This window comes from Thalassovita litoralis (assembly GCF_900182725.1).
In the GTDB taxonomy this organism is placed as follows: domain Bacteria; phylum Pseudomonadota; class Alphaproteobacteria; order Rhodobacterales; family Rhodobacteraceae; genus Thalassobius; species Thalassobius litoralis.
Genome location: NZ_FXTO01000020.1, coordinates 1 through 56,478 on the forward strand (window position 1 = coordinate 1; position 56,478 = coordinate 56,478).

Annotated in this window: 57 protein-coding genes and 1 pseudogene (1 of these 58 only partly in view); 28 read left to right on the forward strand and 30 right to left on the reverse strand. The window is 59.5% G+C overall.

The window, feature by feature from the left end:
* From FN828_RS13770 to FN828_RS13785, 4 genes and pseudogenes are all read left to right on the forward strand, one after another.
* Window positions 1-89 (forward strand): annotated as a pseudogene (locus FN828_RS13770) (IS5/IS1182 family transposase); the annotation flags it as partial.
* 171 nt (window positions 90-260) lie between these two features.
* A complete protein-coding gene (locus tag FN828_RS13775) occupies window positions 261-974 on the forward strand; it encodes a hypothetical protein (RefSeq protein WP_142494055.1) in 714 nt (237 codons plus the stop codon).
* A gap of 77 nt (window positions 975-1,051) precedes the next feature.
* Window positions 1,052-1,870, forward strand: coding sequence for a hypothetical protein (locus FN828_RS13780; protein WP_142494056.1), 819 nt, complete (start codon window positions 1,052-1,054; stop codon window positions 1,868-1,870).
* A gap of 174 nt (window positions 1,871-2,044) precedes the next feature.
* A complete protein-coding gene (locus tag FN828_RS13785; protein WP_185959022.1) occupies window positions 2,045-3,805 on the forward strand; it encodes a VWA domain-containing protein in 1,761 nt (586 codons plus the stop codon).
* Window positions 3,806-3,903: 98 nt separating this feature from the next.
* Here the strand turns inward: FN828_RS13785 and FN828_RS13790 are convergent, their stop codons facing one another.
* Window positions 3,904-4,566, reverse strand: coding sequence for a DUF2161 domain-containing phosphodiesterase (locus FN828_RS13790; protein WP_142494108.1), 663 nt, complete (start codon window positions 4,564-4,566; stop codon window positions 3,904-3,906).
* 136 nt (window positions 4,567-4,702) lie between these two features.
* Here FN828_RS13790 and FN828_RS13795 point away from each other — a divergent pair, with 136 nt between their 5' ends.
* From FN828_RS13795 to FN828_RS13825, 7 genes are all read left to right on the forward strand, one after another.
* Entirely contained in the window at window positions 4,703-5,623 is a 921-nt protein-coding gene (locus tag FN828_RS13795; protein ID WP_142494058.1) for a manganese-dependent inorganic pyrophosphatase, read from the forward strand.
* A 136-nt stretch (window positions 5,624-5,759) separates the two neighbouring features.
* Window positions 5,760-6,131, forward strand: a complete 372-nt coding sequence (locus FN828_RS13800) for a hypothetical protein (protein ID WP_142494059.1) — start codon at window positions 5,760-5,762, stop codon at window positions 6,129-6,131.
* Window positions 6,132-6,301: 170 nt separating this feature from the next.
* Window positions 6,302-7,177 (forward strand): TIGR01459 family HAD-type hydrolase, encoded by an 876-nt coding sequence (locus FN828_RS13805; protein WP_142494060.1) that lies wholly within the window; start codon window positions 6,302-6,304, stop codon window positions 7,175-7,177.
* 102 nt (window positions 7,178-7,279) lie between these two features.
* Window positions 7,280-7,723, forward strand: a complete 444-nt coding sequence (locus FN828_RS13810; RefSeq protein WP_142494061.1) for a MaoC family dehydratase — start codon at window positions 7,280-7,282, stop codon at window positions 7,721-7,723.
* 100 nt (window positions 7,724-7,823) lie between these two features.
* On the forward strand, window positions 7,824-8,762 hold the full coding sequence (locus FN828_RS13815; protein WP_142494062.1) for a bifunctional riboflavin kinase/FAD synthetase: 939 nt from the start codon (window positions 7,824-7,826) through the stop codon (window positions 8,760-8,762).
* Window positions 8,759-9,211 carry a YcgN family cysteine cluster protein gene (locus tag FN828_RS13820; protein ID WP_142494063.1) on the forward strand — a complete coding sequence of 151 codons (453 nt, stop codon included), beginning with the start codon at window positions 8,759-8,761 and terminating at the stop codon, window positions 9,209-9,211. Before FN828_RS13815 ends, FN828_RS13820 begins: the two co-directional genes overlap by 4 nt.
* Window positions 9,211-10,257, forward strand: a complete 1,047-nt coding sequence (locus FN828_RS13825) for a threonine aldolase family protein (protein ID WP_142494064.1) — start codon at window positions 9,211-9,213, stop codon at window positions 10,255-10,257. Before FN828_RS13820 ends, FN828_RS13825 begins: the two co-directional genes overlap by 1 nt.
* Here FN828_RS13825 and FN828_RS13830 read toward each other — a convergent pair.
* The gene (locus FN828_RS13830) at window positions 10,254-11,081 is read right to left on the reverse strand and encodes an alpha/beta fold hydrolase (RefSeq protein WP_142494065.1); all 828 of its coding nucleotides are present in this window, start codon (window positions 11,079-11,081) and stop codon (window positions 10,254-10,256) included. The two genes, FN828_RS13825 and FN828_RS13830, sit on opposite strands and share 4 nt — an antisense overlap.
* 3 nt (window positions 11,082-11,084) lie before the next feature.
* Window positions 11,085-11,684: a 2-hydroxychromene-2-carboxylate isomerase gene (locus FN828_RS13835; RefSeq protein ID WP_142494066.1), complete on the reverse strand. Its 600-nt coding sequence runs from the start codon at window positions 11,682-11,684 to the stop codon at window positions 11,085-11,087.
* Window positions 11,685-11,789: 105 nt separating this feature from the next.
* On the opposite strand from FN828_RS13835, the gene FN828_RS13840 reads away from it, so the two are divergent.
* Window positions 11,790-12,806, forward strand: coding sequence for a ribose-phosphate pyrophosphokinase (locus FN828_RS13840; RefSeq protein WP_142494067.1), 1,017 nt, complete (start codon window positions 11,790-11,792; stop codon window positions 12,804-12,806).
* A gap of 53 nt (window positions 12,807-12,859) precedes the next feature.
* Here FN828_RS13840 and FN828_RS13845 read toward each other — a convergent pair whose 3' ends face one another.
* The 7 genes from FN828_RS13845 to FN828_RS13875 form a co-directional block, all read right to left on the reverse strand.
* Window positions 12,860-13,207, reverse strand: coding sequence for an H-type lectin domain-containing protein (locus tag FN828_RS13845; RefSeq protein ID WP_142494068.1), 348 nt, complete (start codon window positions 13,205-13,207; stop codon window positions 12,860-12,862).
* Between the two features lie 123 nt (window positions 13,208-13,330).
* The gene (locus tag FN828_RS13850; RefSeq protein WP_142494069.1) at window positions 13,331-13,768 is read right to left on the reverse strand and encodes a F0F1 ATP synthase subunit epsilon; all 438 of its coding nucleotides are present in this window, start codon (window positions 13,766-13,768) and stop codon (window positions 13,331-13,333) included.
* 11 nt (window positions 13,769-13,779) lie between these two features.
* The gene (gene atpD, locus FN828_RS13855; RefSeq protein WP_142494070.1) at window positions 13,780-15,204 is read right to left on the reverse strand and encodes a F0F1 ATP synthase subunit beta; all 1,425 of its coding nucleotides are present in this window, start codon (window positions 15,202-15,204) and stop codon (window positions 13,780-13,782) included.
* Between the two features lie 18 nt (window positions 15,205-15,222).
* Window positions 15,223-16,098, reverse strand: a complete 876-nt coding sequence (locus tag FN828_RS13860; RefSeq protein WP_142494071.1) for a F0F1 ATP synthase subunit gamma — start codon at window positions 16,096-16,098, stop codon at window positions 15,223-15,225.
* A 14-nt stretch (window positions 16,099-16,112) separates the two neighbouring features.
* Window positions 16,113-17,651: a F0F1 ATP synthase subunit alpha gene (atpA, locus tag FN828_RS13865; protein ID WP_142494072.1), complete on the reverse strand. Its 1,539-nt coding sequence runs from the start codon at window positions 17,649-17,651 to the stop codon at window positions 16,113-16,115.
* Window positions 17,652-18,212, reverse strand: a complete 561-nt coding sequence (locus tag FN828_RS13870) for a F0F1 ATP synthase subunit delta (protein ID WP_142494073.1) — start codon at window positions 18,210-18,212, stop codon at window positions 17,652-17,654.
* A gap of 522 nt (window positions 18,213-18,734) precedes the next feature.
* Window positions 18,735-19,481 carry a class I SAM-dependent methyltransferase gene (locus FN828_RS13875; RefSeq protein WP_142494074.1) on the reverse strand — a complete coding sequence of 249 codons (747 nt, stop codon included), beginning with the start codon at window positions 19,479-19,481 and terminating at the stop codon, window positions 18,735-18,737.
* A gap of 61 nt (window positions 19,482-19,542) precedes the next feature.
* On the opposite strand from FN828_RS13875, the gene gloB reads away from it, so the two are divergent.
* From gloB to FN828_RS13890, 3 genes are all read left to right on the forward strand, one after another.
* The gene (gene gloB / locus FN828_RS13880) at window positions 19,543-20,310 is read left to right on the forward strand and encodes a hydroxyacylglutathione hydrolase (RefSeq protein ID WP_142494075.1); all 768 of its coding nucleotides are present in this window, start codon (window positions 19,543-19,545) and stop codon (window positions 20,308-20,310) included.
* A gap of 160 nt (window positions 20,311-20,470) precedes the next feature.
* Window positions 20,471-22,801, forward strand: a complete 2,331-nt coding sequence (gene clpA, locus FN828_RS13885; protein WP_142494076.1) for an ATP-dependent Clp protease ATP-binding subunit ClpA — start codon at window positions 20,471-20,473, stop codon at window positions 22,799-22,801.
* A 20-nt stretch (window positions 22,802-22,821) separates the two neighbouring features.
* On the forward strand, window positions 22,822-23,769 hold the full coding sequence (locus FN828_RS13890; RefSeq protein WP_235891491.1) for a M23 family metallopeptidase: 948 nt from the start codon (window positions 22,822-22,824) through the stop codon (window positions 23,767-23,769).
* Between the two features lie 3 nt (window positions 23,770-23,772).
* On the opposite strand, the gene FN828_RS13895 is transcribed toward FN828_RS13890, so the two are convergent.
* The 3 genes from FN828_RS13895 to FN828_RS13905 form a co-directional block, all read right to left on the reverse strand.
* Window positions 23,773-25,764: a peptidoglycan -binding protein gene (locus tag FN828_RS13895; protein WP_142494077.1), complete on the reverse strand. Its 1,992-nt coding sequence runs from the start codon at window positions 25,762-25,764 to the stop codon at window positions 23,773-23,775.
* A gap of 1 nt (window position 25,765) precedes the next feature.
* On the reverse strand, window positions 25,766-26,938 hold the full coding sequence (locus FN828_RS13900) for a biopolymer transporter ExbB (protein ID WP_142494078.1): 1,173 nt from the start codon (window positions 26,936-26,938) through the stop codon (window positions 25,766-25,768).
* A 68-nt stretch (window positions 26,939-27,006) separates the two neighbouring features.
* Window positions 27,007-27,537, reverse strand: coding sequence for a gamma-glutamylcyclotransferase (locus tag FN828_RS13905; protein WP_142494079.1), 531 nt, complete (start codon window positions 27,535-27,537; stop codon window positions 27,007-27,009).
* Between the two features lie 67 nt (window positions 27,538-27,604).
* Here FN828_RS13905 and FN828_RS13910 point away from each other — a divergent pair, with 67 nt between their 5' ends.
* On the forward strand, window positions 27,605-28,606 hold the full coding sequence (locus FN828_RS13910) for a DUF2125 domain-containing protein (protein WP_142494080.1): 1,002 nt from the start codon (window positions 27,605-27,607) through the stop codon (window positions 28,604-28,606).
* 11 nt (window positions 28,607-28,617) lie between these two features.
* Here FN828_RS13910 and FN828_RS13915 read toward each other — a convergent pair whose 3' ends face one another.
* From FN828_RS13915 to hpaR, 7 genes are all read right to left on the reverse strand, one after another.
* Window positions 28,618-29,409, reverse strand: coding sequence for an extensin-like domain-containing protein (locus FN828_RS13915; protein WP_142494081.1), 792 nt, complete (start codon window positions 29,407-29,409; stop codon window positions 28,618-28,620).
* Window positions 29,406-30,317: a prephenate/arogenate dehydrogenase family protein gene (locus FN828_RS13920; protein WP_142494110.1), complete on the reverse strand. Its 912-nt coding sequence runs from the start codon at window positions 30,315-30,317 to the stop codon at window positions 29,406-29,408. Before FN828_RS13920 ends, FN828_RS13915 begins: the two co-directional genes overlap by 4 nt.
* A gap of 2 nt (window positions 30,318-30,319) precedes the next feature.
* Window positions 30,320-31,405 (reverse strand): histidinol-phosphate transaminase, encoded by a 1,086-nt coding sequence (gene hisC, locus FN828_RS13925; RefSeq protein ID WP_142494082.1) that lies wholly within the window; start codon window positions 31,403-31,405, stop codon window positions 30,320-30,322.
* A 228-nt stretch (window positions 31,406-31,633) separates the two neighbouring features.
* Window positions 31,634-32,254: a 30S ribosomal protein S4 gene (gene rpsD / locus FN828_RS13930; protein WP_142494083.1), complete on the reverse strand. Its 621-nt coding sequence runs from the start codon at window positions 32,252-32,254 to the stop codon at window positions 31,634-31,636.
* A gap of 166 nt (window positions 32,255-32,420) precedes the next feature.
* Entirely contained in the window at window positions 32,421-33,482 is a 1,062-nt protein-coding gene (locus FN828_RS13935; RefSeq protein ID WP_142494111.1) for a Hint domain-containing protein, read from the reverse strand.
* A 107-nt stretch (window positions 33,483-33,589) separates the two neighbouring features.
* Window positions 33,590-34,840, reverse strand: coding sequence for a diaminopropionate ammonia-lyase (locus tag FN828_RS13940; protein WP_142494084.1), 1,251 nt, complete (start codon window positions 34,838-34,840; stop codon window positions 33,590-33,592).
* Between the two features lie 160 nt (window positions 34,841-35,000).
* A complete protein-coding gene (gene hpaR, locus FN828_RS13945) occupies window positions 35,001-35,456 on the reverse strand; it encodes a homoprotocatechuate degradation operon regulator HpaR (RefSeq protein WP_142494085.1) in 456 nt (151 codons plus the stop codon).
* A 111-nt stretch (window positions 35,457-35,567) separates the two neighbouring features.
* Between hpaR and FN828_RS13950 the strand changes: the two genes are divergently transcribed.
* From FN828_RS13950 to hpaH, 6 genes are all read left to right on the forward strand, one after another.
* Complete coding sequence (locus FN828_RS13950; protein ID WP_142494086.1) at window positions 35,568-35,951, forward strand: 5-carboxymethyl-2-hydroxymuconate Delta-isomerase; 384 nt, start codon at window positions 35,568-35,570, stop codon at window positions 35,949-35,951.
* A gap of 3 nt (window positions 35,952-35,954) precedes the next feature.
* Window positions 35,955-37,466, forward strand: coding sequence for a 5-carboxymethyl-2-hydroxymuconate semialdehyde dehydrogenase (gene hpaE, locus FN828_RS13955; RefSeq protein ID WP_142494087.1), 1,512 nt, complete (start codon window positions 35,955-35,957; stop codon window positions 37,464-37,466).
* Window positions 37,467-37,511: 45 nt separating this feature from the next.
* Window positions 37,512-38,366: a 3,4-dihydroxyphenylacetate 2,3-dioxygenase gene (gene hpaD / locus FN828_RS13960; RefSeq protein ID WP_142494088.1), complete on the forward strand. Its 855-nt coding sequence runs from the start codon at window positions 37,512-37,514 to the stop codon at window positions 38,364-38,366.
* A 29-nt stretch (window positions 38,367-38,395) separates the two neighbouring features.
* Window positions 38,396-39,376 (forward strand): 3,4-dihydroxyphenylacetate 2,3-dioxygenase, encoded by a 981-nt coding sequence (hpaD, locus tag FN828_RS13965; protein WP_142494089.1) that lies wholly within the window; start codon window positions 38,396-38,398, stop codon window positions 39,374-39,376.
* A 106-nt stretch (window positions 39,377-39,482) separates the two neighbouring features.
* Entirely contained in the window at window positions 39,483-40,340 is an 858-nt protein-coding gene (locus FN828_RS13970) for a fumarylacetoacetate hydrolase family protein (protein WP_142494112.1), read from the forward strand.
* On the forward strand, window positions 40,337-41,137 hold the full coding sequence (gene hpaH, locus FN828_RS13975) for a 2-oxo-hept-4-ene-1,7-dioate hydratase (protein ID WP_142494090.1): 801 nt from the start codon (window positions 40,337-40,339) through the stop codon (window positions 41,135-41,137). The genes FN828_RS13970 and hpaH overlap by 4 nt, the downstream gene beginning before the upstream one ends.
* Window positions 41,138-41,140: 3 nt before the next feature.
* Here the strand turns inward: hpaH and FN828_RS13980 are convergent, their stop codons facing one another.
* Both FN828_RS13980 and FN828_RS21015 read right to left on the reverse strand, forming a co-directional pair.
* On the reverse strand, window positions 41,141-41,830 hold the full coding sequence (locus FN828_RS13980; protein WP_185959023.1) for an acyltransferase family protein: 690 nt from the start codon (window positions 41,828-41,830) through the stop codon (window positions 41,141-41,143).
* A complete protein-coding gene (locus tag FN828_RS21015; RefSeq protein WP_142494092.1) occupies window positions 41,773-42,111 on the reverse strand; it encodes an acyltransferase family protein in 339 nt (112 codons plus the stop codon). Before FN828_RS21015 ends, FN828_RS13980 begins: the two co-directional genes overlap by 58 nt.
* Window positions 42,112-42,230: 119 nt before the next feature.
* Here FN828_RS21015 and FN828_RS13990 point away from each other — a divergent pair, with 119 nt between their 5' ends.
* Both FN828_RS13990 and FN828_RS13995 read left to right on the forward strand, forming a co-directional pair.
* The gene (locus FN828_RS13990) at window positions 42,231-43,631 is read left to right on the forward strand and encodes an FAD-binding oxidoreductase (RefSeq protein ID WP_142494093.1); all 1,401 of its coding nucleotides are present in this window, start codon (window positions 42,231-42,233) and stop codon (window positions 43,629-43,631) included.
* A 120-nt stretch (window positions 43,632-43,751) separates the two neighbouring features.
* Window positions 43,752-45,032: a flavin-dependent oxidoreductase gene (locus FN828_RS13995; RefSeq protein WP_142494094.1), complete on the forward strand. Its 1,281-nt coding sequence runs from the start codon at window positions 43,752-43,754 to the stop codon at window positions 45,030-45,032.
* Window positions 45,033-45,099: 67 nt separating this feature from the next.
* On the opposite strand, the gene hemC is transcribed toward FN828_RS13995, so the two are convergent.
* Window positions 45,100-46,056 carry a hydroxymethylbilane synthase gene (gene hemC, locus FN828_RS14000; protein ID WP_142494095.1) on the reverse strand — a complete coding sequence of 319 codons (957 nt, stop codon included), beginning with the start codon at window positions 46,054-46,056 and terminating at the stop codon, window positions 45,100-45,102.
* A gap of 100 nt (window positions 46,057-46,156) precedes the next feature.
* On the opposite strand from hemC, the gene hemE reads away from it, so the two are divergent.
* Window positions 46,157-47,194 carry a uroporphyrinogen decarboxylase gene (gene hemE, locus FN828_RS14005; RefSeq protein WP_142494096.1) on the forward strand — a complete coding sequence of 346 codons (1,038 nt, stop codon included), beginning with the start codon at window positions 46,157-46,159 and terminating at the stop codon, window positions 47,192-47,194.
* Between the two features lie 270 nt (window positions 47,195-47,464).
* On the opposite strand, the gene FN828_RS14010 is transcribed toward hemE, so the two are convergent.
* The 5 genes from FN828_RS14010 to clpS form a co-directional block, all read right to left on the reverse strand.
* The gene (locus FN828_RS14010; protein WP_142494097.1) at window positions 47,465-48,508 is read right to left on the reverse strand and encodes a cytochrome-c peroxidase; all 1,044 of its coding nucleotides are present in this window, start codon (window positions 48,506-48,508) and stop codon (window positions 47,465-47,467) included.
* 213 nt (window positions 48,509-48,721) lie between these two features.
* Entirely contained in the window at window positions 48,722-49,615 is an 894-nt protein-coding gene (gene hemF, locus FN828_RS14015; protein WP_142494098.1) for an oxygen-dependent coproporphyrinogen oxidase, read from the reverse strand.
* Window positions 49,616-49,690: 75 nt separating this feature from the next.
* The gene (locus FN828_RS14020; RefSeq protein WP_142494099.1) at window positions 49,691-50,491 is read right to left on the reverse strand and encodes an SDR family NAD(P)-dependent oxidoreductase; all 801 of its coding nucleotides are present in this window, start codon (window positions 50,489-50,491) and stop codon (window positions 49,691-49,693) included.
* A 39-nt stretch (window positions 50,492-50,530) separates the two neighbouring features.
* Window positions 50,531-51,505, reverse strand: coding sequence for a class I SAM-dependent methyltransferase (locus FN828_RS14025; RefSeq protein WP_142494100.1), 975 nt, complete (start codon window positions 51,503-51,505; stop codon window positions 50,531-50,533).
* Between the two features lie 30 nt (window positions 51,506-51,535).
* Window positions 51,536-51,853 carry an ATP-dependent Clp protease adapter ClpS gene (gene clpS, locus FN828_RS14030; RefSeq protein ID WP_408033808.1) on the reverse strand — a complete coding sequence of 106 codons (318 nt, stop codon included), beginning with the start codon at window positions 51,851-51,853 and terminating at the stop codon, window positions 51,536-51,538.
* A 131-nt stretch (window positions 51,854-51,984) separates the two neighbouring features.
* On the opposite strand from clpS, the gene FN828_RS14035 reads away from it, so the two are divergent.
* The 3 genes from FN828_RS14035 to FN828_RS14045 all read left to right on the forward strand — a co-directional run bounded on the left by FN828_RS14035 (window position 51,985) and on the right by FN828_RS14045 (window position 55,061).
* On the forward strand, window positions 51,985-52,695 hold the full coding sequence (locus tag FN828_RS14035; RefSeq protein ID WP_142494101.1) for an HAD family hydrolase: 711 nt from the start codon (window positions 51,985-51,987) through the stop codon (window positions 52,693-52,695).
* A gap of 78 nt (window positions 52,696-52,773) precedes the next feature.
* Entirely contained in the window at window positions 52,774-53,295 is a 522-nt protein-coding gene (locus FN828_RS14040) for a GNAT family N-acetyltransferase (RefSeq protein WP_142494102.1), read from the forward strand.
* A gap of 329 nt (window positions 53,296-53,624) precedes the next feature.
* Complete coding sequence (locus FN828_RS14045; protein WP_142494114.1) at window positions 53,625-55,061, forward strand: D-alanyl-D-alanine carboxypeptidase family protein; 1,437 nt, start codon at window positions 53,625-53,627, stop codon at window positions 55,059-55,061.
* 240 nt (window positions 55,062-55,301) lie between these two features.
* On the opposite strand, the gene ccoS is transcribed toward FN828_RS14045, so the two are convergent.
* Both ccoS and FN828_RS14055 read right to left on the reverse strand, forming a co-directional pair.
* Window positions 55,302-55,460 carry a cbb3-type cytochrome oxidase assembly protein CcoS gene (gene ccoS / locus FN828_RS14050; RefSeq protein ID WP_142494103.1) on the reverse strand — a complete coding sequence of 53 codons (159 nt, stop codon included), beginning with the start codon at window positions 55,458-55,460 and terminating at the stop codon, window positions 55,302-55,304.
* A gap of 7 nt (window positions 55,461-55,467) precedes the next feature.
* Window positions 55,468-56,478: the end of a heavy metal translocating P-type ATPase gene (locus tag FN828_RS14055; RefSeq protein ID WP_142494104.1), read on the reverse strand. Its footprint extends 1,176 nt past the window's final position; only the last 1,011 of its 2,187 coding nucleotides appear in the window; the start codon falls outside the window, past its right edge — the gene reads right to left on this strand; the stop codon is at window positions 55,468-55,470.

Consider the following 56,478-nt stretch of genomic DNA (forward strand, 5'->3'; position numbering starts at 1 on the left):
GGCGGCGGGTCGCCACCCGATATGACCGCTGCCCCGAAGTCTTCCTCTCGGCCATCGCTCTCGCCGCAACAGTCATGTTTTGGTTATGAGTCCTGCGCCTAAGCAATCTGCACCTCTACAGGTTATCAAAACCGAAAATCGCAGGTTTCAGGCTCAAGTCTGCGAATTTTGTTTTATGAAATCAACAGCGCAACTGTTGACGCAAAAGTGAACCAAGAGTAGCCTTTTGACAGATATTTCCCTTTGGAAGGGAGAGTGCCATGCTTCGCTCTTTCCTGACGACTTTTATTCTTCTGACTTTTGGTGCCGCATATCCTGCGACCGCAGGTCAGCTTTGTGACCACAGAAATACCGGCATTATTGAAATAATCGTCGGCACCCGGAATGCAGGGCAAACCCAACGCATTGCTTATCGGCTCAGCGGCACGGGTGTTTTGTCTGCGGCAAGCTGGACCGACCAAAATCAACTGACCGGCGTTTCTAAAACCATTAAATTAGGTGTGGGGAACTTTGATCAGGCAATCGCCGATCTGAAAGATTTGAAATCGTCACCGCCGCCATCCTATGCGGACGGCACGATCCCGACACCCCCGAATCTGACGGTCGAACTTGCACTGGCGAACGGTCCGGGGTCCGTGCGTTTTGTATTGCGCACAGATATGCCCGCCGTGGTTCAGGCGCTTTTGACCGATTGGAAGATTGCCGCGCCATTATACAGGCCAAAGCGCGGCACATACGTCTGGACGATTCCGGGGCCGCACAACCCCGGCCCGTCAGATTTGACCGTCACACCCCAAAATTGCGGGGACGGTTTGGCAAAAACGGTGGCAAGCGGCGTTTCCAGCACGTCCATCGTGATACCGGCCCCGGTCGGTATCGAAAATTATTTGGCAAAGGGCAGTTCGGCACGCTCGCGGTTTATCGCGTATCTGCCGGGTGATTTCGCATATTTCGGCGTCCTCGCATCAGGCTGAGTTAAAGCGCCTGAACATCGTGAAGAAGGACACGATTTATTTTCGGGGAACCTAAAAAGGTGGAGGAAATTGTAAAAATGAAGCGTTTAAGACATCGTATTGCCAATGTTCTGGGCACAACCGGCCTGGTCTGCTTGGCAGTTCAACCAGCCTTGGCAGGGTCAAGCTGGCTTTCATCCGTAACTATGGAAGGCGGCGGTAAAATCGCCCCCGCCGGTACTGGGGCCGCAGCGGAAATTATCAGCCGCGCCACCAGCGCATCTTCCGTATTCAACATCTCTATCTCGTTGGAAGAAAACCCAACCGGGGATGACGACTACACCGCTGATCCCGGCGCAGCCGACGACGCTCAAAATAAGTTCGAAAAGAAAATCGAAGAATTTGCCGACGCTGTGTTCCAGATGACCAACAGCAAACACAAAATCGGCACCGTGACGATTTTCCGGCAAGGCAAGCAAGCCAATAACGCCGATGTGCAGTGGAAAGAAAACTGCCCCAGCGATGCAGGGCCGCGCGCCAATCCCAGCGGCTTTGGCGTTTCCGGCAAGCGGATTTATTTCTGCACCAACTGGGATGGCGCACCGTCATTGATGGACACCCCCAAAGGCGCGGGCTTTACGCTGGCTCACGAATGGGGGCACTACGCCTATGGCCTGTATGACGAATATGTAGCCAACTGCGGCCAAAACCCGGAAACCAACTGTCCGATTTGGCTGCCCCGGTCTACAGACACACCGTCTTCACCGTCCATCATGCACATGCAATGGAATGCGGCCGTGGCGGGTGGCGATCAGGACTGGCTGGAGTTTTCGACCGCAGACGTTGAGCCGTATAAAACAACGGCGGATGGCGACGACAAAAACGCCCACGCCCGGACTTTTGGTGAAAACGCCTGAGCCACGCTGACACGCAGCCCAACAACGGACCCGCGTCATGCATTCCTGCCGTCGCGGACCCAGTACACCAATCTGGTTGCCCCGACCGGCGCGGATAAAACCGTCAGTGACGACGAAAGCACCGCCCGCAGCGAATTGAAAATCGTTTGGGCAGGCAATCAGGTGGCGGAACTGATGATCGACACGTCAGGGTCGATGTCCGGCACACCGATGAACAACGCCAAAACCGCTGGCAGCCTGCTGGTTGGGCAACTGACCCCCGGTGAAAATGCCGTGGGCGTTGGCCGCTTCACCAGCTCGGCCAGTCAGGTCTTTGCCATCACCGATATTCCCGATCCGGATACGGGTGTGCGCGCAGCAGCCCAATCGGCGATTTCAGCCTTTGTGGCCAGCGGCGGCACCAATATCGAAGGGGCAGCCCTGACGGCATTGGCACAGGTTCAGGGCTTCCAAGGCGGCACGCGTCCTTCGGTTGTATATCTGTTGACCGACGGCCAAAGCAGCGTGAACGTCGCGAATGTGGTCAACCAGTACACCGCAGCGAAGGTGCCGCTGATTACCTTTGGCTTCGGCTCCAGCGTGGATACGGCGCTGTTGCAATCGCTGGCCAATGGCACTGGCGGGCAATATTTCTTCTCGCCCACCAGTCTGGCAGCGATCCAACAGGCGTTTATCGCAGCGAATGCCGCGTTCTCGTCCAGTGTTGTGGTGTCATCGGGGACTGCCCCCGCAGCCCCCAGCACGACCGAGGTTCGCACGATCCCGCTGGATAGCACCATGGCCACTGCCGCGATCAACGTGACCTATGGACTGGCCGAAGCAGACGTATCGCTGCGCCTGCTGGACAGCACCGGCGCGGATACGGGGCTGACCTTTACCTGTAACGCCACCTCGGAAGTGTCCTGCGACACCGAAGTGGACGTGTCCACATTGGGCGCGGGCGATTACGGGCTGGAGATCACCAACAACACCGCAGGCGCCAAGGATGTTTCGGTTCTGGTTTCGGGGTCGCCTTCGACCTTCGAGAACTATGACATCGCGGTTCAGTTCGACAATGCCAACTACCCGGCATCGTTCGGCATTCAGGCGACTGTCAGCGCCGGTGCAGCCCTGACCGGGCTGGACGTGGTTGCCCGCGTCACCAAGCCCGACAATTCAACCGTGGATATTCCGCTGCTGGACGATGGCCGCAATGGCGACTTGAATGCCGATGACGGAACGTATTCGGCCGATGTCGCCTATGACATGGACGGCACCTATACTGCGGTTGTGACGGCATCGAACGCGGCGGGCAATGCACAAACCACGTTCAATTCGGTTGCGATTGCCGTAGGCGAGGACGGGAATGGCATCACCCCAACCCCAACCAATGTGACCGAGAACTTCACCCGGACCGGCGTGGCGAATGCTGTCGTCGCCGGGATGGCCGCAGACGATCACAGCGATGATCCGACCGTTCCGGGGGCTTGCACCGCATTCACGGACGATAACGTGGATGTTGTGGGCCGGATTGATGCAGCCGGGGATGTCGATTGCTTCTTCTTCACCCCGACCGCAACCTCTGACGATCTGATCGCACGTATCACATCACTGCGTATGGATATGGAGCCGGTCATCCGGGTCTATGACCCGACCGGCACGACCGAATTGCTGATGGCCGATCTGGCAACCAGCGAAAACGACAAATCGGGCGTGATCGTCACTATTCCGGCAGGATCGCTGGATGCAGCCGGGCATGTCGTCACGATCGAACATTCCGATGCCGCAGCCACCGCTGGCGGATATGCTCTGTCCGTTGGGGCCAAATTGGTTTCGGATGAACCTGCACAGGAAGCCGAAGAAGAAGACACTGGTGGGGCCGTGGGCCCGCTGGGCCTGCTGTTCGCGGCCTTGCTGGCAGCCGTTGGCCTGCGTCAACGTCGCCGCTTTGTCTGATCCAAGCGTTTAACACAAGAAGGGGCGGCAGAACATTTTGCCGCCCCTTTTCCTTGGCCGCTGAAATGGCGAAATACGCCCGCAATCCATTTACAGGGTCACGCCTGTCCCTCTTTCAGGGCGGTGTGCCCAGCGTCAGACAGATCATAAATTCCGGTCGCAACCTTCTGAAACCAGCCATAGTGATTTAACCGCATCAAAGTGGTGGCCTTCGGAGCATCGGCCCCCTTTGCGACATCAGCCCCCTTGGACGCACCGGACACCGCCAGAAAGGCGGCGCAGCGCAGTGCTTCTTGCCGATAGGACGTAATGATCCCCCGCCGCACGGCGCCTCCCTGATTTGGATCCCCCTGCCGACGTTCAAATTCCGACATCAATGAAACCTGACGCCGTTTCACCTTGCGCGGCAGGAACGGGGCCGGGTCATGGTGAACCTGCACTTCGCCAGCGAGGGACACAGTAATCACCCCCAGACCCAGCCGTTTGCACAGCCCCAAATTGCCCTTGAACGCACGCCACCCGGCTTTGCCCTTCCAGCGTGGAACCGCAACATAGACCTGATCCGTCACCGCTTGCCGGGCCACGGCCTGTTGCAGCAATGTCAGCGAAAACCCGGTTTTCAGTTCAACAATCACCGGCGGTTCATCCGCCCGCACCGCCACAACATCCGCCGCGCCAATTTCCGCTTTCACGGCATACCCGCACCCTTCGAAAAAGGTTTTCACCGGGGCATACAGATCGGTTTCAACAGGTTTGCTCATGGCAGTGGTGTAGCGGCAAACCCCGGCAACACCAATAGGCCGCACCATCATGCCGCAGCGCGGCACGGACAGGTGACAAACGCCCACCGGATGCGTATAAGGCCCGCAAAACAACCTTTCTCGAATAGGAATCCCCATGACCATTCAGGTTTTCGGCCATAAATCCCCCGACACCGACTCGACCGGATCGCCCATTGTCTGGGCATGGTATCTGAACGAGATCAAAGGCGTGGCCGCAGCCCCGAAACTGCTGGGCGAACCCAACACCGAAGCGCTGTTTGTGCTGGACCGCTGGAAGCTGGAAAAGCCCGAAATCATCAGCGGCGTTGCGGCAGACACCCCCGTCGTGATCGTGGACACCAACAATCCTGCGGAATTGCCCGAAGGCATCAATGACGCCGACATTCAGGCCATCATCGACCATCACAAACTGGTTGGCGGTCTGGAAACCAAAGGCCCGATTGACATCACCATCCGCCCGCTGGCCTGCACCGCGACCATCATGGTTGACCTGATGGGCGAAGCTGCCGCCAAAATGCCCGACGCCATCAAAGGCGCGGCGCTAAGCTGCATCATCTCGGACACGCTGGAATTCCGCTCGCCCACCACAACCGACCGGGATCGCGAAGTCGTGGAATCGCTGGCGGCTGACCTGGGCGTGAACGTGGCCGATTATGCGGCTGAAATGTTCGCTGCCAAATCTGACGTTTCGGCCTTTTCCGATGCTGAACTGATCCGCATGGATTCGAAAGAATACGAAGTGGGCGGCAAGAAATTCCGCGTTTCGGTTCTGGAAACCACCGCACCGCAAATCCCGCTGGACCGCAAAGACAGCCTGATGGACAGCTTCAAATCCGTCGCCGCCGAGGATGGCGTGGACGAGGTTCTGCTGTTCGTCGTCGACATCATCCGCGAAGAAGCAACGCTGCTGGTGCCGAACGATCTGGTGAAAACGCTGGCCGAAAAATCCTTTGGCGCGACCGTGTCGGGCGATACCGTGGTCCTGCCCGGTGTCATGAGTCGGAAAAAACAGATCATTCCGAACCTGAAACTCTGATTGACTATCAATCGAATTGGAAGCGCCCCGGACGATCCGGGGCGTTTTCGTTTTCATGCTTTGCAAGGCTTTGATAAGAATATAAAAACTCTCTTGGTGGGGCTGCGTTCCGCGAATACCAACCAAGGACACAACAATGACGAAACTTCTCTTCCTCGCCGCGCTGGTTTTGCCGGTTGCTGGGTGCAATACATGGACCCAAACCAATATTGACCGCACCACCAAAAGCATCCCCGTCAGCGAAGCGCAGGTGCAACACGTCAGCTTGTCCTCGGCACCGTTCAATCCAGCACGGCAAGAGAAACTGGCGGACCTGGATGTGGCCGTGAATAAAACCACCGCATTCCCCCCCAACCCAACCGTCGAAGCGGTTGAGGCGAAGCTGCGCGAAGATGCCGCCAAACTGGGCGCGACGGCCGTGGTGGACGTAAAAATTTCCGACGTAAAAATCAGCGCGTTCAGCTGGGGAACCCGCACGGGAACCGGGATCGCTGTAAAGGCGAAATAAACGCCACACGCTCTTTTCGGGGGCCCACCGTTGTCCCGCAAGTGCGCGGTTAAATGAACGTGGTTTGCCCATTGGACGGGTTTCCCCCGGTTCTGGCGGTTTTATGCTGCGGTGGGCTGTGGACGTGGTAGACAGGCGGAAGTTTACGTTCAGCCCCCGAAAGGCCCATAATGACCCAGATCATCACCGCCCTGTCCGAGGTTTCCAACCGCTATGATGCCCTGTTCGTGGATCTGTGGGGCTGTGTGCATGACGGGGTAAAGGCCCTGCCCGATGCCGTCGCCGCATTGCAGGACTATCGCCGCAAGGGCGGAATCGTGGTGCTGGTCACGAATTCACCAAAACCCCGCAAGGGCGTTGAAGCCCAGTTGAAGCTGTTCGGCGTGGCCGAAGATGCGTGGGACACGATTGCCACCTCGGGCGACAGTGCGCGGTCCGCCATGTTCCGGGGTGTGGTCGGGCAAAAGGTGTTTTTCATGGGTGAATGGGACCGAGACGAGGAATTTTTCACCCCGCTGAAGCTGCTGGACGATCCGCTGGAAATTGCTCTGGTCGATCTGGACGAGGCCGAGGGGATCGTCTGCTGTGGCCCGTTCGACCCGATGGCGGACCCGTCCGATCTGCGGCCCCAATTGCTATATGCCAAGCAAAAAGGCCTGAAACTGCTGTGCGCCAACCCCGATATTGTCGTCGACCGGGGCGAGGTGCGCGAATGGTGCGCCGGGGCCGTGGCGCGGCTGTATACGGACATGGGCGGCGAAAGCCTGTATTTCGGGAAACCCCATCCGCCGATCTATGATCTGGCACGGCGGCGGCTGTATGCGCTGGGGCATGTCATTCCCGACAGCAATATTCTGGCCATTGGTGACGGCATCCAGACCGATGTCAAAGGGGCGATGGGAGAGGATATTGATTCCCTGTTCATCAGTGGCGGCTTGGCCCGTGCCGATACAAAAACCACGGTTCAGCCAGACCCAGAAGCGCTAAACACCTATCTGCAAAGAGAAATGTCCGCGCCAACCTATACGATAGGACAATTGCGATAAGTCAGAAAATGCTTGATTTTCTGCATCTGCAAAGTAATAAAGTTGCCAGCATGACGCCTTGGGCGTCCTAAAATTACTCACCGGACCAAATCGGAGGGTCTAATGTTGGATAACTTGCCGCGCGGAACGATCTGCATCGAAGACATCGAAATGGGGATGATGCGTTATGTACGCAAAGTCGTCACCGATGAAGATATTGAAATGTTCGCCAAAGTATCGACGGACCACAACCCCGTGCATCTGGATGACAGCTATGCGCAGGACACGATTTTTGAAGGGCGGATCGCGCATGGAATGCTGACTGCCGGGCTGGTGTCGGCCGTGATCGGCGAACAGCTTCCGGGGCATGGCACGATCTATATGGGGCAGACCCTGAAATTTCTGGCCCCGGTACGCCCCGGCGATACCGTCACCGCCGAAGTCGAGGTGATCGGCATCGACATCGCCAAGCGCCGCGTGCAACTGGATTGCCGCTGTCTGGTCGGCGGCAAAAAGGTGCTGGTGGGCGAAGCCACCGTTCTTGCCCCATCACGCAAGTTCGACTGACCGTTTCAATTTTGTCAGCACAGCTTTTTTCAGCGCCGCACCGCAAGGTCGCGGCGCTTCGCTTCTTGCACCGCAGTGAAATGGGCGCTACGCCTGCGCCATGCGTATCATCCGTGACTATACCTATGTGAATGACGTGGACCGGGGTGCCTCGGTCGCCATTGGGAATTTCGATGGCGTCCATATCGGGCATCAGGCCGTAATTGAAATTGCCCGCAAGGCTGGCAAGGCGATTGGCGCACCGCTGGGCGTCATGACCTTTGAACCACACCCCCGGCAGTATTTCGCCCCCAACGCCCCGGCGTTTCGCCTGATGAGCCGCGAAGCCAAGGCACATCGGTTGGAAAAGCTGGGCGTAGATCGTGTGTATGAGCTGAATTTCAACGCCGCCCTGTCCGGGCTGACGCCCGAGGAATTTGCCCAAAAGGTGATCGTGCAGGGGCTGGGGCTGGCGCATGTCGTGGTTGGCGCGGATTTCTGTTTTGGCAAGGGCCGTGCCGGATCGGTCGAGGATCTGAAACGCTTTGGCGCGGAAATGGGATTTGGCGTCACAGTGGCCGAACTGATCGAAGGCGATACGGGCGAGGTATCCTCGACCGCGATCCGCGAGGCATTGAGCGAAGGCCGCCCGCGCGATGCCGCCGCGATGCTGGGCCATTGGCACCGGATCGAAGGCCCGGTCATCGGGGGCGATCAGCGGGGCCGTGAATTGGGCTATCCCACCACGAACATGTCACTGGAAGGACTGCATCAGCCCAAATTCGGGGTCTATGCGGTGCTGGTGGACGTGCTGTCCGGCCCGCACAAGGGGCGGTATCACGGGGCTGCATCGCTGGGGGTGCGCCCGATGTTCAATGGCGAGGTTCCCAATCTGGAAACCTTTATCTTTGATTTCACGGGTGATTTGTATGGCACCCACCTGTCAATCGGGTTGGTGGACTATCTGCGCCCCGAAATGAAATTCGATGGGTTGGAAGGGCTGATTGCCCAGATGGATCAGGATTGCGCCAAGGCCCGCGATATTCTGGCCGCGCTATGACCACGCTGCGCCCACGGTTTTGGGAAACCGTCCCGCCCGAAAAAATGACCCATGCAGAATGGGAAGCTCTGTGCGATGGCTGCGGCAAATGCTGCCTGAACAAGCTGGAGGACGAGGACACTGGCGTGGTCGTCCTGACGCGTGTGGCCTGCCGCCTGCTGGACGATGCGACCTGTCGGTGTTCACAATACCCGATCCGCCATCAGTTCGTGCCGGAATGTATTGTGCTGAAACCCGGCAACATGGAACAAAACCTGTATTGGATGCCGGAAACCTGCGCCTATAAGCTGCTGTGGAACCGGGAACCGCTGTTTAGCTGGCACCCGCTGATTTCCGGCGATCCGGACAGCGTACATCGCGCTGGCGTGTCGGTGCAGGGCATGACCGTTCCGGAATATGAAATCGACGAAGACGATTGGGAAGATCATATCATCGAGGAGCCAGTCTGATGTTTTTCGCCTCTGATAATGCCGGTCCGGTACATCCGAAAATCATCGAAGCCCTAGCGCAGGCCAATCAGGGGTATGCGCTGGGTTATGGCAATGATCCGCAAATGGCGCAGGTGCGGCAGCAAATCCGCGACCTTTTCGAAGCCCCTGACGCAGCGGTCTATCTGGTGGCAACCGGAACGGCGGCCAATTCACTGGCCCTGGCAACGCTGTGCCAGCCGTGGCAAACCGTGTTCTGTTCCCCCGTCGCGCATATCCACGAGGATGAATGCAACGCCCCTGAATTTTATTCCGGGGGCGCAAAGCTGACGCTGGTGGGCGATCAGGACAAAATGACACCCGACACCCTGCGCCAGACCATCCTGAACGAAGAAGTCCGCGGCGTGCATGGTCCGCAGCGCGGCCCGGTGTCGATCACGCAGGTAACGGAACGCGGGCAGGTTTACACACTGGACGAACTGCACGCGCTGACCAGCGTAGCACAGGAATTCGGCCTGCCAGTGTTCATGGATGGCGCCCGGTTTGCCAACGCGCTGGACGCATTGGGATGCAGCCCGGCAGACATGACATGGAAGGCCGGAGTAGACGCCGTCAGCTTTGGCGGCACGAAAAACGGCTGTATGGGGGTCGAAGCAGTGATCCTGTTCGATCCGGCCAAAGCGTGGGAATTTGAACTGCGCCGCAAACGCGGGGCGCATCTGTTTTCCAAGCATCGCTATCTGTCGGCGCAAATGCTGGGCTATCTGGCGGATGGGTTGTGGCTGCAAACGGCCCGCGCGGCCAATGCCACCTGCACCCGACTGGCCGAAGGACTACGCGAACTTCCCGGTGTAGCCCTGCTATACCCGCCGCAAGCGAATATGATTTTCGCGGACATGCCCCGCGCGCTGCACCAACGCCTGCACGATGCAGGCGCGGTGTATTACATTACGCGCGGCACGTTGGCGGGCGATGACCCTGATGAGCTGCTGACCGCCCGGTTTGTCTGCGACTGGTCGCTGGGGGCCGATCAGGTGGATGCGTTTCTGGCTGCGGCCCGCGATTAAGCGGGCACGCCTGCCGGAACGGTTTCCAGAAATTCGCGGATCAATGCGCCCACCTGTTGCGGGTGGGTGATGGGCAGCATATGGCCGCTATCGGGCAGGATTTCGCGCCGTGCATCGGGCAGACGCCGTTGCAGTCCTTCGTTCACCAGCCCCAGAATTTCCGGCGATTTCGCGCCTTCCAGCAGCAGGGTCGGGAACGGGATTTTTTCCAGATTACCCGAACGCAGCATGTAGCCGGAATCTTCCTCGACCGCGGGGCGGGCCGAAATAATTGCCCCAAAACGTTTGGTCATATTGGCCCGCATCTGCTCCGGCAGGCTGTCCCACGGCATATCCGCGTCCCCCCACAACCCATTGAAGGCCTGCGCGGCAGCAGTCATATCACCCCGCGCCATAGCATCCAATTGCGGTTTTTCGCGGTCGTGATGGCGCTGTTTCAGCCCCGGCACGTCAGCAAAGGCAACGGCAAAGAACACGGGTTCGATCAGCGTCAGCGACCGCACCAGATGCGGGTGTTCAATCGCCAGACGCAACGCAACGGTGCCACCAAAGGAATGCCCGATCACGTCAACCGGCCCATCCGGGAAATCGGCGGCCATTGCGGTGGTCACGGCCTGAATATCATCGCGGTTATCCCAGTCTTCGCTGCGGCCATGACCGGGGATGTCGAACGCCGTCATATGCAGCATATCGGACAATTCCCCCGCCAGCGCGGTCCATGCGCCGGAATGCGACAGGGAACAGTGAATCATCAGGGCTTCGCGCGGGCCGTGGCCAAATTCGCGCCAGAATGTCGGGTATCCCCCGCGCAGTTCCTTGGGCATAGGTTATAGTTTTCCTTCGAGATGCAAATCGAGGTCTTCCAGACTGTCCTGACCCCAAAATTTCTGTCCGCCGTCTGTGACATAAAACGGAGAGCCAAACACCCCCTGAGATACCGCATCTTCCAGATTGCGGGCATATGTCTCGGCCCCGACCAGCAGACCGCTGTCCGTCAGGGATGGATCAAAACCTGCGGCGGTCAGGCAGTCCTTTAGCACCGCATCATCGGAAATGTCGCGCTCTTCCACCCAAGAGGCGCGCAAAATGCCGTGGCACAATGCGCCCATATCCCCGCCCCCCGCCTTTTGGGCGGCGATAATCGCATAAGACGACGGCGCGGCATTCACCGGCCAATGCGCGGGCTTCATGTTCAGTGGCATTCCCAGCTTCTTTGCGGTGCGGGGCAACACCTGTGCGCGGTAATCGGTGCGCGATGGATGACGCTGCCCCACGGGTAGCCCCCCGGTACGGGGGAATGCCGCCATCAGATCAAAAGGTTTATAGGTGATACTTGTGCCGTGACGCTGCGCAATTTGTTCCGCGCGAGTGCCAGCCAGATAGGCATAAGGCGAAAGCGTCGAAAAATAGTAATCAATATGTGGCATATATGCCCCTTCCCCATGTGCATAGCTTTGCCTGACGGTAACGAGGTGATAATCGGTGTCAACATCACGAATCTGTCATGCCGAACACCTTGGGGAACCACTCTCATGGCCAATCTCAACGAACCGAAACTGATTTCCGGGAATGCCAATATGCCATTGGCAAAATCCATCGCCCGCCGCATGTCCATTCACCGGGGCATGAACATCGGACTGGTCGATGCTCGCATTGAACGTTTCAACGATCAGGAAATCTTTGTCGAGGTTTACGAAAACGTCCGTGGCGAGGATATGTTTATCATTCAGCCCACCTCGAACCCGGCGAATGACAACCTGATGGAGCTGCTGATTATGGCAGACGCGCTGCGCCGGTCCTCGGCTGCGCGGATCACGGCGGTCATCCCCTATTTCGGCTATGCCCGACAGGACCGCCGCACCAAGGCGCGCACCCCGATCAGCGCCAAGCTGGTTGCCAATATGCTGGTCGAAGCCGGTATCGAACGTATCCTGACCCTGGATTTGCACGCCGCGCAAATTCAGGGTTTTTTCGATATTCCGGTGGATAACCTGTACGCCAGCCCGGTCTTCGCGCTGGACATCAAAGCCCAGTTCGAGGGCTGCCTGGAAGACGTAATGGTGGTGTCGCCCGATGTCGGCGGCGTGGCCCGCGCACGCGAACTGGCGAAACGGATCAACGCGCCCCTGTCCATCGTCGACAAACGCCGCGAAAAACCCGGCGAAGTCGCGGAAATGACCGTGATCGGGAATGTTCAGGGCAAGAAATGTATCATCGTGGATGACATGTGCGACACTGCGGGCACCCTTTGCAAAGCCGCTGAAATCCTGATGGAACACGGTGCGACCGAGGTGCATTCCTATATCTCGCACGGGGTTCTGTCCGGTCCGGCTGTGGAACGCATCACCAATTCCGTAATGAAATCTCTGGTCATCACCGATTCCATTCAGGCAACCCCCGCAGTGCAGGCAACGCCGAACATTCGCATCCTGCCGACCGCGCCGATGTTCGCGCAGGCGATCCTGAACATCTGGAACGGCACCAGCGTGTCGTCGCTGTTTGAAACCGAAACACTGGAACCGATTTACGAGGGGCAGTTCAAAGGCTGATCCCCCCGCCAACAAGTTTCAAAGGCCCGCTATCATGGCGGGCCTTTTGCGTTTCAGACGTCCCACATATCATCGTCCGGGGCCGCGCCAATCGCCAGCCAGCTTGCCCGCGCTCGGGCCACACGGGTATTCCCCCATGTGCGGAACACGATTTCAAACCCTTTGCGGGTGATCTTGTCCACGGTCAGATCACAGCGGACATTGGTGGCATAATCCACATCCCACAGCGAAATTCCGCAATGCACCGCAGGCGGCGCGGCAAATGGGGTATCGAACTGCACCTTGGTTCGGCGCTCGCGGCTGCCTTGTTCGGTCCACATTGGACCGCCGGTCGAATAATCCTCGAAAAGATCAGTGTTGCCCTGCGCCACGGCGACAAGGCTGGAATTCAATGGCTTCATATAACTTGCGCGTCTGATTTTCTTATGTGCAACACACAGTCTTGCCGCAGCCCCTTGGTTGCGCAAGGAAAAAGGCCCCGAAAATCGGGGCCTTTTCCTGTTTCTTCACGTTCCGGGAACGGTTCAGAAGTTGGACACGTTCGGGTCCAGCCCGATATGCGTACCCATCGCGACCATGTCGGCCAGCAGCTTGGCTGCATCGTCGACCGGGCCGGGTTCGTTTTTGAACACTTCTTTCGCCTGCACCAACGCGTCCGAGGCCGCCTTGAGCATCTCGTTCAGATGCTCTTGGGTGATCTCGGTGCGCGGGATGGCGCGCTCCGCCAGAACCGAGATACCGTCAGCCGTGATTTCGGCGAAACCGCCGGTCACAACATATTCGGCCTCGCCTTCCGGCCCCGTCACCCGCAGAACACCGGGGCGCAGGGTGGTGATGGTCGGGGCGTGACCGGCCATTGCCGTCATATCCCCGTCCGCACCCGGAATTTGAACCTGTTCGGCCTTAAGCGAAGCAAGGCTCCGCTCGGGGCTGACCAGATCGAATTGCACAGTCTCAGCCATTTGGGCCCTCCTTAGGCGGCCTCAGCTGCCATCTTCTCGGCTTTTGCGATCACTTCGTCGATGCCGCCAACCATGTAGAAGGCTGCCTCGGGCAGGTGGTCGTATTCGCCAGCCACAACGGCCTTGAACGAAGAAATCGTGTCTTCCAGCGGAACCTGAACACCGTCCGAGCCAGTGAACACTTTTGCCACGTCGAAGGGCTGCGACAGGAAGCGCTGAATCTTACGCGCACGCTGCACGGTCAGTTTGTCTTCTTCCGACAGTTCGTCCATGCCAAGGATGGCGATGATGTCTTGCAGCGACTTGTAGCGTTGCAGGATACCCTGAACGTCACGAGCCACTTGGTAATGCTCATCACCGATCACGGCCGGGTCCAGCAGACGCGAGGACGAGTCCAGCGGGTCCACAGCGGGGTAAATCCCCAGTTCCGAAATCGCACGCGACAGAACGGTGGTTGCGTCCAAGTGAGCAAAGGTCGTTGCCGGTGCCGGGTCGGTAAGGTCATCCGCAGGCACATACACGGCCTGAATCGAGGTGATCGAACCGGATTTGGTCGACGTAATACGTTCCTGCATCGCGCCCATGTCGGTTGCCAGCGTCGGCTGGTAGCCCACTGCGGACGGGATACGGCCCAGAAGTGCCGACACCTCGGAACCTGCCTGCGTGAAGCGGAAGATGTTGTCCACGAAGAACAGAACGTCGGTCCCGGACTGGTCACGGAACTGTTCTGCCAGCGTCAGGCCGGTCAGAGCAACACGCGCACGTGCCCCCGGAGGTTCGTTCATCTGACCGTAAACCAGAGCAACCTGCGATTCTTCCAGATTGTCGGGCTTAATAACGTTGGATTCGATCATTTCGTGGTACAGGTCGTTCCCTTCACGGGTCCGTTCACCAACACCTGCGAACACCGAGAAACCCGAGTGCACTTTTGCGATGTTGTTGATCAGTTCCATGATCAGAACGGTTTTGCCCACGCCGGCACCGCCGAACAGTCCAATCTTACCACCCTTCGAGTAGGGGGCCAGCAGGTCGATCACCTTGATGCCGGTGACGAGGATTTCCGATTCCGTCGACTGTTCGTTGAACTCGGGGGCGGGCTGGTGGATCGCGCGGGTTTCAGTCGCGTTCACCGGGCCTTTTTCGTCCACGGGTTCGCCCACAACGTTCAGGATGCGGCCCAGAGTGGCGTTACCAACCGGCACCGAGATCGGGCCGCCGGTGTCTTCCACTTTCTGACCGCGAACCAGACCTTCGGTTGCGTCCATTGCGATGGTACGAACGGTGTTTTCACCAAGGTGCTGGGCAACTTCCAGAACCAGTTTCTTCCCGTTGTTTTCGGTGTTCAGTGCGTTGAGGATCTCCGGCAGGTGATCTTCGAACTGCACGTCCACAACGGCGCCGATCACCTGAGTGATTTTGCCTTTTGCGTTTGCCATGTGTCGTATCTCCGGTTCTTAGAGCGCTTCGGCGCCCGAGATGATTTCAATAAGCTCGTTGGTGATCACGGCCTGACGCGAGCGGTTAAACTCGATGGTCAGTCGATCAATCATGTCACCCGCGTTCCGTGTCGCGTTGTCCATTGCGGACATACGCGCGCCCTGTTCGGATGCCGCATTTTCCAGCAGAGCCGAGAAAATCTGGGTTGCGACACCACGCGGCAGCAGGTCGGCCAGAATGGCCTCTTCGTCCGGTTCGTAATCGTAGAGGGTTGCGGCTGCGTCAGCCTCGACCTCGTCGAATTTTGCCGGAATGATCTGCTGCGCCGTCGGGATCTGGCTGATCACCGACTGGAAGCGGTTGTAGAAGATCGTTGCCACGTCGAATTCACCCGCATCAAAGCGGTTGAGCAGGTCACGCGCGATGTTCTGCGCATTGACGTAACCGACGTTTTTCACCTCGGACAGGTCCACATGACCGACGGACAATTCGCCCAGATCACGTTTCAGCTGTTCACGGCCTTTCTTCCCGACGGTCAGAATTTTGACCGTCTTGCCCTGCGCCAACAGCTCTTGAGCTTTGGAGCGGGCCAGTTTCACGATGGTGCTGTTGAAGCCGCCACACAGGCCGCGTTCAGCAGTCATGACCACCAGCAGATGCACCTTGTCGCTGCCTGTACCGCTGAGCAGCTTCGGCGCACTGTCCGAACCGCCCACCGATGCGGCCAGCCCACCCAGAACGGCATTGAACCGTTCTGCGTAGGGACGACCGGCTTCGGCAGCATCCTGCGCGCGGCGAAGTTTCGCCGCGGCAACCATCTGCATGGCCTTGGTGATCTTCCGAGTGTTTTTCACACTCTCGATCCGATTTTTAAGGTCCTTAAGACTCGGCATCGCCTCGTCCCCCCTTAAGCGAAGTCAGCTGCGTATTCGTCGATCGCGGCTTTCAGTTTGTCCTCGGCGTCGCCCTTGATTTTGGGGTCTTCCTTGGTCAGCCATGCCAGCAGATCGGCATGTTTGCCACGCAGGTGCGACAGCAGACCTGCCTCGAAACGGCCAACTTCACGTACCGGCACTTTGTCCAGATAGCCGTTGGTGCCTGCGTAGATCACGCAAACGATTTCGGCGTTGGTCAGCGGCGAATACTGCGGCTGTTTCATCAGCTCGGTCAGACGCGCACCACGGTTCAGCAGGCGCTGCGTTGCGGCGTCCAGATCGGAACCGAACTGAGCGAAGGCCGCCATTTCGCGGTACTGAGCCAGCGACAGTTTCACCGGACCAGCAACCGATTTCATCGCGTTGGTCTGAGCCGACGAACCCACACGCGACACCGACAGACCAGTATTCACAGCAGGACGGATACCTTGGTAGAACAGTTCGGTTTCCAAGAAGATCTGACCGTCGGTGATCGAGATCACGTTGGTCGGAATAAACGCGGACACGTCACCACCCTGAGTTTCGATAACGGGCAGCGCGGTCAGCGAGCCTGCACCGTGATCTTCGTTCAGCTTTGCCGAACGTTCCAGCAGGCGGGAGTGCAGATAGAACACGTCACCCGGATATGCTTCACGTCCCGGCGGACGACGCAGCAGCAGCGACATCTGACGATAGGCCACAGCCTGTTTCGACAGGTCATCATAGATGATCAGGGCGTGACGGCCATTGTCGCGGAAGTATTCTGCCATCGCGGTTGCGGCATAGGGGGCCAGGAACTGCATCGGCGCAGGGTCCGAAGCGGTAGCAGCCACAACGATGGAGTATTCCATCGCGCCGTTTTCTTCCAGCTTCTTCACCAGCTGGGCAACGGTCGAACGTTTCTGACCAACAGCAACGTACACACAATACAGTTTCTTCGACTCGTCGTCGCCTGCTGCATCGTTGTACGATTTCTGGTTCAGCATGGTGTCCAGAGCAATCGCAGTTTTACCCGTCTGACGGTCGCCGATGATCAGTTCGCGCTGGCCACGGCCAACGGGGATCATGGCGTCAACCGACTTCAGGCCGGTTGCCATCGGTTCGTGAACCGATTTACGGGGGATAATGCCGGGGGCTTTTACGTCCGCGATGCGGCGTTCCGAGGCAGCGATCGGGCCTTTGCCGTCGATCGGGTTACCCAGACCGTCAACAACGCGACCCAGCAGAGCTTCGCCTGCGGGTACGTCCACGATGGCGTTGGTACGCTTCACCGTGTCGCCTTCTTTAATGTCACGGTCCGAACCGAAGATCACAACACCGACGTTGTCGTTTTCCAGGTTCAGCGCCATGCCCATGATGCTGCCCGGAAATTCGACCATTTCACCGGCCTGAATGTTGTCGAGGCCGTACACACGGGCAATACCGTCACCGACGGATAGCACGCGGCCAACCTCGGCCACTTCGGCTTCCTGACCGAAGTTTTTGATCTGGTCCTTCAGGATCGCAGAAATCTCTGCAGCTTGGATACCCATTTATCCGACCTCTTTCATTGCATTCTGGAGGGAATTCAGCTTGGCACGGATCGACGTGTCGATCATCTTCGAGCCGACTTTTACAACAAGACCGCCGATAAGGTTTTCATCGACGGCCGCATTAATCTTCACGGTTTTGCCCACACGTTCGGAGAGGGTTTTCGCCAGTTTCTCCGATTGGGTCTTGGTCAGCGCCTTGGCGCTGGTCACTTCGGCGGTCACTTCGCCTTTTTCTTCTGCGATCAGCGCTTGCAGCGCGGTCAGCAGCGCAGGCACCACGAACAGACGGCGTTTTTGTGCCATGACGCTCAGGCCGTTTTTCAGGACGGGCATCAGGCCCATCTTGGCGGCGATGGCGGCAATGGCTGCACCTTGTTCATCACGGGAAATCACCGGCGACGCAATCACCGACGACAGATCGGCGCTGTCGGCCAGAGCAGCGCCCAGATCGTTCACATTGGCTTCCAGATCGCTCAGAGCATTGCTCTCTTTCGCAATCTCGAAGATGGCGGTGGCATAGCGCGCGGCAATGCCAGAGGAGATCGAAGCTGGTTCGGACACGTCCACCCTTCCGACTATTTTGGCCCTGTCCGAAATCCCGATGATTCCGGTTAGGGGCGTTTAGACCCTTGATTTGCGTCAAAGTATCGAAATCGGCGTGGGTGTAGCAGAGCAATTCACACCTAGCAACCTGCTATGACGCCCCAGTATACAATTGAATACCATTGGTTTTCAATTAGTTAACACATCTGCGACCGTTTGCACCTGTTTTTCAGATGCATTTTTTTCGACATTTAGGGCGATTTCGCAACGCTTCGGGCAAAGACCGGGCAATCCGTTATCGCTATCAAGCGGGCATCTTGTAGATGACGTTACGCAAATGGTGCGATTTCACGGCTTCGTGACAGGGATTCGCACCCTTTGCGACTGACATCATTCCAAGCCGGATTCGCCGCATAAAACCGCGAAAACGGGCCGCAATGGCAGCATGATCCGGCGGGATTTTCGCCGCAATCCAGATCACTAAGCCATGTCATTTGCGCATAGCTTGGGCGGCGCGCCCTGCATTCCTGCGCCACCCCGTCAGGCAGGCTTGGGTTTCTGCGCGGGGCTGGGGGCCAGAACCGACAGCGGCTTGCGCACGGCCTCTTTCAGGCCCGGCCCACTTGGGGCATGAACACGTTTGGACGCTTCCACCATAATCACACCGCCCGCCACCACCACGGACAGGTTCGCGCCCAGCTTTTCCCACAGATCCCCTGTCTTGCGCCAGAACCGCCGATGCGAAGGCGGCTGATACAAGGTGGTCGCGGTACGTTCTGGCATGAAATGGTGACGCTTTAGCTGGGTTTCCAACTGGCCGAATGTATAAGGCCGCCCAAACCCAAAAGGCGTGCGATCGCTGCGCGACCACAGCCCAGCCCGGTTGGGAACGATAAACATCACCTTTCCCCCCGGTCCCAGCACGCGAAAGCATTCCTCTAACAGCGCCGTGGGTTGTTCGCTGGTTTCCAGCCCGTGCAATACGATCAGCCGATCCACATGGCCGGTTTCAATGGGCCACATGGTTTCCTCGCATAATACGGACAGATTGGGCAGCCCCGCAGGCCACGGCATCACCCCTTGCGGCCCCGGCATCAGCGCAGTCACACGCCGCGCCTGATCTATATAGGGCCGCAACAACGGGACCGCGAAGCCGAACCCCACCACCGTCTGACCATGCGCTTCGGGCCATAGCGCCAAAAGCTGATCCCGCACGGCCTTTTGCGCGGCCCGCCCCAGCGTGCTGCGATAATAAAAATTGCGCAGGTCTTGCACATCAAGATGCATTGCAGCCAGCCCTGTGTTCTGCCTAGTCTGGGTCACAATAGCGAACAGCAAAGGAAAAACCATGCCCCTTGAGCTTGTCACCATTCCGTGCCTTTCGGATAACTACGCTTTCCTGATCCATGACGCGGAAACGGGCGAAACGGCGCTGGTGGATGTCCCCGAGGCCGGACCGATCAAAGCGGAACTGGCCAGACGGGGTTGGGTGCTGTCGCATGTCTTGCTGACCCACCACCATTGGGATCATGTGGACGGGCTGGCCGATCTGCTGGTGGACCACCCCGCGCAGGTGATCGGAGCGGCGGCGGACGCCCATCGCCTGCCCCCGCTGGATCAGGCCGTTGCCGAAGGGGACAGCATCACCATTGGCGGCGAAACCGCCCAGATTTTTGACGTATCCGGCCACACCGTTGGACATATCGCGTTCTATTTCCCTGACAGCAAATTGCTGTTTACCGCCGATAGCCTGATGGCCTTGGGCTGTGGCCGTCTGTTCGAGGGAACACCGGATCAGATGTTTGACAGCCTGTCAAAGCTGGCGGCCCTGCCCGGTGACACCACGGTCTGTTCCGGCCATGAATATACCCTGTCGAACGCAAAATTCGCGCTTACCGTTGACCCGGACAATTCTGCGCTTATCTCTCGGGTGCAGGCCGTGCAGACGGCCCGCGACGCAGGCCAGCCCACAGTGCCTACCTCCCTTACCGAAGAACTGGCGACTAACCCGTTTCTGCGGGGCCATACCGAAGGCGTTCAGAAAGCCGTAAATATGGTGGGTGCCGACCCCGCCCAAGTCTTTGCCGAAGTCCGCAAGCGCAAGGACAACTTCTAGGGGCAAAGCCGCCCAGCCAAACAGCAGCCCCCGGCATTGTGAAAGAAAATAAACAAAAAACACTTGAAGCCGGGCGCGTATCGACCAAACTTTAATGTTATGAGGCCAAGGCTGGATAAACACCGCCGTTTGTCCGGCCCAGATCAGGAAGGAGCACACCGTGCCTTCATTCTCGAACACGCTTGAACAGGCAATCCATGCGGCGCTGGCCTTGGCCAATGCCCGCCGACACGAATTCGCAACGCTAGAGCATCTGCTGCTGGCATTGATTGACGAACCCGACGCGCTGCGCGTGCTAAAGGCGTGTTCGGTCGATACCGAAGAATTGCGCACCACGCTGGTGGAATTCGTCGACGAAGATTTATCCAACCTTGTGACCGACATCGACGGGTCCGAAGCCGTGCCAACCGCCGCATTCCAGCGGGTGATTCAGCGCGCCGCGATCCATGTGCAATCATCCGGCCGGACCGAAGTAACCGGGGCGAATGTGTTGGTTGCCATCTTTGCCGAACGCGAATCCAACGCGGCCTATTTCCTGCAAGAACAGGACATGACCCGCTATGACGCGGTGAATTTCATCGCGCATGGGGTGGCAAAGAACCCCGCCTTTGGGGAACAGCGCCCGATCATGGGTGCCGACGAAGAAGAACCCCATCGGGAAACATCCGCCGCGCAGGACACAGTTGAACAAAAGGAATCCGCGCTTGGCAAATATTGCGTGGACCTGAACGCCAAGGCGATGAAGGGCGATGTAGACCCGCTGATCGGGCGCGATTCCGAAGTGGAACGCTGCATTCAGGTGCTATGCCGCCGCCGCAAGAACAACCCGCTGTTGGTGGGTGATCCCGGCGTGGGCAAAACCGCCATCGCCGAAGGGCTGGCCCGCAAGATCATACAGGGTGAAACCCCCGAAGTGCTGTCAAAAACCACGATCTATTCGCTGGACATGGGCGCATTGCTGGCTGGCACCCGCTATCGTGGTGATTTCGAGGAACGACTGAAAGCAGTCGTGACGGAACTGGAAGACCACCCTGACGCCGTGCTGTTCATCGACGAAATCCATACGGTAATCGGCGCCGGGGCGACCTCGGGCGGGGCGATGGATGCGTCCAACCTGCTGAAACCTGCGTTGCAGGGCGGCAAACTGCGCTGCATGGGATCGACCACATATAAGGAATTCCGCCAGCATTTTGAAAAGGACCGCGCCCTGTCCCGCCGGTTCCAGAAAATCGACGTGTCCGAACCCACAGTCGAAGATTCGATCAAAATCCTGAAAGGACTGAAACCTTATTTCGAGGAACACCACAGTGTGCGCTACACCGCTGATGCGATCAAGACCGCGGTCGAACTGTCTGCGCGTTATATCAATGACCGCAAACTACCGGACAAAGCGATTGATGTGATCGACGAAGCCGGGGCCGCGCAACATCTGGTGGCGGAATCCAAGCGGCGCAAAACCATCGGCCCGAAAGAAATCGAAGAGGTCGTCGCCAAAATCGCCCGCATCCCCCCGAAAAACGTTTCCAAGGACGATGCAGAGGTTTTGAAAGATCTGGAGGCCAGCCTGAAACGCGTGGTCTTTGGCCAGAACGCCGCGATCGAAGCGCTGTCCGGCGCGATCAAACTGGCCCGCGCGGGCCTGCGCGAACCGGAAAAACCCATCGGGAACTACCTGTTCGCCGGTCCCACCGGCGTGGGCAAGACCGAGGTGGCAAAACAACTGGCGGATACGCTGGGTGTGGAACTGCTGCGGTTCGATATGTCCGAATACATGGAAAAACACGCCGTCAGCCGCTTGATCGGCGCGCCTCCCGGCTATGTCGGGTTCGATCAGGGCGGCATGTTGACGGACGGCGTGGATCAGCACCCCCATTGTGTGCTGCTGCTGGACGAAATGGAAAAGGCCCACCCCGACGTCTACAACATCCTGTTGCAGGTGATGGATCACGGGAAGCTGACCGATCACAACGGGCGCACGGTGGATTTCCGCAATGTGATCCTGATCATGACCTCGAACGCGGGGGCAGCCGAACAGGCCAAGGCGGCCATCGGGTTTGGCCGCGACCGGCGCGAGGGCGAGGATACCGCCGCCATCGAACGCACCTTTACCCCCGAATTCCGCAACCGTCTGGATGCTGTGATCAGCTTCCAACCCTTGCCGAAAGAGGTGATCCTGCAGGTGGTCGAAAAGTTCGTGCTGCAACTGGAAGCACAACTGATGGATCGGAATGTTCATATCGAACTGACCCGCCCCGCCGCCGAATGGCTGGCCGACAAAGGGTATGACAGCAAAATGGGCGCACGCCCGCTGGGCCGTGTCATTCAGGAACACATCAAAAAACCGCTGGCCGAAGAGTTACTGTTCGGCAAGCTGGCCAAGGGTGGTGTCGTCCGCGTTGCCGTGCAGAATGATAAGATCGACCTGCAAATCGAAGGTCCGAGCCAGAAACGCCTGTCTGGTGACAAACCGCCGCTGCTGACCGCAGAATGATGCGTCTGGCGGCTGCAACCATGCTTTGCTCCCTCGCCGTGCCTGCCACGGCGGGGGAACTTTCTTTGCGGTTGCCGATTGATTGCATGCTTGGGGAAACCTGTTTCATCCAGCAATATGTGGATCAGGACACCGGCACCGGCGCGCGGGATTTTACCTGTGCCGGGCTAAGCTATGACAAACACAAAGGCACAGATTTCGCCCTGCCATCATTTCGCGCGATGCAACAGGGGGTGGATGTTCTGGCCTCGGCCCCCGGTACGGTGCGGGGTATGCGTGACGAGATGCCCGATACCGGCTATTCCAAGGACACCGCCGCCGCGATCGAAGGTAAGGATTGCGGCAATGGCGTGGTCATTGACCACGGGGATGGCTGGCAGACCCAATATTGCCACATGAAACGCGGATCAATCCGGGTGCGCAGCGGCCAGAAAGTCGCCGCAGGGGTGGTTCTGGGACAGGTCGGCTATTCCGGGCGCACGCAGTTTCCGCATGTTCACCTGTCCGTCCGTCACGATGGACAGGTCGTGGACCCGTTCGACCCGGATGGGAAAATCACCTGCGGCAGCCCTGATACCGATACCTTATGGCAAACCCCCATCGCCTATGCCCCCGGCGGGATCATCAGCGCCGGGTTCAGCGGGACGCCCCCCACCTATGCCGATATTCGGGCAGGCGACGCAGGCCGTACCACCCTGTCCGCCGACAGCCCCGTTTTGATGTTCTGGGCCTATATGTTCGGATCGCAAGCGGGCGACAGCCTGCGGCTGGAGGTAACTGGCGCGGGCGGCATGAACCTGACCCAAACGATTGCATTGGAAAAACCGCAGGCGCAGTTTTTCCGCAGTTTCGGCAAACGCCGCCCCGATACGGGGTTCGCCCCCGGCACCTATCAGGGGCGCGTGACCTTAATCCGGAACGGGCAGCAAATTGATACGCAAAGCGTACCGCTGACCATCACGCCCTGATCCTTAGCGTTCTGTCAGCTTCAGTTCGATCCGGCGATTTTGGGCGCGGGCTTCGGGCGTGTTGGCGGGGTTCAGGGGTTGATATTCCCCAAACCCATTGGCGCTCAACCGTTGTGGCTGCATTCCCAAGAACTCCACCATATAGCGCACGACGGACAAGGCGCGCGCCTGACTAAGCTCCCAGTTGTCGGCATATTCTGCCCCATAGGACAACGGCACATTATCGGTATGCCCATCCACCTGAATCACCCAGTCGATTTCAGGCGGAATATCCTTGGCGATCCCACCCAAAATATGCGCGACCTTGGCAATTTCCCCCTGCCCCGCAGTCGACAATTCCGCACTGGCGGATTCAAACAGTACCTCGGACGAGAACACGAAACGGTCCCCGACGATTTTCACGCCATCCTGCCCGCGCAGTACATCCCGCATCCGGCCAAAGAAATCGCTTTTGTATTTCTCAAGGTCTTGTTTTTCAGCCTCCAGCGCCTTTTTCTCGGCTTCCAGCCGGATACGCTCGGCCTCTTCCAACTCACGGCGTTTGCGTTCCTCGACAGCGGCCCGCGCCAAGGCGGCGTTCAGATCGGACCCCAGCGTTTCCAACTGCACCCGCGCGACGACATCACGTTCTTTGTAATCGTCCAACAACGCCTGAAGACTGCCCAGTTGCGTCCGCAAGGCGGCGATCTGTTGGTTCAACAAGGCCTGTTGCCGCTGCGCTTCGGTTGAAACGGCTTTTTCACTGCTCAGCGCCTTGTTGGCGGCGGCCAAAAGGGCGGCTTGCCGCTCGGCCTCAGTCATCTGCTGATCTGCGGTCTGTTCGGCAGCCAGCTTCGCCGCCAACGCCTGCGCCAAGGCCTGTTCAGCATCCTTGATCTGACCTTCCAGCTTCATCTTTGCAGCCAATGCCTCGGCCAGACGGGTTTCCAGATCGGTCTTTTGTTGCGCGGCACTGCCTTCGGACGCAGCCAATTTCGCCTCGGCCTCGCTTAGTTTGATCTGCAAATCTTCGATCCGCGCCGCGCCCGCCTTGGTGTCTGCCAAAGCAGCAGCCAGTTGCGCCTGTAGGTCAGACAAACGGCTGGCCGCATCCGATTGCCCGGCCTGCACCGTAGCCAATTGCGTTTCGGTTTCTTGCTTGGCCAGCAATGCCGCCGCCAGCTTGGCGGTCAAATCCTGCCCTGCGGCTTCTGCTGCTGCCAGCAAGGTCAGGGTTTCTTCGGCTTTTTTGCGCTGTGCTTCCAGGGCCAAGGTCATCGCGGTCAGTTCGGTATCCGCGTTTTTCAGCTTCTCACGCAGGGCTTCTGCGGCGGCGGCCTCTGTCAGCTTGTTTATTTCTTCCTGCGACAGCCGGGTTTCCAGATCGGAAATCCGGGCTTCCAAGGCTGCGTTTTGCGTGTCGGCGTTATCATTTTGCGCACGCAAGTCGGCAATCAGCGCCTCTAATGCCTCGCGTTTGGCCGCAGCCAGACGGGCCGCTTCGGCACCTGCATCAATTTCACTTCGCGCCTGCGCCAAAGCCAGTTGAAGCGCCTCGCGGGCGTCGATCAGCTTTTGCTTTTCGCCCTCCAGCGCGGCGACGGTTCCCAATGCAGTGTCCCGTTCAGCCAGAAGCGCGGCCACTTGTGCCTCGAAATCACCAATCTGCCGGGCCTGCGCGTCGCGTTGCTGGGACAAGGATGCAATCAGCGCCGCCTGCTGACGGGCCTGCTCCTGTTCAGCAGCCAAGGTCGCGGTTAGTTCACTGTTACGGTCGCTCAGATCCGCCGTTTTACGCCGCTCCAGCCCCAGCGCATCGGCCAACGCCGCGACCTCTTGGGACAGGGCGTTCAGTTTGCTTTCCTGCCCGGTGATGGTTTCACGCAAAACCGATTGCACCACCATGAAAATGGTCAGCACGAACATCAGCACCAGCAAAAGCCCAGTCATCGCATCCACGAAACCCGGCCAGATCGAGGCCTGAAACCTTTGTCCGGTGCGCCGCGACAGGGCCATGTCAGCTCTCCTCGGACCCGTTGCTAACCCGGCGCCGCCCCACAACCTGCGTCAGGGCAGCAATGTCGGTGCGCAGTTCGGCCATAGTTTCCTGACGGCCTGCGCTGATTTCTTCCAGAATGCGCAGCAATTGCACATCAATCGACCGCAGGCGCATCCGGCTTTCGGCGTCGATACCTTCGCCTTCGCGTTCTGACAGGGCTTCGATCAGGCGCTCCTGCCCTTCGGCCATGCGGATCAGCGCGTCATTCGCCTGCGCGGTCCCGGCCATTCGGTCTGTCAGTCGTTCGATAGACACCGCCAGCGAGGACAGCTTATCATCGACTATCGCCCGGCTGACATCGGATTGGGTGAACATTTCCTGCATGGATTCGATTTGACGGGTCATGTGATCCAGCACCACCGCCACCGGCGATCCATCCCCGGCCCCATCCCCGTCCGAGGCAAACCCAACGCGGGTGATCGTGGACAGCCATTCTTCCAGTTCACGATAGAAACGGTTCTGCCCGTGGCCTGCGAACAGTTCCAGCAGCCCCACCACCAACGATCCCGCCAACCCCAACAGCGACGACCCGAACGCAACGCCCATCCCTGAAAGCTGGGAATCAAGACCGCTCATCAAGCGGCCAAAGACATCGACCCCGGCTTCGCCCTCTTGCGGGGCAAGGCTGCGGATCGTTTCGACCAGCGCGGGAACAGTTGTGGCCAGCCCATAAAATGTTCCCAAAAGACCAAGGAAAATCAGCAAGTTGACAATGTATCGGGTGATTTCCCGCGCCTCATCAATCCGGGTGGCAACCGAATCCAGAATGGACCGCGTCGAAGACGCGCTGATCTGCATCCGCGCCCCGCGCGTCCGCAACAAGGCCGCCAGCGGGGCCAACAGGCGCGGCGCCCGGATACCTGTCAAATCCGCCTCGCCCCCGGCGAAGGCTTCGATCCAGCGCACGGAATTGAACAATTGTGCCACCTGCCAGAAACAGGCCAGCACCCCCACCCCGAAAACGAACATGATAAATCCGTTAAGGTAAGGGTTCGCCTCGAACACGGGCAGAATGCGCGGCAACGCAAGAAAGACGACGAAAGAGGTCAGCCCCAGCACCATGAGCATCAGCATGATCTGACGCACAGGTTGCGAAAATTGCGGCTCTGCCTCGCGGTCTGGCTGCTCCATCCCGGAGTGCTCCTGACACTGTTTTAATTATTCGCAACTTACGGGGTATGGGCTTTTAAGCCAAGGATTTATGCAAGAATCTCACGCACTCGTTCCGTCAACCAGTCCAGTTCGTGATCTCGAATGCCCAACTCGCCCAGATGTGCGGCGGTATTGTACAGATATTCGGTATTTGGCCCCCGCCCGCCAACTGCATGGGCGATGATTTGGGCCTGTTCTTCCAGCGGCAGACCGCCGCAATACTGCACATGATGCGGGTCCACGATATAGGTCAGCGCCGACACCTGCCGCCCATCACGCAACTGCACCTGTTGCACCGTTTCCAGATAGGCCGAGGACACCAGTTCCCGTTCTCGCAAATAGGCTAGAACCGTATCCTGTTCGTGATCGTGGACCGCTAGCGCCACACCGTTGCAGGCCGCCGCGTCGGCAGCATCCAATGCCAGCACCAGACCGGGGTTTTCCTCTGTTCCGCGATGGTGGATAGACCGCATACAAAAGCTGCGGTGAAAGCCCGGCAACCGCGCCAGTTGGCTTTCGGCCACATCAAACCCCGGATTCCATAATAAAGAGCCGTAGCCGAAAACCCACATCGTCATGTTACTGGTCCTTTTCCATGCGCCCCTGTAAACACCAGACCAAGCAAACAGAAAAGGGGTGGCCCGGATGAAACGCCTGTTGATAGCAATCATCGTCATGGCAGCGGCGTGGTCGGGCTATTGGTTTTACGCCACCTACAACGTGAAGCGCGAATTTGCGGAATGGTTTCAGGACCGCCGCGACCGGGGATGGGTGGCCGAATATTCGGATCTGTCCGTTGCGGGATTTCCCAATCGGGTCGATACCACCTTCAGCGATTTGTCACTGGCCGATCCTGAAACGGGCTGGGCATGGGATGCGCCGTTTTTCCAGATCATGACGCTCAGCTACAAGCCCAATCACATTATCGCCGTTTGGCCGAACGAACAGCGACTGGCAACACCGCAAGAAAAGCTGACAATCACCAGCACGCAATTGCAGGCCAGCGTGGTGCTGCAAGCGGGCGAGGCGCTGCCGCTGGATCGCGCCAATCTGGTGGCCGACACGCTGACGCTGGCCACGCAAGACGGACAAGCCACCACGATGACGGCGCTGCGGGCTGCAATCCAATCCCAGCCCGATGACCCAAACAGCTATCGGTTCGCGCTTGAAACCGACGGCTTCGCCCCACCTATGCAATTTCGCGGGCTGATCGGTGCAGCAGACCACCTGCCCCGGACATTTGACGCGCTGCGTGCGCAAGTCACCGTCAGCTTTGATGAACGGTGGGACCGCGCGGCGGTTGAACGCCGCCGCCCACAACCGACACGCATTGACCTGCAACTGGCCGAGGCCAAATGGGGCGATCTGGAACTGATGCTGGCCGGGGCGGCGGATGTGGACGATCTGGGGCGCTTAAACGGATCGCTGACGATCAAGGCCCGGAACTGGCGCGACATCGTAGATATGGCCGTAGCCTCGGGGCAGGTGTCGCGCAAAATGGGCGAACGTCTGACCGATGCGTTTAAATTGTTGTCGCAAATGGCAGGCAATCCCAACACGCTGGACATCCCGTTGGATTTCCGCAAAGGCACGATTTATCTGGGGCCGGTGCCGGTGGGCAAACTGCCCCGGCTGGTCCTGCGCTAACGAAACGAACCTTATCTGCAATAGGTGCCGTTGCGATACCGCGCCGTATCAAAATGAAAATGGTCCTTGTGGTAGCGGTCAGATTTCGGACCCAACACCGTGCCAAACGGACCGCAGGCGGTTTCGTGCATTTCTTTCAGGATGCGGCCCTTGCGTCCGTTGTCCCAATCCTTCAGCACAGTCATTTCGCTACCGTCTTTCAGGATAAAAGCACCAATATCCACGGCGCGCCCTTTGCCATGTTCGGAAATCCGGGCGCCTTTCTTGCTGTTGCGGGTCCGGCAGGAATAGCTGGCAAACAGGCGCATTTCCTGCACCCCGCCGCCACGTCGCCCAATGGCAGGCTTCATGCCCCGGTCCACCCAGGTTTTCAGCGCCTTCGCGGTTGGGCAGTCGATCAATGCACCCCGGCTTAGCCGAACCCCGGAAACCGAGGTCACGCGAACGGCCCGCGCGATACCGCAGCCCTTAATCTTGCCGGGTACGTCCCCAACAACCGCCCCCATGATTGCAGGATCCCCACAAACCGAGCCGGGCTTTGGGTTGGCTAAACTCTGTGTCGCACGGGGTTTCACCCGATCGGCCCGCGCCTGCGGTCGCAGGGAGCGGCGCACTATCACCGTATTTGTCTTAGGCACCTCGGGGCGCACCCCAACCGTATCCGGGGACACCGGGCGAATAACCGATGGCGCGACCTGCCCCCGAGCAACCGGGCGTAAAGAACTGCCGGGCGCATTTGCAAACCCGGCCGAAGCGTCGATCACGGCCCAAAAGGCACATAGGATCAACGCCCCCCGTTTCATTTGGCCGCCTTGCCCCGCCCAAAATCCGGGGCATCGGTGTCCTGCCCCGCATCAATAATGCCACGGCGAATGGCACGGGTCCGGGTGAAGTAATCGAACAACTGATCCCCATCCCCCGTGCGAATAGCCCGCTGCAAGGCGAACAGTTCCTCGGTGAAGCGGCCCAGAATTTCCAGCGTCGCTTCCTTGTTGGTCAGGAACACATCCCGCCACATGGTTGGATCACTGGCGGCGATACGGGTGAAATCCCGGAAACCTGCCGCCGAAAACTTGATCACTTCCTGATCCGTCACGCGGTTCAGGTCATCCGCGACACCCACCATAGTATAGGCAATCAGGTGCGGGATATGGCTGACCACAGCGCAAACCAGATCGTGATGCTGAACCTCCATCCGTTCGCAATTTGCCCCCAAGGCATGCCAGAAATCCTCTAGCCGCCGGGTCGCATCTTCATCTGCACCGTTCGGCACAATCAGACACCAACGATTATCGAAAAGCGAAGCAAAGCCGGAATCCGGCCCGCTGTGTTCCGTCCCTGCCATCGGGTGCGTGGGAACAAAATGCACACCTTCGGGGATATGCGGGCTAACCGCCTCGATCACCGATTTTTTGACCGATCCCACATCGCTGAGCGTGCAGCCCGGTTTCAGATAGGGCGCGATTTCTGTGGCTACCGCCCCCATCGCCCCGACCGGCACACACAACACCACCAGATCGGCATCTTTCACCGCATCAATGGCGCTGTCGTAAACGTGGTCGCACAGCCCCAAACGCCGGGCGGTATCGCGTGTGGCCTGCGACCGGGCATAACCCGTCACCTGCCCCTGAAACCCCGCGCGTTTCAGCGCCCAGAACATAGAGGACGCAATCAGGCCCAGCCCGATCAGCGCCACACGATTGTAGGGGATGCTCACCGCGCGCCCCCTTTGAACTGGCCGATGGCATGGGCCACGCGGCGGCAGGACGGTTCATCCCCCACGGTGATCCGCAAACAATGCGGCAGGCCATAACCGGCCACCTTGCGCACGATAATGCCTTGCGATTTCAGATAGGTATCGCAGTCGTCCGCCTCTTGTGCCGATCCGAACCGGGCCAGAATAAAGTTGGTGCTGGACGGGTCCGACTCTACGCCATGCGCCGCCAAGGCCTCGCCCAACCATGCCCGCAAGCGCGCGTTATCCGCCCGGCATTTATCGGTATAGGCCACATCGCGCACGGCAGCTTCGGCAGCGCCAAGCTGTACGTTGGACAGGTTAAAGGGCTGACGCACCCGGTTCAGCACGTCGATAATCGCACGCGGGGCATAGCCCCAGCCGATCCGCAGCCCGCCCAAACCGTAGATTTTGGAAAAGGTGCGCGTCATGATCACGTTGTCCCGCGCCTGTACCAGCGCCGCCCCGCCATCAAACCCATCCACAAATTCCGCATAGGCGCCATCCAGAACCAGCAACGCCCCTTCGGGCAGGCCAGCGGCCAGACGGGCGCATTCATCTTCGGCCAGCAGGGTGCCGGTGGGGTTGGCCGGGTTGGCGATGAACACGATCCGCGTTTTATCGGTGCAGGCCGCCAGAATGGCATCCACGTCAACCACGCGATCCTTTTCCGGCACCTTGACCGGCGTCGCACCAACCGCATGGGCCAGGATCGGATACATGGAAAACCCATGTTCGGTATAAATCACCTCGTCCCCCGGACCGGCATAGGATTGCGCCACGAATTGCAGCACCTCGTCCGAGCCAACGCCACAAATGATGTTATCGGCCTCTAGTCCGTGAATATCCGCAATCGCAGCCCGCAACCCGGCATGGTCGGTGGGCGGATAGCGATGCAGTTCAAACGACGCCCGGCGCAATGCTTCAATCGCCGCTTGGCTGGGACCATAGGGATTTTCGTTGGAACTTAGCTTCACCACGTCCGAAACACCCTCGACATGGCTGGCACCACCGACATACAGCGCAATCTCCATAATGCCGGGTTGGGGGGTGATCTTGGTCATGGTTTGGTCTCCTTCACCTTCTCCTTACAAAGCCCCCTTGGCCAAGTGAAGGTTGAAACGGTTCATATCGTCTTTTCCTGAAACGTCCCTGCCAACGCGTTGCCAAACTGCCATGACTGGCGTTTTATTCAGGGCATTCCGCTGCCGATTTCCCAAAACAGAAAAACCCGCCGCACGAGGCCTCGTGCGACGGGTTTTCCAAAATTTGAATATTCCGGCGAAGAACCCTTAGTTCTTCGCGTAGAATTCCACGACCAGGTTCGGTTCCATCATCACCGGGTACGGAACATCCGACAGGCCCGGAGTACGCACGAATTTCGCGGTCATTTTGGAATGGTCAGCTTCGATGTAATCAGGCACATCACGCTCGGCCAGTTGCACGGCTTCCAGCAGCGCGGTCATCTGACGCGATTTTTCGCGGACTTCCACAACGTCGCCTTCTTTCACGCGGTAGGACGGAATGTTCACCGGCTTGCCATTCACCAGAACGTGACCGTGGTTCACGAACTGACGTGCAGCGAACACGGTCGGCACGAATTTCGCGCGGTAAACAACGGCGTCCAGGCGGCGCTCCAGCAGACCGATCAGGTTTTCACCAGTATCGCCCTTCACACGCTCGGCTTCGCCATAGATGCGACGGAATTGTTTTTCGGTCAGATCGCCGTAGTAGCCTTTCAGCTTCTGCTTGGCGCGCAGCTGGGTGCCGAAGTCGGACAGTTTGCCCTTGCGGCGCTGGCCGTGCTGGCCGGGGCCGTATTCGCGGCGGTTAACAGGCGACTTGGGGCGGCCCCAGATGTTTTCGCCCATGCGGCGGTCAATTTTGTACTTGGCAGACGTGCGTTTGGTCACGGCTGATCTCCTTCTAAAGGTCGAGGCCCAAAGGCCACTATGAAGGGCGTTGTCCTCTTGGCCGAAGCCATGACAGGCATACCCCTTGCGGGGGCCACCAACACCAATGAAGTCGCGCTTATAGACGAAGCCGGGACAGAGTCAACGCTGTTTCTGCCTGCGCGGATCAGGCCAGTTCATGCGCCAGAATAGCGGCTTCGGGGCGGCTTAGCACCCGGCGAGCATAATCGCCATATTCTGCGGGATCATCCATTACATCAGGGCGGACAGCCGCCAAGCGGCGCCGATCACTGTCTTCCAAGGCATCGAAATGCGCACTGGCGGGGTGGAAGCTTTCGGTTTCAACCCCGTTCGCGCGGATCACATGATGATCTGGCAGCAATATATGGATATAAGACACTTCGCGCAGCCCCATATCCACATTCACGCTATGGCCATTCACCAGATCACGGGCCGCCACCAGCACCTCGGACGTATTGAACAGCGCCCGCGCCGCATCCCCCCGCAACAACAGGCGATGATCGGGGGACACCAGTAATTCCTGATCCGGGCGTTCAACCCCAAACGCCCCGGCGCGGATACGAATAGGACGCAGATAAGGCATTACATATAGACGCGCCCCAGTCATCCGGCGGCGTCCGATCCACTGGATTTCCTGTGCGCCGCTGTCTTGTGTCTGCACCTGATCACCTTCGCGCAGGTCTTCGACCAGACGCACACCATCGGGGGTGTCGATCCGAGTGCCGGGGGTAAAACAGATCACCCCCCGCCGAGTATCATAGACTTCGCCGCCATCATCAGGCCGCAGCGCGGTATGAACCACCCACAATTCGCGGTCTTGTGGCGGCGATTCCCCCACGAACATTGCCAGCGGTGCGCCGCCTGCCCCCGCCTCGATCACCGTGACAGTATAAGAGCGTTGCCCATCAGTGACGATGAAATACATATCGCGCAAAGGACGAGCCGCAATCGGCGCATCCTTGCCCTTATCCGACATCGCCAAACCCACCAGCCGCGACACCATGCGCGCCGCGCTTCGGCGGAGGGTGTCCTCGCCGTTCGCATTCTCCAGACGCAACAGATCGTTCCGGCCATCGACGCGCAGCGCCTTTCCGTGCCAGCCCCACAAGGCGCCAACTGCCATCTGCCCCGGCAGCGCGGCCCGCAAGCCATCTAGTTCTGTTTGCGACCAAGAAATGACGAACGTGCCGTGATAGCCCGTTCCCATTACCTGTATGCCTGCCATTTTTATGTTTTATTACATGCAGAATATCAGATGATTTCTGCATTGCATAGCCTAACAAGCTGCCAGAAACCCTAAAATTCAGGGCAGTTTCAATCAGTTGCCGCAGAGTCACCCCGAATGTTCGCCCCGCTGCGGCCGATCAGTTGGCGATAAAGCTCGGGATCGGTATCGCCTTCGGTGCCGAACAGCATCACGCGCGACTGGCCATCCAGCCCCAGCAATTCCCTAGCCTGCGGGTCACTTAACCCCGCCCGCAGCCCCGCCAACCCGGCCACGGCTGATTCCCCGGCCACAACCGGCGTATCGCCCCCGGTCGGCAAAGCCAGATCCCGCATCGCCTGCACCGCCGCTGCATCGGTAACAGTCATCACCGCATCGCCGTGATCGCGTAAAATCTCCCATGCCAGCGCAGAAATCTCGCCGCAGGCCAGCCCGGCCATCAACGTATCCAAATCGCCATGTACCGCCGTGGGTTTCCCCGCCCGGATGCTTTCCAGCCAACAGGCGGATTGATCCGGGTCCACCAGCACGATCCGGGGCCGTGATGCCCCCCAGCGCCGCTTGGCCTGTGCGGCGACCGCTGCCGCCATACCACCCACCCCGGTTTGCAGGAAAATATGGGTCGGGGGCAGGTCAACCGCATCAAACGCTTCAGCGGCCATAACCTCGTACCCCTGCATCACATCGCGCGGCACATCCATGTAACCGGGATAAGACGTATCCGAGACAACAAACCAGCCTTCGCGCGTCGCCACATCCTGCGCCTCGCGCACGCTGTCATCGTAGTTACCCGCGCAGCGGCGTACCTCGGCCCCGTATGCCTCGATCGCGGATTTACGCCCCTCGGACACCCCTGCATGGATAAAGATCACACAGTTGCAGCCAAAACTTTGCGCACCCCATGCAACGGACCGCCCATGATTGCCATCGGTCGCACAACAGACTGTAATTTTCGCGGCCTCTTCGGGATGGGCAATCGCGGTGATTTCCTCCATCCCGACCGCCCGGCCCAGTGCGGCGCCAATCTTTGCCTGCAACAGACGCGCCACCGCATAGGCCCCGCCCAGCGCTTTGAAACTGCCCAGACCAAAGCGCCCGCCTTCGTCTTTGTAATACAGGCCCGCGACACCCAATTGCCCAGCCAAATCCGGCAACACAACCAAGGGCGTTTCCGCATACCCCGGCCAGCCGCCAATCGTCGCCCGTGCAGCAGACAGCCCTGCATCGCTAAGGATGGCGTTTTGCGCATCCGTCCACGCCGCCCCGACAGCGGCCTGTTCGTTCACGCACAGGGCAAAGGCCGCCTCGGTTCCTGCCTTACGCTCGATACACTGCGCCATCTTGCCTACCCCGCGTGATTTCAGATGCTTCTGCGGAGTCCGCTCGGAAAACCGCCTATGATCGAACAGACCACAGCCCTACGGCCATGAACAAGCCCTAATGCCCATCCCGGTCCCGCAGATCACTTGCGACAATCACATTTGCCAAACCGGAACAGAATTACCGCCCGGTATCACGCTCCAACGCGTCCAGTTCGTTCAGCAAATCCAGCAACGCGTTCAGCTTGTCCGGGCCAAAGCTTTCGCGCAGCCACGCATTCAGCCGCTGGCTTTCCTGCATGTTATCCACGATCACCTGACGCCCTTCGTCCGTGATGGACACCAATTGTTTGCGCCGGTCTGTCGGGTGCGGGGCGCGGCTGATCAGCCCCTTGCCTTCCAGCGTTTGCAATATCCGCGTCAGGGATGGCAGCAGCAAACAGGACCGTTCCGCGATTTCCGTGGGGTCCAGCGTGCCGCGTTCGTTCAGCACCCGCAACACGCGCCACTGCTGTTCGGTCACGCCCACATCCGCCAACATCGCTCGGATCGGTCCCATCACCTTTTCACGGGCGCGCAACAGCGCGATAGGCAGCGACCGATTCGTTTCAGGCGGGGGCGTAGTCTTGGCATCCATGCCCCTTCTTTGCCCGTGTTTTTTGCAACTGACAATATGGGGGCTTGACGCAGGCAGTCGCATTTGCTTAACATGTTAACAACAATTTAGTGCGCCGCCCGTGGAGGACACATGCCGCATTTCATGATCGACTATTCCGCCAACCTGGAGGATGCGCTGGACTGGCCCGCCTTTTGCGACCTGCTGCGGCGCGAAGCGATTGCCACAGGGGTTTTCCCATTGGCCGGGGTCCGGGTGCGGGCCTTTCGGGCCGATCATGTATCCATCGCCGATGGCGATCCAAAACACGGCTATATCGACCTTAGCGTTCGCTTGCGGGCAGGCCGCGATCTGGAGACCCGCAAACGCGCAACAGCGGCCATTTTCGCTGCCGCCGAAACCTTCTTGAAACCTGTGATGGCTACCCGCTCGCTCGCCCTGTCGATGGAGATGCGGGACATCGACCCCGAACTTTCGCCAAAAACCGGCACGATCCGCGACCACCTGAAAGGCTGACCCATGTCCGAGCTTGAAACCAATCTTGACAAACTGAACACCTATCTGGCGCGCTTCAAGGAAACCGGCGTGATGAACCGTATCGGCGGTCAGGACGTCCCCGCCCAAAGCGGCGCGACCTTTGAAAACACCTCGCCCGTGGATGAAAGCTATATTTGCGCGGTCGCCAAATCCGGTGCCACAGACATCGACGCCGCCGCACAGGCCGCAAAGGCCGCGTTCCCGGCATGGCGGGACATGCCCGCGACCGAACGCAAGAAAATCCTGCACAAAATCGCTGATGGCATCGTGGCACGGGCCGAAGAAATCGCGCTGTGTGAATGCTGGGACACCGGGCAGGCACTGCGTTTCATGTCCAAGGCCGCGTTGCGCGGGGCGGAAAACTTCCGCTTTTTCGCAGACAAGGCACCGGCGGCGCGGGATGGTCAACATTTGCCGTCCCCCACGTTGATGAACATCACCACCCGCACGCCCATTGGCCCGATTGGGGTGATTACCCCGTGGAACACACCCTTCATGCTGTCCACATGGAAAATCGCCCCCGCGCTGGCGGCGGGCTGTACCGTGGTTCACAAACCGGCTGAATTCAGCCCCGTCACCGCCCGCATCCTGATGGAAATCGCCGAAGAGGCCGGATTGCCCGCTGGTGTGTGGAACCTGGTCAACGGATTTGGCGAAGACGCAGGCAAAGCACTGACCGAACATCCCGACATCAAGGCCATCGCCTTTGTCGGGGAATCCAAAACCGGCAGCATGATCATGAAACAGGGCGCGGACACCCTGAAACGTGTGCATTTTGAACTGGGCGGCAAAAATCCCGTTATCGTGTTCGACGACGCCGATCTGGACCGTGCGCTGGATGCCGCGATTTTCATGATCTATTCGCTGAACGGCGAGCGCTGCACTTCGTCCAGCCGTTTGCTGGTGCAATCCAGCATCGCGGATGATTTTCTGTCGAAACTAACCGCCCGCGTGAACAACATCCGTGTGGGCCACCCGCTTGACCCGCAAACCGAGGTTGGCCCACTGATCCACAAGACCCATTTCGGCAAGGTGTGCAGCTATTTCGACATCGCCAAACAGGACGGCGCCACCATCGCCGCCGGGGGCGAGGCGCTGGACCAGCCCGGCTATTACGTCAAACCCACCCTGTTCACCGGCGCGAAAAACGACATGCGGATCGCGCAGGAAGAAATCTTTGGCCCGGTGCTGACCGCCATCCCCTTTGACACCGAAGAGGACGCGCTGGAGATCGCCAACTCTGTGCAATACGGTCTGACCGGCTATGTCTGGACACAGGACATCACCCGCGCCCTGCGCTTCACGAACAAGCTGGAAGCGGGGATGATCTGGGTGAACAGCGAAAACGTGCGCCACCTACCCACGCCCTTTGGCGGGGTCAAGGCATCCGGCATCGGGCGTGACGGCGGTGATTGGTCGTTCGAATTCTACATGGAACAGAAACACATCGGTCTGGCCATCGGTCAACACCACATTCCCCGGCTGGGCGCATAACCCGCCCAAGGAAACGCGCGAAGTTTCTTCAGGAGGAGAAAGAAAATGGGTGAAATCGTACTGGCCGCCAAGGTCACACATGTGCCGACCATGCTGATGTCGGAACAACCCGGCCCCATCGAAGGCAAACGCCAACCCGCAATTGACGGGCATTATGAAATCGCCCGCCGCGCCAAGGCGCTGGGGGCGGATACCGTGGTGGTCTGCGATACCCATTGGGTGATCAACGCGGGCTTTCACATCAACGCCAACAGCCGGTTCCACGGCCTGTTCACCTCGAATGAATTCCCGCAGTTCATTCAGAATTTGCCCTATGACTATCAGGGCAACCCCGCCTTGGGCGACGCCATTGCCGAAGCGGCCACAAAGCGCGGCGCCTATACCCTGTCACACCATCTGGACAGTCTGGAACTGGAATATGGCACGCTGGTGCCGATGCGGTTCATGGCGCGGGAACATGAAATGAAGGTCGTTTCCATCGCCGCATGGGCCACCGTCCACGGCCACGACGAAAGCCGCATCGTTGGCGAAGCCATCCGCGAAGCGATCGAAGCCAGCGACAGCAAGGTTCTGCTGTTGGCCAGCGGCAGCCTGTCCCACAAGATTTGGGCGAACAAGGACTATGCCGCCAACAACGGCACCTTTACCATCAGTTCCGAATTCAACCGCCAGATGGACCTGCATGTGCTGGATATGTGGAAACGCGGCGATCACGCCACCTTTTTGAAAATGCTGCCGGAATATGCGCAATTCTGCTGCGGCGAAGGGTCCATGCACGATACCGCCATGCTGTATGGCGCGCTTGGCTGGGACAGCTACGATAAACCCTGCGAGGTCGTGACCGAGTATTTCCCAAGCTCGGGCACCGGCCAAACCAATGTGATTTTCCCGGTCACCTGACCGGCCCGACACCAACAGGAGAACACCAAATGCCCGTTCCCGTCCCCAATCTTTATCCGGCCTTCAACATCGTGCGGCTTAGCCATGTGGAACTGATCGTCACCGATCTGGCCGCATCCCGTGCCTTCTATGTGGACACGCTGGGCCTGCAAATCACCGACGAAGATGATCAGACGATCTATCTTCGGGCGATGGAAGAACGCGGCCATCACTGCATGATCCTGCGCAAAGGGGATAAGCCAACGGTCAACTACCTGTCCTACAAGGTTTATTCCGAAAAGGATCTGGATCTGGCCGAAGCGTGGTTTCAGGAAAAAGGCCTGCCGGTGGCATGGGTGACGCGCCCCTATCAGGGCCGCACCCTGCGCACGCAGGATATTTTCGGCGCCCCGATGGAGTTTTATTACCAGATGGACCGGCTGGCCCCGATCCATCAGCAATACAAGCTGTATAACGGGGTCAAACCGCTGCGGATCGACCATTTCAATTGCTTCAGCCCGGATGTCGATGCCTCGGTTGCGTTCTATAACGAAATGGGCTTCCGCGTGACCGAATATACCGAGGACGAGGAAAGCGGGAACCTGTGGGCGGCATGGATGCACCGCAAGGGCGGCATCCACGACATCGCCTTTACCAATGGCACGGGCCCCCGTCTGCACCACACCGCGTTCTGGGTGCCGACCCCGCTGAACATCATCGACCTGCTGGATTTGATGAGCACCACCGGCTACCTGTCCAACATCGAACGCGGACCGGGGCGGCACGGGATTTCCAATGCCTTTTTCCTGTATATTCTGGACCCCGACGGCCACCGGATCGAGATTTATTGCTCGGACTATCAAACCGTTGACCCGGATCTGGAACCGATCAAATGGGATCTGAAAGACCCGCAACGCCAAACCCTGTGGGGATCGCCCGCACCGAAATCGTGGTTCGAGCATGGCAGCACCTTTGAAGGGGTGGACCTGCGCGACAGCAAAATGAAAGCCCAGCCGATCATCGCGCCGTGACAACGAAGGGGGCGCAAAATTCTTGGTAAGAATTTTGCCCGGAAAATTTCAAATTTTCCGGGCCTCCGGCGGGAGTATTTTGGATCAGAAAGAAGCAGGAATGAGTATGAAATTCGCAACCGTTTCAGCAGGGGATAAGCAGCTTTATGGTGCTGTGGTAGACGGGGGCTTTATCGCCCTGTCGCCCGATTTCCCGCAATGGCCCAGCCTACGGCAGGTGATCGAAGCCGGTGCTTTGGCAGATCTGGCAAAGGCCGCAGAAGGCCGCGCTGTCACCCACGCCGAGGGCAGCTTTAGCTATGACATCCCGGTGCCGAACCCTGAAAAAATCCTGTGTGTCGGGGTGAACTTTCCGGACCGCAACGCCGAATACAAGGACGGCAGCAGCCAGCCGAAATACATGTCGCTGTTTCCCCGCTTCGCGCGCAGCTTCACCGGCCACGGTCAGCCCCTGATCCGCCCCCCGGAAAATCACACGCTGGATTACGAAGGCGAAGTGGCCATTGTCATCGGCAAGGGCGGGCGGCGTATCAAGGCTGAAGATGCCTATGACCATATCGCCGCGCTGACCCTATGCAACGAAGGCACCATCCGCGACTGGGTGCGCCATGCGAAATTCAACGTCACGCAGGGCAAGAACTGGGACAAATCCGGTGCCATCGGCCCGTGGCTGGTGCCGTTCACCGATCCCGCGCAACTGGACGAGGCCCGCATCATCACCCGCGTGAATGGCGAGGTCCGGCAGGACGACGTGCTGTCGCGCATGATGTTCCCGATCCGCGAAGAAATCGCCTATATCAGCACATTTACCACGCTGGTTCCCGGTGACATCATCATCACCGGCACCCCCACCGGGGCCGGAGCGCGGTTTGATCCGCCGAAATATCTGGTCCCCGGCGATGTGGTGGAAATCAAAGTGGGCGGCATTGGCACCCTGCGCAACACGGTCGAGGATGAAGCATGACACCCGAGCAACATATCGACGCCGCCGAAGCCCTGTGGCAAGCCGAAGTCAGCGGCCAGCAGATCGGTCTTTTGTCCCTGCAATATCCGGGCATGACGATGGATGATGCCTATGCCGTACAGGCCGCGCTGATCGACCGCCGCAAGGCTGCCGGACGCAAGGTGGTCGGCTGGAAAATCGGCCTGACCTCCAAGGCCATGCAACAGGCGCTGAATATCGACATTCCCGACAGCGGTGTGCTGATGGACGATATGCTGTTCGATACTGGCGGCGTGATCCCCAAGGGCCGTTTCATCCAGCCCCGGATCGAGGCCGAGATTGCCTTTGTCATGAAAGCCCCCCTGGCCGGGGCGACCGTCACCCGCGAGGACGTGATTGCCGCCACGGATTACGTTGCCCCTTCGTTGGAAATTCTGGACACCCGCATCTTGCGGGCCGACCCCGCGACCGGGAAGCCCCGGATCATCACCGACACGATCAGCGATAATGCCGCCAATGCCGGTCTGGTGCTGGGGACCGAACGTCATGCCATCGACGCGCAGGATTTGCGTTGGGCCGGGGCCATCGTCAGCAAGAACGGCGAGGTCGAAGAAACCGGCCTTGGCGCAGGGGTGTTGAACGATCCGGTGCAGGGGATCGTCTGGCTGGCCCGGCGCATGGAACAATATGGCCAGCGGATCGAGGCAGGGCAGGTCATCCTGTCCGGCAGTTTCATTCGCCCTGTCGAAGCTACCCCCGGATCGCTGATCGAGGCCGATTTCGGCCCGTTCGGACAGGTTTCAATCCGGTTCGACTGATCCTTATCCCCGGCGCTGGCCGAACCCGGCCAGCGCCCCCAGCCGCAGACGCTGTACCACAGCGTCCAGCACCAGCGGCAGCGCCACGCCCAGCACTGTTCCCAACACCAGATGCAACCCCACCCCGGAAACACCCAGTTTCAGCAGCATCACCCGCGTCGCGGCCGTGACGATGATATGCACCAGATAGATCGGCATGGTGCGCGTCCCCAGCCACGCTAAAACGCCCCCCACCGCGCCACCGATCCAGCCCACCGCGCCGGCAAACCCCAGCACCGCCAGCAACGCAACCAATTGGAACCACGGCGCATCCCCGCCATCGCGGAACCGTAGTGCCTCGGCCAGCAGGAACAGTGCCAGCGCAGCCATCAGCCCCATCATCCCGCGCGGGATCAAATGCCGTCGCGCCCCCGATAACAGCACCCCCAGCAGAAAATAGGGTGCATTTTCCACGATTGTCACCGCACTACCGGGATCAACCCGCAACAGGAACACCGCGACCGAGGCCAGCAACAGCCCCACCAGCACAGGCCGCGCCATCCCCGGCACCCAGCGCCGGACCGCATAGGCCACCATCTGCAATACAAACAGCGCCCACAGGAACCAGAACACGCTTTTCACCGGCACCGGATAGATCAGCACCCCCAGCGGGGCCCGGTCAATCCGCGATCTACCCCCTGCCCTGACAGCCATAGTGCGGCGCCTTCGACCCAGCTCCATAACAGCAGCGGCCACAGCAAGGTCAGCAGCTTTTGCCGCAGAAACGCTGCCGGGGCCGCACGCGACGAAAAGAACAGCCCCGACACGAAGAAAAACACTGGCATATGAAACAGGTAGATCGCCGCCTCGACCGTTTGGAACAGGGTGTCATCCCTGATCAGCCCCGCGCTGCCCAGCCCCAGCCAGACATGACCGAACACGACCAAGACGATCGCCGCCCCCTTGACCCGGTCAAACCCGTTTTCCCGTCCCATCGCTTACCGCTCCTGCCGTTTTCCCCAAAATTTCCGCTACTTCGTTGCGGGTCAAGCCTGCATCGTCTGGACAAGCCCGCCAGACGGGGCCAAAACCGTCATAAGCAGGGAGGCACACCATGATTAAAGACCTTACAGCCATTGTTGGCGACGCGTATGTTCTGACCGGATCGGACACTGAAAAGTGGTCACATGACTGGATCAGGAAATACCACTACAGCCCGTTGGCAGTGGTTCGTCCCGCGACCACACAAGAAGTTTCCGACATCGTGAAATGGGCCAACCGCACAGGCACGCCCTTGGTGCCGATTTCCGGCAATACCGGGCTGGCGGGCGGCGGGCGTGCCGATGGGGCGGTTATGCTGTCGCTGGACCGGATGAACACAATCCGCGAAGTGCGCGACGCATCCCGCATCGCCATTGTCGAAGCGGGCGTCGTGCTGGCCGATGTTCATGCCGCTGCCGAACAGCAGGACATGATTTTCCCCCTGACCTTCGGGGCCAAGGGATCGGCCATGATTGGCGGCGTGCTGTCCACCAATGCAGGCGGGTCCAACGTGCTGCGCTATGGGAACACCCGCGATCTGGTGCTTGGGATCGAAGCTGTGCTGCCCAACGGCGAAATCATGAATATCATGTCCGAACTGCACAAGGACAATTCCGGCTATAACCTGAAACATCTGCTGATCGGGGCCGAAGGAACGCTGGGCATTATCACCGCTGCCGTGCTGAAGCTGCACCCGAAACCCAAAGCCTATGCCACGGCAATGGTAGCGGCCCCGTCGCTGCCTGCCGCGCTGGATCTGCTGAACCGCCTGCAAGAGGCAACCGGCGGCGCGGTCGAAGCCTTTGAATACATGCCGCGCCACCATATCGAAGCCTATATGCAGATCAAACCGGGCGCGCGCGAACCCTTTGATGCGCCCTATGACGTGAATATCATGGTCGAAGTGGGCGTGACCGCCCCCCGCGATGCCACCCCCGGCCCGGACGGGCAAATCCCCGTCACGGGCTATCTGGAGGATGTGCTGGCCCAGATGTTCGAGGAAGGCACGGTTCTGGATGCCGTTGTGGCCCAGTCGCAGGCCCAGCGACAGGACATGTGGGAACGCCGCGAAGCCGCCGCTGAAATCGCCATGTCCCGCCTGCCGATTGTCAGCAATGACATCGCCCTGCCGCTGGACAAGGTCGCCACCTTCCTCGAGATCATGGAAACCCGCCTGCCGCAGGTCGACCCCGCCGCACAGCCCGTTATCGTGGCCCATCTAGGGGACGGGAATATCCACTATACCGTCTGGCCCGGATCGCAGGACGAAGACGTGCATGACGCCATCATGGAAGCCACCGAGGAAGAAGTGCTGAAACTGGGCGGCAGCTTTTCCGCCGAACACGGGATCGGCACCTCCAAGCTGCCCTCGATGCGGCGGCGCAAAAATCCGGTGGCGCTGCAAACCATGAAAGCGATCAAGGCGGCGCTGGACCCCAACAACATCCTGAACCCCGGCAAGCTGCTGCCGTAACATCCCACCGGGCGCAAAGGGGCGGGTCGCGCCGCCCCTGCTTTGGCCCTTGGCGCATTTCGTTATGTGATGTAACAGTTGTGTTAGCCAATTAGATGACGGGATAAACAGGAGGACGCCATGACTCAAGCCAAAGTATTGATCGCCGGGGGCGGCATTGGGGGGCTGTCTATGGCCCTGACCCTGCACCAGATCGGTGTGCCTTGTGTGGTGTTCGAATCCGTTCCCGAACTGAAACCGCTGGGGGTGGGGATCAACCTGCAACCCAACGCGGTGCGTGAACTTTATGATCTGGGTATCGGCCCTGATGATCTGGAGCAGGTCGGCGTTCCCGCCAAGGAATGGGCGCTGGTCGGGCTGAACGGCAATGACATCTACGCCGAACCGCGTGGCACGCTGGCGGGGTATAACTGGCCCCAATATGCCGTCCATCGCGGCGAATTTCACATTCTGCTGTACCGTACATTCACCGAACGCGCCGGGGCGGATGCCGTGCGTCTGGGCTGTCAGGTTACGGGCTATGAACACAACGCCGATGGTTCGGTCACGGCGCTGATCACCCATGCTGATGGCCGCGAAAGCCGGGAAACCGGGACAGTGCTGATTGGGGCGGATGGGATACACTCGAAAATCCGGGCGCAGATGCATCCCGATCAGCCGCCGATCCACTGGGGCGGCGCGATAATGTGGCGCGGCACGACGCGGGCCAAACCCACGCGCACCGGATCGTCCTTTCTTGGGTTGGGAACGTATAAGCACCGGATGGTGATCTACCCGATTTCCCATCCCGATCCCGACACGGGCGAGGCACTGATCAACTGGATTGCCGAAGTCACCTATGACGACCCATCACTGCGCGAAAACACCGGCTGGTTCCGGCAGGTCCAGATTGACGATTTCGCCCACCATTTTGACGGCTGGACCTATGACTGGCTGGACGTGCCCGCGCTGATCCGGGGGGCCGATGTGGCCTATGAAAACCCGATGATCGACCGCGACCCGATCCCCACATGGCGCGATGGCAACGTGGTGCTGATGGGGGATGCCGCCCATGCAATGTATCCCACCGGATCGAACGGGGCCAGTCAGGCGGTGATTGACGCGCGGACACTGGGCGCAGCGATGCTGGATCACGGCGTCACCGAACAGGCGCTTGCCGCCTATGATAAAACCCTATGCGGCCCCGTGTCTGAACTGATCCTGCGCAACCGCGGCGCTGGTCCCTTTGGCCTGCTGAACATGGTCGAGGATCGCTGCGGCGGCACGTTCGACAACATCGACGACGTGATCCCAGCCACGGAACGGGCCGAGTTCATGGCCAAGTACAAGGCCGCTGCCGGGTTTGCGATTGAAAAGCTGAACACCAGCCCCCGCACCATCCCCGAAGGGGCCAAGGTCTGAACAAAAACAGGGGCGTGATCGCACGCCCCTGCCCCGACCTGTCCGGCCTGATCCGTCTGACGAAAAATCAGCGCCAGCTAAAGAAATCAGGCCCGGCTTTTGCCAGCATTTCACCCGCCATCACGCGGCCCAGTTCCGCGCCATCCTCGATGGGGCACGTACGGTCATCCGCGATCACCTCGTACCCATCAGGGCGCAACACTTCGCCGCGCAGGCGCAGGGTGCCGCCATCCAGCTCTGCCAGACCGGCAATCGGGGTTTCACACGACCCGTCCAGCGCCGCCAGAAACGCCCGTTCAGCAGCCAGACGCTGCCCGGTCACGCCATCGTGGATGGCCTCCAGCAGGGACGCGGTGTTGCGGTCATCCAAACGCCGTTCAATCCCAATGGCACCTTGCGCCACAGCGGGCAGCATTTCATCAGGGCTAATGGCCGACCGCGCAACATCCGCCATGCCCAGCCGGTTCAGCCCGGCCATAGCAAGGAAAGTCGCATCTGCCACGCCCTCTTGCAGCTTTTTCATACGGGTCTGCACGTTGCCCCGAAACTCGACCAGTTTCAGATGTGGAAAACGGTTCAGAATTTGCGCCCGGCGCCGCAACGACGACGAACCCACCTGCGCCCCTTCGGGCAAAGCTGCCAGACTGTCCGCATTCAGCGACACGAACGCATCGCGCACATCCTCGCGCGGAAGGTAGCAATCCAGCACCAACCCTTCGGGCTGCAAAACCGGCATGTCCTTCATGGAATGCACCGCGATGTCGATATTGCCCAACAACATCGCCTGTTCAATCTCGCGCGTGAACAGCCCCTTGCCGCCAATGGTTTTCAGCGGCTGATCCGCATCAATCAGGCTCTGGGTATCGCCAGTGGTGTGAATCACCACAATTTCGAACGCCTCGGGCGGCAGATCAAAGGCGCGCGCCAGACGGTCACGCGTTTCATGCGCCTGCGCCAGCGCAAGCGGGGAACCACGGGTGCCGATCTTCAGCGGTTGGGCGGGGGTGGGCAGGGTCAGTGTCATATGCAAAGCCTTAATCGCGGCGTGTTGTCCTGACAAGCACCCGATGCTTGACATCTTGTCGCCGGGGAGGGACGAACCGGAGGAACGAAAGGAAATTCTCATGACCGAACAGAAAAAGATCCTGCGCGCACTGGCTGGCGAAACCCTGCCCACCCCGCCGATCTGGATGATGCGGCAGGCGGGCCGCTATCTGCCCGAATACCGCGCCACCCGTGCGCAGGCCGGGGATTTCCTGTCACTGTGCTATAATAGCGATCTGGCGGCCGAGGTCACGCTGCAACCGATCCGCCGCTACGGGTTCGACGCGGCCATCTTGTTCGCAGACATCCTGCTGCTGCCACAGGCGCTGGGGGTGGACCTGTGGTTTGAAACCGGCGAAGGCCCGCGCATGTCCACCACCACCACGGCCAACGAACTGGCCGCGCTGAAAGACAAGGACGCAATCCACGAAACCCTGAACCCGATCTATGACACGGTCAAAATCCTGTCACGCGAATTGCCCAAGGACACCACGTTGATCGGCTTTGCCGGGGCACCGTGGACCGTGGCCACCTATATGGTTGCCGGGCGTGGCACCAAGGATCAGGGACCAGCCCATGCCCTGAAATCCGAAAATCGTGCCGTGTTTCAGGGGATTATCGACCTGCTGACCGACTCGACCATCGAATACCTGTCCAAACAGATCGAAGCCGGGGCCGAAGTGGTCAAACTGTTCGATAGCTGGGCCGGGTCGCTGAAAGGGCAGGATTTCGACGATTTCGCCCTGACCCCGACCAAGAAAATCATCGCGGCCCTGAAAAACCGCCACCCCGGCATCCCCGTCATCGCCTTCCCGCGCGAAGCCGGGGATCGGTATATCGGCTTTGCCAAAGCCACCGGCGCCGATTGCGTGGCCGTGGACAATTCCGTGACAGCCGAATGGGTGGCCGAGCATGTACAGGTGGATGGCTGCGTGCAGGGCAATCTGGCCTCCAGCCACATGGTCACTGGCGGTCAGGCGCTGATCGACGAAACCCAACGCATCGTCAAAGCCCTGTCCAAAGGCCCGCATATTTTCAACCTTGGCCACGGCATCACCCCGGATGCAGACCCCGAGAATGTGCGACTGATGATCGACACGGTGCGCAGCGCGAATTGATCCAACGGCCAAACGGCTAAACAATTTGGGGGCCAGCCCCCAAACCCCCAGAGTATTTCGAATCAGAAAGAAACCAACCTGCTTCTTTTTGATTAAAAATACTCTGGGGAGGGCGCCGCAGGCGACCGGGGCAAAGCCCCATCCCGAGACCGCAGCCGAAGGCGAGGATCGAGATATTCAGCGCGCCACAGGCGCACATTCAGATCAGCCCAAATAAAAACGCGCGGAGAAGCCCCCTCCGCGCGCCATCGGTCGGGACGCGTTGACCGATTACTTCACTTCACCCGTTGGGCGCGGGGTGCTGGCGGTTTCCGCTGGCAACACCGGATAGGTCACTTCGGGCAAGTCCCCAGTCAGCGATCCCAAGAAAGCTACGATCTGATCCGCCTCGGTTTCGGTCAGTTCTTCACCCAACTGGCTTTCAGCCATGATCTGCACCGCGACTTTCAGATCCCACACTTTGCCCGAATGGAAATAGGGGGCGGTCTGGTCGATATTGCGCAATGGTGCGGCGCGGAACACATATTCGTCGTCCGCCGTATCGGTCACGGCAAAGCGGCCCTTATCCCCTTCGGGCAGAATATCCGCACCGGGCTTTTCGATCAGGCCAAAGGGATAATATCCGTTCCCACCCAAGTTCACGCCGTTGTGGCAAGACGCACAGCCCTTGTCCATGAACAGCGACAGGCCTGCCAGTTGGTCGGCATTCAGCGCATCGTCATTGCCGTTCATCCACGCATCGAACGGGGCCGGGGTGGTCAGCGTGGCCTCATATGCTTCGATTGCTTTGGCGAAGTTATCGAATGTGACGGGATCGGCTTCTTCCGGGAAGGATGCTTTGAACCAGTCCACATATTGCGGCATCGAATTTAGCGTCGCGATGACGTTATCGGGGGTGTTGGCCATTTCCACACCCGCCTGAACCGGACCTTTGGCCTGTTCAGCCAAATCCGCCGCGCGGCCATCCCAGAACTGCGCCTCGTTAAAGACCGAGTTCAACACCGTCGGAGAGTTGCGCGGCCCTTTTTGCCAGCCATGCCCGATAGACGTGGGCATGTTATCGTCGCCGCCCGTCGCAAGGTTGTGGCAAGAGTTACAGGAAAATACGCCCGAAGCAGACATGCGCGGATCGAAAAACAGCGCCTTGCCAAGGTCGATCTTGGCGGGCGTGATTGGGTTATCCTTCACCGCCGGGATGGTCGACGGCAGCGGGGCGAACGCGTCTTTGGCATCGTCACGCAATTCAGACGCAAAAGTGACAGATGCGGACACAGCAATCAAGGTTGATGAAAGCAATACGCGGGTGAGTGTCATAGGGTCGGACCTCCTGAGCCGAAAATATCCCTTTGAAATGCACGTTTCCGACTTAGGGTTATAACTATTCTAATTACACCACTTTGACGCAGATCAACCCAAGCAGAAAGCGCCACCACTTCTCTGTTTATTTTCAGATAGTTAAAATGTTAAATGCGCCTTTCCCCGACGGAAAGGCGCATTTCAACAGACTGAAAATTCAACCTTTAAGGGTTAAACCCACTTCGCCATCGGCGGTAGACTCATCAACACGGCATTCGCATCATGCCCGGTTTCCAGCCCGAATTTCGTCCCCCGGTCGTAGACAAGGTTATATTCGGCATACAAGCCACGATGCACCAATTGCACGTCTTTGTCCGCCTCGGCCCAGACTGTATTCCGGCGCTTTTCCGTGACCGGCACAAAGGCAGGCAAAAAGGCCCGGCCAACATCCTGAATAAAGGCAAAATCCGCCTCCCAGTCGCCGGTGTTGTGGTCATCCAGAAAAATGCCCCCCACGCCCCGCGCCCGGCCCCGGTGCGGCACATAGAAATATTCGTCCGCCCAGTCCTTGAAGCGCGGATAATAGCCCGCGTCGTGACGGTCGCAATGTTCCTTTTGGATGGCATGAAAATGGGCTGTGTCCTCGTCATACTCCAGACAGGGGTTCAAATCCGACCCGCCCCCGAACCACCAGGCATGAGGGGTCCAGAACATCCGCGTGTTCATGTGAACGGCGGGCGTATGCGGGTTCTGCATATGCGCCACCAGCGAAATGCCACTGGCCCAGAATCGCGGATCGTCTTTCATGCCGGGGATGCCCTTGCGGGCCGCCATCGCAGCCTGCGCCCGGTCACCCAATTCGCCGTAGACGGTGGAAATATTGACCCCCACCTTTTCAAAGACGCGGCCACCGCGCATCACGCTCATCAGGCCGCCGCCTGCATCCGACCCATCCGCCGAGGCCCGTTTGGTTTCCGTCACCTCGAACCGTCCGGCGGGTTGATCCGCAAACGGGCCTTCGGTCTGACTGTCTTCCAGCGCCTCGAAGGCGGCAACGATCTGATCGCGCAAGCTGCGGAACCACGCGCTTGCACGGGCTTTTTCTTCGGTGAATTGGTCACTCATGGCGGGCCTCTGTTGGTCTGTGTCCGCCAGACCTAGCAGGCGCGGCGCGTTTGCGCCACACCCGCCTGCGTGACATCAATGCGCGGGGGCCGCCACCGGATCAATCAGCGTGCGCCCACCATCTAGCGTCAGCACCTGACCCGTCATGAATGACGATGCATCGGAGGCCAGATATTGCGCGGTATGCACCAATTCACCGGGGGCCGCGATGCGGCGCAATGGGGTGTGATGTTCGATTTCACCGCGATAATCGCTGTGATCGCGCAACGTATCTTTCAGGCTGTGGGACATGACCGACCCGAATGCCATGCCGTTCACTCGAATCCGGTGCGGGGCCAGCGCCACCGCCAGCGACCGCGTCATTTGATCCAGCGCCGCCGTAGATACGGAGTAGGCCAACAATTCGGGATTGGTGCGCCGCCCGGCGATACAGGACAGGTTCACGATGGTGCCAGCCGATCCTTCGGTCTGGCCCTGCGCCTGTTTGATCATGCGTTTTGCCACCATCTGCGATAGCCGCAGCGCATTCAGCAGATTTTGCTGCAACAGCGTGTCCACCGCGTCATCGTCACTGTTCAGCGGGTCCACCGCGATCATCTGACGCGAGGCATTGACCAGAATATCCACGCTTTCAAACGCGTCAATCGTAGCGGATAGCAGGTTCGCCTGCGTCAGCTTTTCCCGCAGATCGCCCGCGAAATAGCGAAAGGCGTTATCTTCGCTATTTTCGCCAAATTCCTTGACCAACCCATCTTCGTCCCGGTCCACGAAGACGACATTCGCCCCCTTGCTCAGAAAATGGCGACCAATCGCCAACCCGATCCCGTTTGCGCCGCCAGTGACGATGGCGGTTTTACCGGCAATAGAGAATGTCATAGATGACCCCTGATTCTTTTTTCGCCAGCCTAGCCGTTCTTACCGTTTCAGGCGAGTGGGCCGGGCCGCATGCAGGATTTTGAACCGATTGTCGCCGCCGATTTCTTCGACCGTGACGAAATGGGCGGCAAGCGCCGCCTCGTAGGGCAGGTGCCGGTTGGCGACCAGCCACAATTGCCCGGACGGGGCCAGCGCCGCCGCCGCCGTTGCAATGAATGCGCGGCCCAGATCCGGTTCCGCCGCGCGGCCCGTGTGGAACGGCGGGTTCATCACCACCGCATCCAGTTTTGTTGCCGGGCGCCAGACCGTCGCATCGGCCCAATGAAATTCCGCCCGCGCGTCGCTGACATTTTCCCGTGCGCAGGTCAGCGCCTCGTGATCTGCCTCGACCAGATGCAGGGCTTTTATGCCAGGATGATCCGCCAGCATCCGCGCCGACAAATAACCCCAGCCCGCGCCCAGATCGGCCACCTTACCCGTCAACACGGGCAATGCCTCAGCCAACAGGGCCGAGGCCGGATCGACCCCATCGGCGGAAAACACGCCGGGCCGGGTAACATAACCGGACACTTGGCTGGGCCGCGCGGCCCAATCGCTGAAATCGCCCTGCGGCGCGAACCAGAACAGTTTGCCGTGGGATTTAGAAATGACCCCATCCACCGCGGTACGTTTGCGCACGTCCTTCAGGATGGATTCCACCCCGTCCGTTTTCTGTCCGTCAACGATCACCAAATCGGCAGCCGATGCCGCCGCCAGCATCGCCCGCGCCAGCGCCTTCGCGCGCGGAACAATCACGACGGCCACCGCAAACGCCCCCTGAGGGGCAACGGCACAGGCATAGCCCTGCGCGGTGAACCCATCCATATCAGGCTTCATTCCGGTGATCAGCACCAGCCGATTCTTCGGCAGCGCCGATAAATCCATGCCCAGACGCGGGCCAAACACGGCGATCTGCCCATCGGCGGGCAGGACCAAACCAGCCCCAAGGGCTTGTGCGATACGGCTGTCACTCATTCGGGGTGCGGAACTCCGGGCGGGGCCGGGTCATTCCTTCTCCATCGTGCATTGCAGGGGGTGTTGGTGCCGCCGGGCGAAATCCATCACCTGCGTCACCTTGGTTTCGGCGATTTCATGGCTGAACACACCAACCACGGCCAATCCCTTTTTGTGGACGGTCAGCATGATTTCAAACGCCTGCGCGTGGGACATGTGGAAAAACCGTTCCAGCACATGCACCACGAATTCCATCGGCGTGTAATCGTCATTCAGCAACATCACCTTGTACAGCGGTGGGCGCTTTGTCTTGGGGCGCGTTTTCAGGGCCAGGGACGGATCACCGCCCTCGTCCTCGTCGCCGGACATCCGCACCGGGCCAAATGTCATCAGTTCGCTTTGCATGGTTTGACCTGATTTCCTTTGAACGGTCTATATAACCTCTGTGCCCGAATAGAAAAGAGGGCGAAAAGGCCCAGACCACCGGGAAAGGACGCAGAGTGGCAAAACTTACCACCATTGGTTTCGATGCAGACGATACGCTGTGGCAGAATGAACGATTTTTCCGCCTGACACAGGACCGATTCGCAGACCTGTTGCGCGACTATGCAGACCCCGATCATCTGATGGATCGCCTGCTACAGGCCGAAAAGCGCAACATTCAGCACTATGGTTTCGGCATCAAAGGCTTCGTGCTGTCGATGATCGAAACCGCGCTGGACGTTACCGAAAACCGCGTTCCTGCCCCCGTCATCCGCGCCCTGATCGACGCCGGGCAGGACATGTTGCAACACCCGATTGAACTGCTGCCCCATGCCCGCGCCGCAGTCGAGGCCGTGGCCGATACCCACCGCGTTTTGCTGATCACCAAGGGCGACTTGATAGATCAGGAACGCAAACTGGCGCAATCCGGGCTGGGCGATTTGTTCGACGGGGTGGAAATCGTTTCGCACAAAACCCGCCCCGTTTACGAAGGCATCTTTGCCCGGCACGGCGACGGTCCGCGTTGTGGGATGATGATTGGCAACTCGATGAAATCCGATGTGCTGCCGATGGTACAGGCCGGGGGCTGGGGCGTGTATGTCCCGCATGGGCTGGTCTGGGACATCGAACATGCCGACCCGCCGGAAAACGCCCCCCGTTTCATCACCCTGTCCGATCTGGGCGGCCTGAAACCACTGCTGGACCAAATCGACGACGAACCGGATTGACAGGCGACCGCCTGCGCGATTGCCTGTGAGCAGTATTACCAGCCGCCCCTTTTTCGTTTCTTAGACAAGCCACCAATCATGCAAATCACCCAATGGACCGCCGCTGACCTGTCCGCCCATCTGGACTCCATGACCGACCTGTTACATGCCTGCGTCCATGCAGGGGCCAGCATCGGGTTCGTCCTGCCCCACCCACGGGACGAAGCCCGCGCCTTTTGGCAGACCGCCATCCTGCCCGCCGTCACCGCCGGGGATCGCGCCCTGTTTGTTGCCACCGCTGACGGTGCCCTGCTGGGCAGTGCGCAACTGATCATGGCCACACCCGCCAACCAGCCCCACCGCGCCGAAGTGTCCAAGGTTCTGGTCCACCCGGACGCCCGCCGCCGTGGGATTGCCCGCGCCCTGATGCGCCAATTGGAAACCCACGCCCGCGCACATGGCAAAACGCTGCTGACGCTGGACACCCGCACCGGCGACATGGCCGAACCGCTGTACCTGTCCGAAGGGTTCAAAGCCGCCGGTGTCATTCCCGGCTACTGTCTGTCGCATGATCATCAGTCATGGGATTCGACGACTTATATGTACAAAACACTGACCTGACCCGCGCCAAACCGGCCCCAGCCCGCCATTCAGCCTATCAAATCAGCAAAAATTCGCCTTTTGACAACGGTCCTGAGCCACCCCAACCCCACTGTCTTGGGGCTAGGCTTTCGTCTTCCGCTACATATTGCCATTCGCGTAACGCAAGTGTCAAAAGCGTTGGAAATGCACACTTTATCCGTTTCTTTTTCCATGTTAGCCTTTCGTTAAGCAGAAAAACAGCCGACTGAAAAATCAGCGGCACAGAGGCAGAAAAGGCAAGGACCGTGAAAGATCGGCGCATTGGGCTGACCCGTTTGGGTCTGCTTATCTCCGCATTCCTTTGGTTAATGGTCGTAGTTCCCGCATCCGTGCGCGCCGCCCCCTATGCTGCGCTGGTCATGGACGCCCGCACTGGCGAAGTGCTGCATTCGACCAACGCCGACACCCGGCTTCATCCCGCATCTCTGACCAAGATGATGACGCTTTATATCGCCTTTCAGGCGGTAGAACGCGGTGAAATATCGCTGGATACGATGGTGCGAGTGTCGCGCAACGCGGCGGCGGAACCCCCATCGAAGCTGGGCCTGCGTGCCGGGCAAAGCATCAAGCTACGCTATCTGATCCGCGCCGCTGCCGTGAAATCCGCGAATGACGCAGCCACAGCCATCGGCGAAGCGATCGAAGGCAACGAAGCCGCCTTTGCCCGCCGGATGAACCGCACGGCCAAGGCGATGGGGATGACCCGCACGACCTTTAAGAACGCCAATGGCCTGACCCGCGAAGGCCACCTGTCCACCGCCCGCGACATGACGCTTCTGGGGCGGCATCTGCTGTATGATTACCCGGAATATTATAACCTGTTCAGCCGCCGCTCGACCGATGCGGGAATGCGGACGGTCAACAATACCAACCGCCGACTGCTGGACGCCTACAAAGGCGCGGATGGGATCAAAACCGGCTACACCCGTGCCGCCGGGTTTAACCTTGTCGCGTCGGCAGAACGCGGACAGGAACGCATTATCGCCACCGTATTCGGAGGGCGGTCAACCGCGACCCGCAACGCCAAAGTGGCGGAACTTCTGGATCTTGGCTTCCGCCGTGCGCCCAGCCGTGCGCCCCTGCGCAAACCCGGCAAACCCGCTTATGCCGGTTCAGGAGGCAGCAAAGGTTCGGGCGACACCCCCGGCGGTGCTGGAAAAACCATCCGCCTGATCACCGCAGTAAAGAAAAGCCTGCGCCCACAGGCCCGTCCGGGAAGCGCACAAGCCCCGGTTTTGGTCGCGGTCAAGGATGACATCAAGTCGGCATTGAAAGAGGTCATGGCCGACACCCCCGAAGCGGACGACACCCAAACCGCCGCGGCCGCCCTGCCAGACGCAGACCTGCCTGTCAGCACCGCAACCGCCGACACCCCATCGCCCAGAATGCGGCCCTCGGATCTGGTGCTGGCCAGCACCGCCGACCAGAATGAACAGGTCGAAGATATCGTCGCGGCCGCCACAGAACCCGCGCAACGCGAGGTCGTTACCCGCTTGTCCACCTCGGGCGGGCATCACTGGGGTATCAACGTGGGGCGCTACCCCAGCCGATATGCCGCTGAAAAGATACTGGTCAAAACCGCACTGGCAGAAATGGCCACGCTGGACGGCAGCCTGCGCAAAGTGGTCAATCGCAAAGGCGGGTTTGATGCGAATTTCATGGGGCTGACCCGCGAACGCGCCGATCTGGCCTGCCGCAGGTTGCAAGCAAGGCAAATCACCTGCTTCATGATCGGGCCGGGTTAACGCCCGCCCCTCCGTGCCAAAAGCCGCCTTCGGGCGGCTTTTTCATGCGCATTCCGGCATTGTCACGCCCACCGTTCGGGTGACGCAATGAGTATTTTTGGCAAGATGAAAGCAAAGGGGCGTTAACCTTAACGCCCTATGAAACAGGATAGGCCCCCTGCCCTTTGGTCTTTCTTGGTCAAAATATCCAAAATCCCGCCGCCTGCCGCATGTGATCGGCCAAGAGCAGCAGCGAACGGGTCAGGGTTTCGGATGATCGTCCCATTCGTCCGACAGGATGCGCTGGCTGTTACCATCAGGGTCATCATATTGGTTTGACCGCACGGTATAAATAAAGGCCAGCAACCCCACGCCCCCCAAGACCAGGGAAATCGGGATCAGATAGGACAGGACTTCCATAGGGGGATTACCTCAGCCGTAATGCATTCAGTGACACTGTAATCGAACTGGATGACATGGCCAAGGCCGCCACCAGCGGCGTTGCCAGCCCGATCACGGCAATGGGAACAGCAATCACATTGTACAGCGTGGCAATCTGGAAGTTTTCACGAATACGCTTGATGGCCGATTGCGCGGTTTTCAACGCCTCGGCAATGGGGGACAAATCACCGCCCAGCAGCACGATATCCGATGCCACACGCGCCGCATCCAGCGCCGAGGCAGGCGAGATCGACACATGCGCCGCCGCCAGCGCCGCCGTGTCATTCAACCCATCCCCCACCATCAGCACATGTTTGCCCTGCCCGGACAAATGCGCGATCCGCGCGGCTTTGTCGGCAGGCAATGCCTCGGCCATCCAATGCGTGATCCCCAGACGGTTGGCCAATGCCTCGACCGCGCGGGTCGTGTCACCGGACATCAGGATCACGTCTTTACCCGCCTCTTGCAGGGATCGGACCGCTTCGGCCGCGCCATCGCGCAGGCGGTCGCTAAAGGTGAATGCCTTCGGCGCGTCCCCCGCAACGGACAGCCATGCAGCGGTTTCCGTCTGCCCTTCGGCCCCGACCCACGCCGCCCGGCCCAACCGAACACGTTGCCCATTCCACACCCCTTCGGTGCCATAGCCCGGCACCTCGGTAATCGCATCGACACGGGCGGGTTTTACCCCAGCGTCGCGGGCCGCTTTTGCCAAAGAAACAGACAGCGGGTGGGCCGATCCATCGGCCAGTGCCAGCGCGATTTCCAGATCACGGGTGGCGTGATCGCCCAGATTGGTCAGTTCCGGCGTTCCGGCGGTCAGCGTCCCGGTTTTGTCGAACACAACCGTATCCACCTGCGCCAGCCGTTCCAGCGCCGTGGCGTGTTTGATCAGCATCCCCTTGCGGAACAACCGCCCCGAGGCCGCCGTTGTCACCGCAGGCACCGCCAACCCCAGCGCACAGGGACAGGTGATGATCAGCACCGCCGCCGCGATATT

Excerpts from the sequence above, each read along its gene's own strand:
- FN828_RS13900 (WP_142494078.1), bottom strand. The coding sequence starts at position 26,938 with ATGGAGCAGCCAGACCGCGAGGCAGAGCCGCAATTTTCGCAACCTGTG.
- hpaD (WP_142494089.1), top strand. The coding sequence starts at position 38,396 with ATGCCCGTTCCCGTCCCCAATCTTTATCCGGCCTTCAACATCGTGCGG.
- FN828_RS14025 (WP_142494100.1), bottom strand. The coding sequence starts at position 51,505 with ATGAGTGACAGCCGTATCGCACAAGCCCTTGGGGCTGGTTTGGTCCTG.
- FN828_RS13970 (WP_142494112.1), top strand. The coding sequence starts at position 39,483 with ATGAAATTCGCAACCGTTTCAGCAGGGGATAAGCAGCTTTATGGTGCT.
- FN828_RS13810 (WP_142494061.1), top strand. The coding sequence starts at position 7,280 with ATGTTGGATAACTTGCCGCGCGGAACGATCTGCATCGAAGACATCGAA.
- FN828_RS13940 (WP_142494084.1), bottom strand. The coding sequence starts at position 34,840 with ATGGCGCAGTGTATCGAGCGTAAGGCAGGAACCGAGGCGGCCTTTGCC.
- hisC (WP_142494082.1), bottom strand. The coding sequence starts at position 31,405 with ATGACCAAGATCACCCCCCAACCCGGCATTATGGAGATTGCGCTGTAT.
- FN828_RS13905 (WP_142494079.1), bottom strand. The coding sequence starts at position 27,537 with ATGACGATGTGGGTTTTCGGCTACGGCTCTTTATTATGGAATCCGGGG.
- atpD (WP_142494070.1), bottom strand. The coding sequence starts at position 15,204 with ATGGCAAACGCAAAAGGCAAAATCACTCAGGTGATCGGCGCCGTTGTG.
- gloB (WP_142494075.1), top strand. The coding sequence starts at position 19,543 with ATGCCCCTTGAGCTTGTCACCATTCCGTGCCTTTCGGATAACTACGCT.
- FN828_RS13890 (WP_235891491.1), top strand. The coding sequence starts at position 22,822 with ATGCTTTGCTCCCTCGCCGTGCCTGCCACGGCGGGGGAACTTTCTTTG.
- FN828_RS13805 (WP_142494060.1), top strand. The coding sequence starts at position 6,302 with ATGACCCAGATCATCACCGCCCTGTCCGAGGTTTCCAACCGCTATGAT.
- FN828_RS13935 (WP_142494111.1), bottom strand. The coding sequence starts at position 33,482 with ATGGGAACGGGCTATCACGGCACGTTCGTCATTTCTTGGTCGCAAACA.
- FN828_RS21015 (WP_142494092.1), bottom strand. The coding sequence starts at position 42,111 with ATGGGACGGGAAAACGGGTTTGACCGGGTCAAGGGGGCGGCGATCGTC.
- FN828_RS14045 (WP_142494114.1), top strand. The coding sequence starts at position 53,625 with ATGGTCGTAGTTCCCGCATCCGTGCGCGCCGCCCCCTATGCTGCGCTG.
- FN828_RS13820 (WP_142494063.1), top strand. The coding sequence starts at position 8,759 with ATGACCACGCTGCGCCCACGGTTTTGGGAAACCGTCCCGCCCGAAAAA.
- FN828_RS13980 (WP_185959023.1), bottom strand. The coding sequence starts at position 41,830 with ATGGCTGTCAGGGCAGGGGGTAGATCGCGGATTGACCGGGCCCCGCTG.
- FN828_RS13800 (WP_142494059.1), top strand. The coding sequence starts at position 5,760 with ATGACGAAACTTCTCTTCCTCGCCGCGCTGGTTTTGCCGGTTGCTGGG.
- FN828_RS13990 (WP_142494093.1), top strand. The coding sequence starts at position 42,231 with ATGATTAAAGACCTTACAGCCATTGTTGGCGACGCGTATGTTCTGACC.
- FN828_RS13995 (WP_142494094.1), top strand. The coding sequence starts at position 43,752 with ATGACTCAAGCCAAAGTATTGATCGCCGGGGGCGGCATTGGGGGGCTG.
- hemE (WP_142494096.1), top strand. The coding sequence starts at position 46,157 with ATGACCGAACAGAAAAAGATCCTGCGCGCACTGGCTGGCGAAACCCTG.
- hpaH (WP_142494090.1), top strand. The coding sequence starts at position 40,337 with ATGACACCCGAGCAACATATCGACGCCGCCGAAGCCCTGTGGCAAGCC.
- FN828_RS13860 (WP_142494071.1), bottom strand. The coding sequence starts at position 16,098 with ATGCCGAGTCTTAAGGACCTTAAAAATCGGATCGAGAGTGTGAAAAAC.
- FN828_RS13840 (WP_142494067.1), top strand. The coding sequence starts at position 11,790 with ATGGCCAATCTCAACGAACCGAAACTGATTTCCGGGAATGCCAATATG.
- FN828_RS13790 (WP_142494108.1), bottom strand. The coding sequence starts at position 4,566 with ATGAGCAAACCTGTTGAAACCGATCTGTATGCCCCGGTGAAAACCTTT.
- FN828_RS13785 (WP_185959022.1), top strand. The coding sequence starts at position 2,045 with ATGATCGACACGTCAGGGTCGATGTCCGGCACACCGATGAACAACGCC.
- hpaE (WP_142494087.1), top strand. The coding sequence starts at position 35,955 with ATGTCCGAGCTTGAAACCAATCTTGACAAACTGAACACCTATCTGGCG.
- hpaD (WP_142494088.1), top strand. The coding sequence starts at position 37,512 with ATGGGTGAAATCGTACTGGCCGCCAAGGTCACACATGTGCCGACCATG.
- FN828_RS13915 (WP_142494081.1), bottom strand. The coding sequence starts at position 29,409 with ATGAAACGGGGGGCGTTGATCCTATGTGCCTTTTGGGCCGTGATCGAC.
- FN828_RS14010 (WP_142494097.1), bottom strand. The coding sequence starts at position 48,508 with ATGACACTCACCCGCGTATTGCTTTCATCAACCTTGATTGCTGTGTCC.
- FN828_RS13795 (WP_142494058.1), top strand. The coding sequence starts at position 4,703 with ATGACCATTCAGGTTTTCGGCCATAAATCCCCCGACACCGACTCGACC.
- FN828_RS13950 (WP_142494086.1), top strand. The coding sequence starts at position 35,568 with ATGCCGCATTTCATGATCGACTATTCCGCCAACCTGGAGGATGCGCTG.
- hemF (WP_142494098.1), bottom strand. The coding sequence starts at position 49,615 with ATGAGTGACCAATTCACCGAAGAAAAAGCCCGTGCAAGCGCGTGGTTC.
- FN828_RS13850 (WP_142494069.1), bottom strand. The coding sequence starts at position 13,768 with ATGGCTGAGACTGTGCAATTCGATCTGGTCAGCCCCGAGCGGAGCCTT.
- FN828_RS13830 (WP_142494065.1), bottom strand. The coding sequence starts at position 11,081 with ATGCCCAAGGAACTGCGCGGGGGATACCCGACATTCTGGCGCGAATTT.
- FN828_RS13895 (WP_142494077.1), bottom strand. The coding sequence starts at position 25,764 with ATGGCCCTGTCGCGGCGCACCGGACAAAGGTTTCAGGCCTCGATCTGG.
- FN828_RS13835 (WP_142494066.1), bottom strand. The coding sequence starts at position 11,684 with ATGCCACATATTGATTACTATTTTTCGACGCTTTCGCCTTATGCCTAT.
- FN828_RS13815 (WP_142494062.1), top strand. The coding sequence starts at position 7,824 with ATGCGTATCATCCGTGACTATACCTATGTGAATGACGTGGACCGGGGT.
- FN828_RS13825 (WP_142494064.1), top strand. The coding sequence starts at position 9,211 with ATGTTTTTCGCCTCTGATAATGCCGGTCCGGTACATCCGAAAATCATC.
- FN828_RS13875 (WP_142494074.1), bottom strand. The coding sequence starts at position 19,481 with ATGCATCTTGATGTGCAAGACCTGCGCAATTTTTATTATCGCAGCACG.
- FN828_RS13775 (WP_142494055.1), top strand. The coding sequence starts at position 261 with ATGCTTCGCTCTTTCCTGACGACTTTTATTCTTCTGACTTTTGGTGCC.
- FN828_RS13780 (WP_142494056.1), top strand. The coding sequence starts at position 1,052 with ATGAAGCGTTTAAGACATCGTATTGCCAATGTTCTGGGCACAACCGGC.
- clpS (WP_408033808.1), bottom strand. The coding sequence starts at position 51,853 with ATGTCCGGCGACGAGGACGAGGGCGGTGATCCGTCCCTGGCCCTGAAA.
- atpA (WP_142494072.1), bottom strand. The coding sequence starts at position 17,651 with ATGGGTATCCAAGCTGCAGAGATTTCTGCGATCCTGAAGGACCAGATC.
- ccoS (WP_142494103.1), bottom strand. The coding sequence starts at position 55,460 with ATGGAAGTCCTGTCCTATCTGATCCCGATTTCCCTGGTCTTGGGGGGC.
- hemC (WP_142494095.1), bottom strand. The coding sequence starts at position 46,056 with ATGACACTGACCCTGCCCACCCCCGCCCAACCGCTGAAGATCGGCACC.
- hpaR (WP_142494085.1), bottom strand. The coding sequence starts at position 35,456 with ATGGATGCCAAGACTACGCCCCCGCCTGAAACGAATCGGTCGCTGCCT.
- FN828_RS13910 (WP_142494080.1), top strand. The coding sequence starts at position 27,605 with ATGAAACGCCTGTTGATAGCAATCATCGTCATGGCAGCGGCGTGGTCG.
- FN828_RS13845 (WP_142494068.1), bottom strand. The coding sequence starts at position 13,207 with ATGAAGCCATTGAATTCCAGCCTTGTCGCCGTGGCGCAGGGCAACACT.
- FN828_RS14020 (WP_142494099.1), bottom strand. The coding sequence starts at position 50,491 with ATGACATTCTCTATTGCCGGTAAAACCGCCATCGTCACTGGCGGCGCA.
- FN828_RS14040 (WP_142494102.1), top strand. The coding sequence starts at position 52,774 with ATGCAAATCACCCAATGGACCGCCGCTGACCTGTCCGCCCATCTGGAC.